52 protein-coding genes and 5 tRNA genes (1 of these 57 running past the window's edge) are annotated in these 57545 nt (G+C 71.8%); 48 read left to right on the forward strand and 9 right to left on the reverse strand.

Annotated features, from left to right (window positions below):
• Positions 1–826 precede the first annotated feature (826 nt).
• The gene (locus tag ABD240_RS03625; protein WP_344335234.1) at positions 827–1510 is read left to right on the forward strand and encodes a LysE family translocator; all 684 of its coding nucleotides are present in this window, start codon (positions 827–829) and stop codon (positions 1508–1510) included.
• Between the two features lie 107 nt (positions 1511–1617).
• Here the strand turns inward: ABD240_RS03625 and rpsT are convergent, their stop codons facing one another.
• The 3 genes from rpsT to ABD240_RS03640 form a co-directional block, all read right to left on the reverse strand.
• The gene (gene rpsT / locus ABD240_RS03630; protein ID WP_291798999.1) at positions 1618–1878 is read right to left on the reverse strand and encodes a 30S ribosomal protein S20; all 261 of its coding nucleotides are present in this window, start codon (positions 1876–1878) and stop codon (positions 1618–1620) included.
• 179 nt (positions 1879–2057) lie between these two features.
• Entirely contained in the window at positions 2058–2768 is a 711-nt protein-coding gene (locus ABD240_RS03635; protein WP_291798997.1) for a type II toxin-antitoxin system PemK/MazF family toxin, read from the reverse strand.
• A gap of 50 nt (positions 2769–2818) precedes the next feature.
• The gene (locus ABD240_RS03640) at positions 2819–3661 is read right to left on the reverse strand and encodes an endonuclease/exonuclease/phosphatase family protein (RefSeq protein WP_344335237.1); all 843 of its coding nucleotides are present in this window, start codon (positions 3659–3661) and stop codon (positions 2819–2821) included.
• Positions 3662–3716: 55 nt separating this feature from the next.
• Here ABD240_RS03640 and lepA point away from each other — a divergent pair, with 55 nt between their 5' ends.
• On the forward strand, positions 3717–5579 hold the full coding sequence (lepA, locus tag ABD240_RS03645) for a translation elongation factor 4 (protein ID WP_291798991.1): 1863 nt from the start codon (positions 3717–3719) through the stop codon (positions 5577–5579).
• 2 nt (positions 5580–5581) lie between these two features.
• The gene (gene hemW, locus ABD240_RS03650) at positions 5582–6814 is read left to right on the forward strand and encodes a radical SAM family heme chaperone HemW (RefSeq protein ID WP_344335242.1); all 1233 of its coding nucleotides are present in this window, start codon (positions 5582–5584) and stop codon (positions 6812–6814) included.
• Positions 6815–6842: 28 nt separating this feature from the next.
• Here hemW and ABD240_RS03655 read toward each other — a convergent pair whose 3' ends face one another.
• The gene (locus ABD240_RS03655; protein WP_291798985.1) at positions 6843–7274 is read right to left on the reverse strand and encodes a DUF4870 domain-containing protein; all 432 of its coding nucleotides are present in this window, start codon (positions 7272–7274) and stop codon (positions 6843–6845) included.
• A gap of 71 nt (positions 7275–7345) precedes the next feature.
• Positions 7346–8212: a DUF3097 domain-containing protein gene (locus ABD240_RS03660; RefSeq protein ID WP_291798982.1), complete on the reverse strand. Its 867-nt coding sequence runs from the start codon at positions 8210–8212 to the stop codon at positions 7346–7348.
• Between the two features lie 170 nt (positions 8213–8382).
• On the opposite strand from ABD240_RS03660, the gene hrcA reads away from it, so the two are divergent.
• The 16 genes from hrcA (at position 8383) to ABD240_RS03740 (ending at position 21633) form a co-directional block, all read left to right on the forward strand.
• Positions 8383–9393 (forward strand): heat-inducible transcriptional repressor HrcA, encoded by a 1011-nt coding sequence (gene hrcA, locus ABD240_RS03665; RefSeq protein ID WP_291798979.1) that lies wholly within the window; start codon positions 8383–8385, stop codon positions 9391–9393.
• A 70-nt stretch (positions 9394–9463) separates the two neighbouring features.
• Positions 9464–10579, forward strand: a complete 1116-nt coding sequence (gene dnaJ / locus ABD240_RS03670) for a molecular chaperone DnaJ (RefSeq protein WP_344335246.1) — start codon at positions 9464–9466, stop codon at positions 10577–10579.
• Complete coding sequence (locus ABD240_RS03675) at positions 10576–11400, forward strand: 16S rRNA (uracil(1498)-N(3))-methyltransferase (RefSeq protein WP_344335248.1); 825 nt, start codon at positions 10576–10578, stop codon at positions 11398–11400. Before dnaJ ends, ABD240_RS03675 begins: the two co-directional genes overlap by 4 nt.
• A gap of 161 nt (positions 11401–11561) precedes the next feature.
• Entirely contained in the window at positions 11562–12452 is an 891-nt protein-coding gene (locus tag ABD240_RS03680; protein WP_425546992.1) for a PhoH family protein, read from the forward strand.
• The gene (gene ybeY, locus ABD240_RS03685; RefSeq protein ID WP_291794313.1) at positions 12449–12943 is read left to right on the forward strand and encodes an rRNA maturation RNase YbeY; all 495 of its coding nucleotides are present in this window, start codon (positions 12449–12451) and stop codon (positions 12941–12943) included. The genes ABD240_RS03680 and ybeY overlap by 4 nt, the downstream gene beginning before the upstream one ends.
• A 1-nt stretch (position 12944) precedes the next feature.
• Complete coding sequence (locus tag ABD240_RS03690; RefSeq protein WP_291794315.1) at positions 12945–14228, forward strand: hemolysin family protein; 1284 nt, start codon at positions 12945–12947, stop codon at positions 14226–14228.
• Positions 14225–15178: a GTPase Era gene (gene era / locus ABD240_RS03695; protein ID WP_344335253.1), complete on the forward strand. Its 954-nt coding sequence runs from the start codon at positions 14225–14227 to the stop codon at positions 15176–15178. The genes ABD240_RS03690 and era overlap by 4 nt, the downstream gene beginning before the upstream one ends.
• 58 nt (positions 15179–15236) lie before the next feature.
• Entirely contained in the window at positions 15237–16286 is a 1050-nt protein-coding gene (gene zapE, locus ABD240_RS03700) for a cell division protein ZapE (RefSeq protein WP_291798019.1), read from the forward strand.
• 131 nt (positions 16287–16417) lie between these two features.
• Positions 16418–16490, forward strand: a tRNA-Gly gene (locus ABD240_RS03705).
• A 22-nt stretch (positions 16491–16512) separates the two neighbouring features.
• Positions 16513–16583 (forward strand) — tRNA-Cys (locus tag ABD240_RS03710).
• A 27-nt stretch (positions 16584–16610) separates the two neighbouring features.
• Positions 16611–16682 (forward strand) — tRNA-Val (locus tag ABD240_RS03715).
• Positions 16683–16728: 46 nt separating this feature from the next.
• Positions 16729–16800: transfer RNA gene (locus tag ABD240_RS03720), tRNA-Val, on the forward strand.
• A gap of 74 nt (positions 16801–16874) precedes the next feature.
• Positions 16875–16946 (forward strand) — tRNA-Val (locus ABD240_RS03725).
• A 232-nt stretch (positions 16947–17178) separates the two neighbouring features.
• Positions 17179–19098, forward strand: coding sequence for a threonine--tRNA ligase (thrS, locus tag ABD240_RS03730; RefSeq protein WP_344335614.1), 1920 nt, complete (start codon positions 17179–17181; stop codon positions 19096–19098).
• The gene (locus ABD240_RS03735; RefSeq protein WP_344335257.1) at positions 19095–19676 is read left to right on the forward strand and encodes an HIT family protein; all 582 of its coding nucleotides are present in this window, start codon (positions 19095–19097) and stop codon (positions 19674–19676) included. Before thrS ends, ABD240_RS03735 begins: the two co-directional genes overlap by 4 nt.
• Positions 19669–21633, forward strand: coding sequence for a S9 family peptidase (locus ABD240_RS03740; protein WP_344335260.1), 1965 nt, complete (start codon positions 19669–19671; stop codon positions 21631–21633). Before ABD240_RS03735 ends, ABD240_RS03740 begins: the two co-directional genes overlap by 8 nt.
• A 10-nt stretch (positions 21634–21643) precedes the next feature.
• Here ABD240_RS03740 and lgt read toward each other — a convergent pair whose 3' ends face one another.
• Positions 21644–22540, reverse strand: coding sequence for a prolipoprotein diacylglyceryl transferase (gene lgt / locus ABD240_RS03745; protein ID WP_291798029.1), 897 nt, complete (start codon positions 22538–22540; stop codon positions 21644–21646).
• 143 nt (positions 22541–22683) lie between these two features.
• On the opposite strand from lgt, the gene ABD240_RS03750 reads away from it, so the two are divergent.
• From ABD240_RS03750 to ABD240_RS03785, 8 genes are all read left to right on the forward strand, one after another.
• Positions 22684–23442, forward strand: coding sequence for a YebC/PmpR family DNA-binding transcriptional regulator (locus tag ABD240_RS03750; protein WP_291798032.1), 759 nt, complete (start codon positions 22684–22686; stop codon positions 23440–23442).
• Positions 23443–23446: 4 nt separating this feature from the next.
• The gene (gene ruvC / locus ABD240_RS03755) at positions 23447–24046 is read left to right on the forward strand and encodes a crossover junction endodeoxyribonuclease RuvC (protein WP_291798034.1); all 600 of its coding nucleotides are present in this window, start codon (positions 23447–23449) and stop codon (positions 24044–24046) included.
• Between the two features lie 89 nt (positions 24047–24135).
• Positions 24136–24735, forward strand: a complete 600-nt coding sequence (gene ruvA, locus ABD240_RS03760) for a Holliday junction branch migration protein RuvA (RefSeq protein WP_291798038.1) — start codon at positions 24136–24138, stop codon at positions 24733–24735.
• Positions 24732–25790 carry a Holliday junction branch migration DNA helicase RuvB gene (ruvB, locus tag ABD240_RS03765; RefSeq protein ID WP_344335266.1) on the forward strand — a complete coding sequence of 353 codons (1059 nt, stop codon included), beginning with the start codon at positions 24732–24734 and terminating at the stop codon, positions 25788–25790. Before ruvA ends, ruvB begins: the two co-directional genes overlap by 4 nt.
• A 123-nt stretch (positions 25791–25913) precedes the next feature.
• Positions 25914–26360 (forward strand): preprotein translocase subunit YajC, encoded by a 447-nt coding sequence (yajC, locus tag ABD240_RS03770; RefSeq protein WP_291798043.1) that lies wholly within the window; start codon positions 25914–25916, stop codon positions 26358–26360.
• 36 nt (positions 26361–26396) lie between these two features.
• A complete protein-coding gene (secD, locus tag ABD240_RS03775; RefSeq protein WP_291798046.1) occupies positions 26397–28346 on the forward strand; it encodes a protein translocase subunit SecD in 1950 nt (649 codons plus the stop codon).
• Positions 28343–29377 (forward strand): protein translocase subunit SecF, encoded by a 1035-nt coding sequence (gene secF / locus ABD240_RS03780; RefSeq protein WP_291798049.1) that lies wholly within the window; start codon positions 28343–28345, stop codon positions 29375–29377. Before secD ends, secF begins: the two co-directional genes overlap by 4 nt.
• 82 nt (positions 29378–29459) lie before the next feature.
• A complete protein-coding gene (locus ABD240_RS03785) occupies positions 29460–31745 on the forward strand; it encodes a RelA/SpoT family protein (protein WP_291798052.1) in 2286 nt (761 codons plus the stop codon).
• Here ABD240_RS03785 and ABD240_RS03790 read toward each other — a convergent pair.
• Positions 31727–32296, reverse strand: a complete 570-nt coding sequence (locus ABD240_RS03790) for a hypothetical protein (protein WP_291798054.1) — start codon at positions 32294–32296, stop codon at positions 31727–31729. The two genes, ABD240_RS03785 and ABD240_RS03790, sit on opposite strands and share 19 nt — an antisense overlap.
• Before the next feature lie 81 nt (positions 32297–32377).
• Positions 32378–33745, reverse strand: a complete 1368-nt coding sequence (locus tag ABD240_RS03795; protein WP_344335272.1) for a DUF349 domain-containing protein — start codon at positions 33743–33745, stop codon at positions 32378–32380.
• A 101-nt stretch (positions 33746–33846) separates the two neighbouring features.
• On the opposite strand from ABD240_RS03795, the gene ABD240_RS03800 reads away from it, so the two are divergent.
• Complete coding sequence (locus ABD240_RS03800) at positions 33847–34527, forward strand: MBL fold metallo-hydrolase (protein ID WP_344335275.1); 681 nt, start codon at positions 33847–33849, stop codon at positions 34525–34527.
• A gap of 76 nt (positions 34528–34603) precedes the next feature.
• Positions 34604–35941, forward strand: a complete 1338-nt coding sequence (hisS, locus tag ABD240_RS03805) for a histidine--tRNA ligase (RefSeq protein WP_344335278.1) — start codon at positions 34604–34606, stop codon at positions 35939–35941.
• Between the two features lie 19 nt (positions 35942–35960).
• Here the strand turns inward: hisS and ABD240_RS03810 are convergent, their stop codons facing one another.
• Positions 35961–36311, reverse strand: coding sequence for an ArsR/SmtB family transcription factor (locus tag ABD240_RS03810; protein WP_291794093.1), 351 nt, complete (start codon positions 36309–36311; stop codon positions 35961–35963).
• A 97-nt stretch (positions 36312–36408) separates the two neighbouring features.
• On the opposite strand from ABD240_RS03810, the gene aspS reads away from it, so the two are divergent.
• From aspS to carB, 19 genes are all read left to right on the forward strand, one after another.
• On the forward strand, positions 36409–38193 hold the full coding sequence (gene aspS, locus ABD240_RS03815) for an aspartate--tRNA ligase (protein ID WP_344335283.1): 1785 nt from the start codon (positions 36409–36411) through the stop codon (positions 38191–38193).
• Between the two features lie 81 nt (positions 38194–38274).
• Positions 38275–39588, forward strand: a complete 1314-nt coding sequence (locus tag ABD240_RS03820) for a replication-associated recombination protein A (protein ID WP_291794100.1) — start codon at positions 38275–38277, stop codon at positions 39586–39588.
• Positions 39589–39825: 237 nt separating this feature from the next.
• The gene (rpsD, locus tag ABD240_RS03825) at positions 39826–40452 is read left to right on the forward strand and encodes a 30S ribosomal protein S4 (protein ID WP_291794103.1); all 627 of its coding nucleotides are present in this window, start codon (positions 39826–39828) and stop codon (positions 40450–40452) included.
• Positions 40453–40657: 205 nt separating this feature from the next.
• A complete protein-coding gene (alaS, locus tag ABD240_RS03830) occupies positions 40658–43312 on the forward strand; it encodes an alanine--tRNA ligase (protein ID WP_291794106.1) in 2655 nt (884 codons plus the stop codon).
• Positions 43309–43779 (forward strand): Holliday junction resolvase RuvX, encoded by a 471-nt coding sequence (gene ruvX / locus ABD240_RS03835; RefSeq protein ID WP_291794108.1) that lies wholly within the window; start codon positions 43309–43311, stop codon positions 43777–43779. The genes alaS and ruvX overlap by 4 nt, the downstream gene beginning before the upstream one ends.
• Before the next feature lie 19 nt (positions 43780–43798).
• Positions 43799–44971 carry an endolytic transglycosylase MltG gene (gene mltG, locus ABD240_RS03840; RefSeq protein WP_291794110.1) on the forward strand — a complete coding sequence of 391 codons (1173 nt, stop codon included), beginning with the start codon at positions 43799–43801 and terminating at the stop codon, positions 44969–44971.
• Positions 44964–45875: a shikimate dehydrogenase family protein gene (locus ABD240_RS03845; protein WP_344335290.1), complete on the forward strand. Its 912-nt coding sequence runs from the start codon at positions 44964–44966 to the stop codon at positions 45873–45875. The genes mltG and ABD240_RS03845 overlap by 8 nt, the downstream gene beginning before the upstream one ends.
• A 218-nt stretch (positions 45876–46093) precedes the next feature.
• On the forward strand, positions 46094–46786 hold the full coding sequence (locus ABD240_RS17095; RefSeq protein WP_425546993.1) for an A24 family peptidase: 693 nt from the start codon (positions 46094–46096) through the stop codon (positions 46784–46786).
• Positions 46687–47820 (forward strand): chorismate synthase, encoded by a 1134-nt coding sequence (aroC, locus tag ABD240_RS03850; protein WP_425546994.1) that lies wholly within the window; start codon positions 46687–46689, stop codon positions 47818–47820. The genes ABD240_RS17095 and aroC overlap by 100 nt, the downstream gene beginning before the upstream one ends.
• A 14-nt stretch (positions 47821–47834) precedes the next feature.
• A complete protein-coding gene (locus tag ABD240_RS03855) occupies positions 47835–48512 on the forward strand; it encodes a shikimate kinase (RefSeq protein WP_291794119.1) in 678 nt (225 codons plus the stop codon).
• The gene (gene aroB / locus ABD240_RS03860) at positions 48509–49627 is read left to right on the forward strand and encodes a 3-dehydroquinate synthase (RefSeq protein WP_291794121.1); all 1119 of its coding nucleotides are present in this window, start codon (positions 48509–48511) and stop codon (positions 49625–49627) included. The genes ABD240_RS03855 and aroB overlap by 4 nt, the downstream gene beginning before the upstream one ends.
• Positions 49628–49701: 74 nt before the next feature.
• Positions 49702–50265: an elongation factor P gene (efp, locus tag ABD240_RS03865; protein ID WP_291794123.1), complete on the forward strand. Its 564-nt coding sequence runs from the start codon at positions 49702–49704 to the stop codon at positions 50263–50265.
• The gene (nusB, locus tag ABD240_RS03870) at positions 50262–50660 is read left to right on the forward strand and encodes a transcription antitermination factor NusB (RefSeq protein WP_291794126.1); all 399 of its coding nucleotides are present in this window, start codon (positions 50262–50264) and stop codon (positions 50658–50660) included. The genes efp and nusB overlap by 4 nt, the downstream gene beginning before the upstream one ends.
• A gap of 136 nt (positions 50661–50796) precedes the next feature.
• Positions 50797–51345, forward strand: coding sequence for a bifunctional pyr operon transcriptional regulator/uracil phosphoribosyltransferase PyrR (gene pyrR, locus ABD240_RS03875; protein ID WP_344335305.1), 549 nt, complete (start codon positions 50797–50799; stop codon positions 51343–51345).
• A gap of 61 nt (positions 51346–51406) precedes the next feature.
• Positions 51407–52432 (forward strand): aspartate carbamoyltransferase catalytic subunit, encoded by a 1026-nt coding sequence (locus ABD240_RS03880; protein WP_291794131.1) that lies wholly within the window; start codon positions 51407–51409, stop codon positions 52430–52432.
• The gene (locus ABD240_RS03885) at positions 52429–53745 is read left to right on the forward strand and encodes a dihydroorotase (protein WP_291794133.1); all 1317 of its coding nucleotides are present in this window, start codon (positions 52429–52431) and stop codon (positions 53743–53745) included. The genes ABD240_RS03880 and ABD240_RS03885 overlap by 4 nt, the downstream gene beginning before the upstream one ends.
• Positions 53733–54227, forward strand: coding sequence for a PH-like domain-containing protein (locus ABD240_RS03890; protein ID WP_344335307.1), 495 nt, complete (start codon positions 53733–53735; stop codon positions 54225–54227). Before ABD240_RS03885 ends, ABD240_RS03890 begins: the two co-directional genes overlap by 13 nt.
• Position 54228: 1 nt before the next feature.
• Positions 54229–55404 carry a glutamine-hydrolyzing carbamoyl-phosphate synthase small subunit gene (gene carA, locus ABD240_RS03895; protein ID WP_291794137.1) on the forward strand — a complete coding sequence of 392 codons (1176 nt, stop codon included), beginning with the start codon at positions 54229–54231 and terminating at the stop codon, positions 55402–55404.
• 22 nt (positions 55405–55426) lie between these two features.
• Positions 55427–57545 carry the 5' portion of a carbamoyl-phosphate synthase large subunit gene (carB, locus tag ABD240_RS03900; RefSeq protein WP_344335308.1) on the forward strand. Its footprint extends 1190 nt past the window's final position, so the window shows 2119 of its 3309 coding nt (coding positions 1–2119); it begins with the start codon at positions 55427–55429; its stop codon lies beyond the right edge, outside the window.

The following is a 57545-nucleotide window of genomic DNA, read 5'->3' on the forward strand; positions in this document are numbered from 1 at the left end:
TCGATCGACTCGACGGTGGCGCGGGTTTCAAGTGCTGCGTGGTGGGGTGATTCGAGCATCTGCCAGTCGTCTCCGGCAGGCAGTTCCCCGGGCTGACGGTGGAAGACCGGCAACCGGGCAGGCAGGCCCATGCTCACCGTTGCCTCGGCTGCCCAGCCCGGACCGGCCAGGGTGGGCATGGGCGTACCAGCACGACCGTCAACACTCAGGTGCTCCGCGGCAACGGACTCCTCAAACGCAGACAGACCCGAACCCGAACGGCTGGCACCGGCAGGAGCAAGACTCGGGCCGCGAGCCAGGTACTGACAGAGATCATCCGCAGTCACCACCTCAACGGTCTCCACCTCCGTACACGCCGGGACCACCAAGGCCTGCTCCGCAACATGATGGCGGTGCGCGTTGTGGGTGTGGTGACTGCGGCTGCCCCGCCGAGGCCGCAACCCGGCGGAGATGAGAGCACCACCCGCGCCACTCCTGTCGCGACTGCCGGCGGGGCCCGTGGGCAGTTCCGTGCCTGGTCCTGTGCTGTCCCGGGAAGTGCTGGGTGACATCATCGTCACCTCCTCAACTGTGCGTGTCCAGCCTCAAAGATTCATCTGGTTCGAATCTATCGTGAGGCACAGACACAACTCCCACCCACGCCCTGAGGGCACTGAAGCCGCAGGTGGGAAAGCGGAAGCGGTCCCTCCCAGCTGAGCTGTCGTGACCGCGCAACTCTCTATGCGGGTACCCACTCTGCGTAACCCTCTATGCTCAGGGACGTACATATCGTTGCGCTCATTGAAGCTGCGCTCATTGAAGCTGCGCTCATCGAAGAGGTGTCAACGTGGTCCCCTGGGACGTTCTGCTCGCCTTCGTCGCAACTGTGTGCGGGTTCATGCTCATCCCGGGTCCTGCGATGCTCTACGTCGCGACGGTGGGGGTGGAGCGCGGCCGGAGTGCGGGCGTCGCAGCCGCCGGTGGTCTGGCTCTGGGCTCTCTCGTGCTGGCGACTGCGGCGGCTGTCGGCCTCACAGCGGTCCTCGCCGCCTCGGAGACCCTGTTCCTGCTGTTCAAGGTGTGCGGAGTCGCCTATCTGGTCTACCTCGGCGTCCGACGACTGATGACCCCGATGGCCGCGATCTCCGCGGATCGGGGGAGTGCGAAGGGCTCGGCGAATGAGCCCGAGGCGGAGGCTGGCGCAGGCATCGGCGTCCTCCGCGAGGTCGGCCGCGGCACGCTGGTGAGTCTCTCGAACCCGAAGGACGCGCTCTTCTTCTTCGCCTTCCTCCCGCAGTTCGTCAGCGGCGCGCACGGCAGCGCGCAGCTGCAGATGTTCCTGCTGGGGTGCGTCTTCGCGCTCGTGGCGCTGCTGTTCGACGGGTGCTACGGCCTGCTCGGCTCGCAGCTCAGGCGGCTGTTCGTGAAGCGGCCGCGGGTGTGGGAGAGCCAGCGCTGGGTCTCCGGTGCGGCCTATCTGCTCATGGCCGCCGTGGCCGCGTTCTCGTCCAACCGCACACGAACCGCCTGAATGACCGAGGGCCGGCTCCCTTTCGGGAACCGGCCCTCGGCCTCACCACGCAGCCGGGCTGCGGAGCAGACGCACGGTCCAGCGGCGAGCAGGACCCTCTGAGAGGATCAGAGCGCGTTGATCTGCTTCGCCAGGCGCGACTTGCGGTTGGCGGCGTTGTTCTTGTGCAGAACGCCCTTGGAGACGGCCTTGTCCAGCTTGCGCGAAGCGACCTGGAGCGAAGCGGCTGCCTTCTCAGCGTCACCGGCAGCGATGTCCTCGCGCACGGCGCGGACTGCGGAACGGTACTCGCTGCGGACGGCCTTGTTGCGAAGACGCGCCTTCTCGTTCGTGAGGATGCGCTTCTTCTGCGACTTGATGTTTGCCAACGTCAGCACTCTTTCGTGTGAGGTGAGAATATGGTCGTGAGGGCTCCGCCTCCAGAGCCTGCGCGGCTCGCGCGGGGAAACACGCTGCCGCAGCCCGGAGGGGGTGACGTCCGCCCGACCATGGTGAGACACACACCTCGGCGGACGTACAGCACGACACCTTACCAGACCGCGACCGTTCAGCCCACCGACTCCACCACGCGGGCGAACCGCTCCATGGGCATGATCGCGCCCTCGCGGCGGACGGCACCGGGCTCGATCCGGATCACCCTGTCGAGGCGGATCTCGGAGGCTCGGCCCTGCGGGTCCCAGTCCCCGGAGCCCACGTTGATGTAGCGTCCGTGATCGTCCTCGTGCACCTCACCCACTCCGCCGGGGACGTTGTCCTTGCTCGTGAGCATGAGCGCGAGCAGCCAGCGGCCGTCGTGGCCGATCACGAGCACCGGGCGGTCCTTGCCCTGCGAGTGGTCCTCCTCGTACGGCACCCAGGCCCACACGATCTCCCCCGGATCGGCCTTCCCGTCCAGATCCGGTGCGTAGACCGGCTTCACCGGGCCCGTGTAGTCGCCCGGGTAGCCGCCGTCGGGCCGCTTGGGGAAGCCCTGCGCCGGCTTGGAGCGGGGTGCGGAGCGGGCGTGTGCGAGTCCGGAGCGGACGGCCTCACCGGAGCCCGCGCCCGAGGCCGGAGCGGGCCCGGCGGCGGGCTTCGCCTTCGTGTGCGGGCCCGGCTGCGGGCCGCGCTTCGCTGTGCTCTCACGGCCGCCGGAATCGCCCAGCAGGCTGTCGACCACCTTCAGCGCCGTCGTGTCACGGCCGGATCTGCGCATGTAGCCGATGCCCTGCTTCACGCCTGTGCGCAGCGCCTTCTGTGCGAGCCTCTTGAAGTCCATGCCGCCCAGCCTACTGAAGCCGTATCCGCCGGCGTCTCAGCCCGCGCGGCTCACAGCTCCGCCGTCCACCGGAACAGGGCCTGGACGGGGAAGTGGTCGCTGGGAAGCACTCCGCCGGGCGCGGCCGTGTTCACCGCAGTGCCGGTGCAGGTCAGCCCGGGGGAGTGGAGGATCCAGTCGATCCGCGTCCCCTCACCCGCGGCCCCGGAGGGCACGCCCCGGTAGCGGTGGAAGGTGGGTGCCTCGAGGTGGAGGACCGGGACGCCGGGCTCGGCCGAGGCGGACCGCACGGAGTCCGCGAGCGGCGAATCCGCGCCGGTGAGCCGTGCGTGGAGCTCGTGCGTCTGGGCGACGTTGAAGTCACCCGTGACCAGCACCTCCGCGCCGTCGGCCAGCCCCGCCCGCGCGGCGGTGAGCAGCATCCCGGCGGCCTTCGCCCGCCCGGGTTCGGAGCGGTGGTCCACGTGGACGTTCAGGACGCGCAGCCGGTGCCCGCCCACCCTGTCGCGGAAGTCCACGCGGGTGAGGGTGCGGGGGTGGGCGGCGCCGTGCATGCGGGAGCCGGGCACCTGCGGCGTCTCGGAGATCCAGGAGACCTCAACAGCCTCGGCGTCGAGTCGCTGCGAGTCGAAGAGGATCGCGGTGAATTCCCCCGCGTTCCCGCCCTCGCGGCCTTCCCCGGTCCAGGCGTAGCGCGCGGGCAGCGCCTCCACGAGGGACTCGAGCTGGTGGATCTCCCCCTCCTGTGTGCCGATCACATGGGGCAGCTCCTCGCCCAGCAGCGCCGCCCAGGCCGGGAGGCGCGCAGACCACGGATGGCCGTCGGCGGCGGGATAGCGGAGGTTGGCGCTCATGGCCGAGAGCGCGCGGCCGCGGGCGGGGAGGAGGCTCACGGATCAAGCCTATGGGACAATGTGCGAGTTCGAGTGAAAGGACGACCACAGACACATGAGCCCCCAGGTGAGCGCCGAGGCCCTCAAGCGCATCGACGTGGCCGGTACGGATCCGGCGCTGATCCGCAACTTCTGCATCATCGCGCACATCGACCACGGCAAGTCCACACTGGCCGACCGGATGCTCCAGATCACGGGCGCGGTGAAGCCCCGTGACATGCGCGCGCAGTACCTCGACCGGATGGACATCGAGCGCGAACGCGGCATCACCATCAAGTCGCAGGCCGTGCGCATGCCGTGGGAGGTCGACGGCACACCGCATGCGCTGAACATGATCGACACCCCCGGGCACGTGGACTTCACCTACGAGGTCTCCCGTTCGCTGGCGGCCTGCGAGGGCACGCTCCTGCTGGTCGACGCGGCGCAGGGGATCGAGGCCCAGACGCTGGCCAACCTCTACCTCGCACTCGAGAACGACCTCACGATCATCCCCGTGCTCAACAAGATCGACCTCCCGGCGGCCCAGCCGGAGAAGTACGCGGAGGAGCTCGCCACCCTCATCGGCGCGGAGCCCGAGGACGTGCTGAAGGTCTCGGGGAAGACCGGTGAGGGCGTCGAGGCGGTCCTCGACCGCATCGTCACGGAGATCAGCCCTCCCGTGGGCGACCCGGAGGCACCCTCCCGCGCCATGATCTTCGACTCCGTCTACGACACCTATCGCGGCGTGGTCACCTACGTCCGCGTGGTCGACGGCATGCTGAAGTCCCGTGAGCGGATCGAGATGCTCTCGACGGGCACCACCCACGACCTCCTCGAGATCGGCGTGTCCTCCCCGGAGCCCACGCCCTCGAAGGGCCTGGGCGTGGGCGAGGTCGGCTATCTCATCACCGGTGTCAAGGACGTCCGCCAGTCCAAGGTGGGCGACACCGTCACGAACGCCCAGAAGCCGGCGACGGAGCCCGTGGCCGGCTACTCCGAGCCCAAGCCCATGGTCTTCTCCGGTCTGTTCCCGGTCGACGGCTCGGACTACCCCGCGCTGCGCGACGCGCTGGACAAGCTCAAGCTCAACGACGCGGCCCTCGTGTACGAGCCGGAGACCTCCGTGGCGCTCGGATTCGGGTTCCGCTGCGGCTTCCTCGGGCTCCTGCATCTGGAGATCACCCGCGACCGGCTGGAGCGCGAGTTCGACCTCTCCCTCATCTCCACCGCGCCCTCCGTGGTGTACCGCGTGGTGATGGAGGACGGCAGCGAGCACACCGTCACCAACCCCTCGGAGTACCCGGAGGGCAAGGTCTCCCACGTCTACGAGCCCATGGTGCGCGCCACCGTCCTCACCCCCTCGGACTTCGTGGGCGCGGTCATGGAGCTGTGTCAGTCCAAGCGCGGCCAGATGCAGGGCATGGACTACCTGTCCGAGGACCGGGTGGAGCTGCGCTACCGCCTGCCGCTGGCGGAGATCGTCTTCGACTTCTTCGACCAGCTCAAGTCCCGGACCAAGGGCTACGCCTCCCTCGACTACGCCGAGGACGGCGAGGCGGCCTCGGCGCTCGTGAAGGTCGACATCCTCCTCCAGGGTGACCAGGTGGACGCCTTCTCCGCCGTGGTCCACAAGGACAAGGCCTACTCCTACGGCGTGTCCATGGTGGGCAAGCTCAAGGAGCTCATCCCGCGCCAGCAGTTCGAGGTGCCGGTGCAGGCGGCCGTCGGCTCGCGCATCATCGCCCGCGAGACCATCCGCGCCATCCGCAAGGACGTGCTCTCCAAGTGCTACGGCGGTGACATCAGCCGCAAGCGCAAGTTGCTGGAGAAGCAGAAGGAGGGCAAGAAGCGCATGAAGATGGTGGGCAGCGTGGAGGTGCCCCAGGAGGCCTTCATCGCCGCGCTCTCCTCCGACGACGGCAAAGCGGAGAAGAAGTAGGGGTGCCGGCCCAGCCCGAAGGGGAGCCCGCGCCCCGCAGCGGTGCTCTGCCCCCGGAGGCCGCCGCGCGGGCCGGCGGCTCCACCTTCAGCGCCTACGTCCACGTGCCCTACTGCCGCGTGCGGTGCGGGTACTGCGACTTCAACACCTACACGGCCGACGAACTGGGTCCGGGCGCCAGCCGCGAGGACTACCCGGCGCAGATCGCCCGGGAGATCGCGCTCTCCCGGCGCGTGCTCTCCGGCACCGCGCTGGCCGAGCGCGCCTTCGACACCGTCTTCTTCGGGGGAGGCACGCCCACGCTGCTGCCGGCGGAGACCCTCGCCGGCGTCCTCGGCACCCTGGGCCGCGAGTTCGGCCTGGCGCCGGATGCGGAGGTCACCACCGAGGCGAACCCGGACAGCGTCGACGCCGCGTACTTCCGGGTGCTCGCCGAGGCCGGATTCACCCGGGTCTCCCTGGGCATGCAGTCCGCGGTGCCGCACGTGCTCGCGACGCTCGAGCGCACGCACGACCCCGCCCGGGTGGGAGAGGTCGTCGCGGCGGCGAAGGACGCGGGGCTGCAGGTGAGCCTCGACCTCATCTACGGCACGCCGGGGGAGAGCCTCGCGGACTGGGAGCGGAGTCTGCGCGCCGTGCTCGAACACCGCCCCGACCACGTGTCCGCCTACTCCCTCATCGTGGAGCCCGGCACCAAGATGGGCGCGCAGGTGCGGCGCGGCGAGCTGCCCATGCCGGACGAGGACGACCTCGCGGATAAGTACGAGCTCGCGGACACCATGCTGGTGGGTGCGGGCCTGCGCTGGTACGAGGTGAGCAACTTCGCGACGGCGGAGTCCGCGCGGTGCCGTCACAACCTCGCCTACTGGCGCAATGCGGACTGGTGGGGCTACGGCCCCGGTGCCCACTCCCACGTGGGCGGAGTCCGCTGGTGGAACGCGAAGCACCCTCGGGCCTGGGCGGATCGCCTCGCGGCCGCGGAGTCCCCGGCCGTGGGGCGCGAGGTGCTCGACGCGGACACGCGCGCGCTCGAGGAGATCATGCTCGCCCTCCGTGTGGACGGCGAGTTCCCGCTCGCCCGCCTGGCGGACTCGGCCCGCCCGGTCATCGCCCGCCTGCTGGCCGAGGGTCTGCTGGGGGCGGAGACCGTGCGGACCGGACGGGTCTCACTCACGCTGCGCGGCCGGCTGCTCGCGGACGGGATCGTCCGGGAGCTCGCCGACCACCTGCGCTGAGCAGCGCCGCGCGGACGGCCGGTCCGCCTCAGCGGACGATGTCCGGGACCAGCGGGAAGCGGTAGACCTCGCCCTGGTTCGCCCTCACCGCGGCGATGATCTGCAGCACCCAGCCGGCGACGACCACGGCGGGCAGCAGGACGAAGCCGATTCCCACGAACATCAGCAGCCCTGCCGCGATGCCCGCGACGATGAGCATGATCTGCAGGTTGAGCGACTGCCGGGACTGCTCCCGGACGAACGGGGACTCGTCCTTCTTGATGAGGAACACGATGAGCGGGACGAGGGCGCTGACGAAGAGGGCGCCCAGATGCATGAGCAGGGCGAGCGTCCGCTCGTCCGCCGGAGCGCCCCAGTACCCGGCGGAGCCCTGTCCGTAGGCCTCCGCCGGGTGCGGTCCGCGCAGCGGCGGGCCGGAGGTGTGAGGGTACTGCGCGTAGCCGTAGGTGCTGCTGTTCATGGCTCCAGATTCGCAGACCCGGCGGCGCGTGCGGAAGAGGGCTTTCCCCCGTTCACGGGGGCGGGTTCCGCTCAGTGCCGGTTCACCGTCACGAAGTCGATGAGCTCCTCCACCCGCCCGGACAGGGCCGGGTCCACGTCCGCGATCGTCCGCACGGACTTCAGGATCCGGACCCAGGCGCGCGCGGTGTCCCGGTGGTCCGCATGGGGCCAGCCGATCCGCTTGAGGACGCCGGTCTTCCAGTCCTCGCCGCGGGGCACCTGCGGCCAGGCGCGGATGCCCACGACCTCGGGCCGCACCGCCTGCCACACGTCCACGAAGGGGTGGCCGATCACGCGGACGTTGCCCGCCCAGCGCGGCTCGCGCATGACGGACTCCGCGAGCCGCATCTCCTTGGTGCCCGCCACCATGTGGTCGGCGAGCACGCCCACCCGGTGCTCGGGATCCGGTCCGAACTCCGCGATCGCCTCCGGCAGGTCGTCGAGTCCGCCCAGGGGTTCGACGACGACGCCCTCGATCCGGAGGTCGTCGCCCCAGATGGCCTCGACGAGCTCCGCATCGTGCTTGCCCTCCACCCAGATCCGCGATCCCCGCGCCACGCGGGCGGGTGCGTGGGCGACGGCACGGGAACCCGAGGCGGTGCGCTCAGGCTTCGCGGGAGCCTGCGCGCGGGGTGCCGGCCGGGTGAGCACGCAGGCGCGGCCCTCGACGAGGTAGCCCGGGCCCAGCGGGAAGGCCGCGCGCCTGCCGCGCCGGTCCTCGAGGATCATCGCGATGCCGCCCGCGGCCTTCTCGATCCGGATGATCTCCCCCACATAGCCGGTCTCCGTGACCTCGACGACGAGGCCGGGCCGGGCGGGGACCTCGGGCAGCTGCTTCCGGGCGTGCGTGCGGCCGGAGGACAGGACGTCCCGGCCGTAGGGATCATGGTGCGGCATTCCGCTCACGATACCCGCCGTGCCGCCGGCCGGCCGGGCAGCGCGCCGGCCGAGTGGATGCCCGCCCGGCACAGGGAGTACGATTGGCACTCGGCAGACGCGAGTGCCAGTATGCATGCGTCCAGGGATTCGTGCAGCTGTGTGTGCAGCCTCGGGAAGGAGCGGTGAGGATGAACGACGACCGTCGTGCCCGCGTCCTCCAGGCGATCGTGGAGGACTACGTCTCCACGAACGAGCCGGTGGGGTCGAAGGCGCTGGTGGAGAAGCACAGGCTGGGCGTCTCGAGCGCCACGATCCGCAACGACATGGCCGCCCTCGAGCAGGACGGCCTCATCGCCCAGCCCCACACCTCGGCCGGCCGCATCCCCACGGACAAGGGCTACCGCCACTTCGTCGACCGGATCGACGAGATCAAGCCCCTCTCCGCCGCGGAAAAGCGGGCGGTGGCCCGGGTCCTCTCGCATCCTGTGGACGTCGACGACATCCTCGACCGGACGGTCCGGCTGCTCTCGCAGCTCACCCACCAGGTGGCCCTCGTGCAGTATCCCCGGGTGACGACCGCGGACGTCCGTCACATCGAACTCGTCGACCTCGCGCCCACGCGCGTCCTCGTGGTCCTCATCACGAGCGGCGGCCAGGTGGAGCAGCGTCTGGCCGATGTGGGCCGGGAGGTGAGCGCGGCGGAGATCGCGGACGTGCGGGACCTCCTCCTCGCCGCGCTGGCCGGCACGCCGGTGGCCCAGGTGCCCGAGGCGGTCGAGGGTCTCCGCCCGCGCCCGGAGGAGGCGGATCTCGCCACGGCCGTGGGCACCGTCCTCGCGGACCTCTCCCGCACCTTCCGCACGGAGCGCCTGGTCATGGCCGGCACCGCCAACCTCGCGCGGGCGGGCACGGAGCTGGGGGCGAGCATCGGCCCGCTCCTGGAGGCGTTCGAGGAGCAGGTCGTCCTGCTCCGCCTCCTGTCCGGGATGACGGCGGAGGGTCCGGACGTTGCAGTGAGCATCGGCAGCGAGAACGCCTACGACGGGTTCGCGACGACGTCGCTGGTGGCGACCAACTACCTCGCAGACGGCATCGAGTCCCGGATGGCCGTCCTCGGCCCCACGCGCATGGACTATCCGACCACGATGGCCGCGCTGCGGTCCGTGGCGCGCTACGTCTCCGCCATACTGAATGACTGAGGCCGCGCAGCACCGCAGAGACCGCGCAGACGAAACATCGAGCACCCCGACCTGAGGAGACTCCGCACACGTGAGCGACCACTACGAGACCCTGGGCGTGTCGAAGGACGCGTCCGAGGCTGACATCAAGAAGGCCTACCGCAAGCTGGCCCGCAGGCTCCACCCCGACGTGAGCCCGGGCAGCGAGGACGAGTTCAAGCGGGTCTCCCTGGCGTACGACGTCCTCTCCGACCCGGAGAAGCGCCGCAACTACGACATGGGCGGCGGCGAGAACGGCCAGGCGGGCCCCGGTGCCGGGTTCGGAGGCTTCTCCGACCTGTTCGAGACCTTCTTCGGCGGAGGCGGGGGCGGCGGCCGTCCCCAGCCGGCCTCCCGCACCCGGCGCGGCAAGGACGCCCTCGTGGCCCTGCACATCGACCTGGAGACCGCGGCATTCGGCGGCAATGCGGACGTGCAGATCGTCACGGCGAACGTCTGCGACTCCTGCGAGGGCAGCGGCGCACGGCCCGGCACGGACATCACCACGTGCCCCACCTGCCACGGCGCGGGCTCCGTCCAGCAGATGGCCCGCACGCTGCTGGGCCAGATGCTCACCAACCAGACGTGCCCCCAGTGCCGCGGCTACGGCACCATCATCGAGCACCACTGCCCCAACTGCCACGGGGACGGCCGGGTGCGCGCGGAGGAGACCATCACGGTCAAGGTGCCGGCGGGGGTGCGGGACGGCAACCGCATCCAGCTCTCCGGCCGCGGCGAGGCCGGTCCCGGCGGCGGGCCCCGCGGCGATCTCTTCCTCGAGGTTATCGTCGAGGAGCACCCGGTCTTCGAGCGCGACGGCGCGGATTTCCGCTGCACGCTCACCATCCCCATGACGGCGGCCGCGCTCGGCGCGGAGATCCCCCTGGAGACCTTCGACGGCGAGCAGACGGTGGAGGTCCGGGCGGGGGCCCAGACCGGCGACGTCGTCCGGCTGCGGGGCCTCGGTGCCCAGCAGCTGCGCCGCGACGGCCGCGGCGACATCTACGTCACCCTCTCCGTCGAGACGCCCACCGCGCTCACCGGCGAGCAGCGCGAGCTGCTCGAACAGCTCGCCGGGATGCGCGGGGAGACCCAGCCCGCCGGCCGCGCCGGCGACCGCCACTCCGGCCCCTTCTCCCGGCTGCGTGAGAAGTTCGCGGGCAGATGAGCCGCTCCGTCTTCCTCGACCGGGAGGTGGAGGCCGCGGGTCCTGTCACCGCCGGTGACACCGTCGAGCTCGCCCCCGGGGTCGCCCGGCACCTCGCCGTCACCCGCATCCGTGCGGGGGAGGAGTTCGACCTGGTCGACGGGGCCGGCCTGCGGCTGCGCGCCGTGCTCGCGGACGACGGTGCCGGGGCCGCCGAGGGCACGCGCGTCCGCGTCCTGTCCGTGGTCCGGGAGGAGCGCACGGGTCCCGAACTCGTCCTCGTCCAGGCCCTGGCGAAGGGCGAACGGGACGCACAGGCGATCGAGGCCGCCACGGAGATCGGCGTGGACCGGGTGATCCCCTGGCAGGCCGCCCGCTCCATCGCACAGTGGCCGGCCAAGAAGGAGCAGAAGGCGCACGCCCGCTGGCGTTCGCTGCTCGAGGCGGCCACCCAGCAGTCCCGGCGCTCCCGCGCGCCCGAGCTCGAGCAGCTGGCCCGCGGCCGCGGCATCGCCGCCCGCCTGCGCGAGGACGACCTCGTGCTGGTCCTGCACGAGGAGGCCCGGGAGCACCTCGCGGACCTGCTGGCGGGGATGCCGGCCGATGCCGGCGCACAGGCGAGGGCGCATCCGCGGATCGTGCTCGTGGTGGGACCGGAGGGCGGCATCTCCGGCGAGGAGATCGAGGCGTTCGCCGCCGCCGGCGCCCGCCCGGTCCTGCTGGGCCCCACCGTCCTGCGGGCCTCCTCGGCCGGGCCGGCCGGACTCGTCCTCGTCCAGGCCGCGCTGGGCCGCTGGGCCGCTCGCGGAGAGTCGCCCCGGCCGGCGGAGCAGATAGACTGAGAACGCACACGCACCCCGTCCCGGAAGGACCCGCACTGGCCGCAGAACCCGCCCCCACCACCGTCCGACTCGCCCTGCCGGAGCACATCGACCCCGTCGCACTGTTCGGCCCTGCCGAGGCGAACCTGCGGGCGCTCGAGGACCTGGCCCCGGACGTGGACATCCACGTGCGCGGCCGCGACGTCACCCTCACCGGGCCCGAGGCCGCCGTGGGCAGCCTCGTGACGACGATCGGCGAGCTCAAGCGGATCCTCACCGCCGGTGCCGTGCTCTCCCCGGAGACCGTCGCCCGCGTCGCGGGCATCCAGGCCAGCGGCACCCCGGCCTCGGAGGTCCTCGGCGCGAGCATCCTCTCCTCCAAGGGATCCACGGTGCGCCCCAAGACGCTGGGGCAGCACGAGTACGTCCGCGCCATCCGCTCGCACACCATCACCTTCGGCCTCGGCCCGGCCGGCACCGGCAAGACCTACCTCGCGATGGCGATGGCGGTGGGAGCGCTGCAGCGCCGCGAGGTGTCCCGGATCATCCTCACCCGGCCGGCGGTGGAGGCCGGCGAGAGGCTCGGCTTCCTGCCCGGCACGCTGGGGGAGAAGATCGACCCCTACGTGCGCCCGCTCTACGACGCCCTGCACGACATGCTGGACCCGGAGCGGATCCCCAAGCTCATCGAGACGGGCACGATCGAGGTCGCTCCGCTGGCCTACATGCGCGGGCGGACGCTCAACGACGCCTTCATCATCCTCGACGAGGCGCAGAACACGACCCCCGAGCAGATGAAGATGTTCCTCACACGGCTGGGCTTCGGCTCGCGCATGGTGGTCACCGGTGACACGAGCCAGGTGGACCTCCCGACGGGGACGTCCAGCGGCCTCCGCGTGGTCGAGCGGATCCTGGACGGGGTCGAGGACATCGCATTCATGACGCTCACCAGCAGGGACGTGGTCCGCCACGCGCTCGTCTCCGCGATCGTGGACGCCTACGACCGCAGCGAGGCGGGCCGGGAGCGGCCACAGGGCGCACAGCAGGGGAAGCAGGGGAAGGGACGACGATGAGCATCGAGATCGCGGACGAGGCGGGCTCCGGCCTCTCCCTCGACGCCGTGCGCGCCGTGACGGAGCACGTCTACGCCCAGATGCGGATCCACCCCGAGGCCGAGGTCTTCATCCGCTTCGCCACGGCGGAGGACATGGCCGACCTCCACGTGGAGTGGATGGACCTGCCGGGCCCCACGGACGTCATGTCCTTCCCCATGGACGAGCTGCGGCCCGGGGACGGCGAGCCTGAGGACGCCGCGCGCGGGGTGCTCGGCGACATCGTCGTGTGCCCGGAGGTCGCCGCCTCCCAGGCCGCCGCCGCCGGCCACAGCACGCTGGACGAGGTGCTGCTCCTCACGGTCCACGGCCTCCTCCACCTCATGGGCTACGACCACGCGGAGGAGCAGGAGAAGGCGGAGATGTTCGGTCTCCAGCGCCGCCTGCTGCTCACCTACTTCGCCGAGCACGAGCCGGGGCGCACGAGCGTGCCGGACCCCACGGAGGGCTGAGATGGCAGCAGTGGGGCTCTTCGCCGCCGCACTCGTCTCCGTGGCCCTGGCCGGACTCTTCGTCGCGGCGGAGGCCGCGCTCACCGCGGTCTCCCGGTCCGAGGTGGTCGAGGCGCGCGAGGCGGGCCGCCGCGGCGCGGCGCGCGTGGAGCGGGTCCTGCAGGATCCGCGGGTGCACATCTACGTGCTCACCTTCGTCCGGCAGCTGTTCGAGGCGCTGGCCACGGTCTTCATCGCACTCGCGTACGACAGCCTCTTCGGGACCACCTGGGAGATGGTGGTCTGCACCGTCATCACCGCCCCCGTCGTGGTCTTCGTGGCCGCCGGGGTGTCGCCGCGCGCCGTCGCCCGCCACTACCCGCTGGCCACCTCCCTGCTCCTGGGCGGTCTGGTCGGCGGTCTGCGCACGGCGCTCGGACCCGTCGCCCTCGTCCTCGTCTGGCTGGGCAACATGCTCACGCCGGCCAGGGTCTCCGCCGCCGGCACCTCGCTCTCGGAGTCGCAGCTGCTAGACTACGTCGAGCGGGCCTCGGCCTCGGACGTCATCGAGGACTCCGAACAGGACATGATCGAGAACGTGATCGCGCTGGGCGACACCCGCGTGCACCGGATCATGGTGCCGCGCACGGACCTCGTGACGATCGGCGCGGACGCGACCCTCGACGACGCGATGGTGCTGTTCCTGCGCTCCGGCTTCTCCCGGGTGCCGGTGGTGGGCGCCGACGACGACGACGTCCGCGGGGTCCTCTACCTCAAGGACGCCGCGCGCCGCCTGCACGTGAGCCCCGAGCTCGCGGGCGAGACGGTGGCCGGCTTCGCCCGGCCGGCGGTGTTCGTGCCGGAGACCAAGGAGGTCGACGACCTCCTCGCGCAGATGCAGGCGGACAACGTCCACGTCGCCGTCGTCGTCGACGAGTACGGCGGCACGGCCGGCATGGTCACCATCGAGGACATCGTCGAGGAGATCGTCGGCGAGATCGAGGACGAGTACGATTCGACCGATGGGGACGCGGTCCGCACCGCGGACGGCGCGGTGACGGTGAGCGCGCGCATGGGCATCGACGACCTCGGCGAGCTCTTCGACGTGCGCATCGAGGACGAGGACGTCACGACGGTGGGCGGCCTCCTGCAGAAGCTCGTGGGCCGCGTGCTCATCGAGGGCTCCTCCGCGGAGATCGCCGGCCTCCGCCTCGAGGCCCTGCCCGGCCAGGGCCGCCGCCACAGCATCCGGCGGATCCGCGTCTCGCCGGCCCCGCCTGCACACACGACAGGGAGAACCCCATGACCGATGTCCCGCCCCCGCTCTTCCGCACCGACGTCCCCGCCGGCCACCGCGCGGGCTTCGCCTGCTTCGTGGGCCGGCCCAACACGGGCAAGTCCACGCTCACCAACGCGCTGGTGGGGGAGAAGGTGGCGATCACCTCGGCCAAGCCCCAGACCACGCGCCACACCGTGCGCGGCATCGTCCACCGCGACGAGTACCAGCTGATCCTCGTCGACACCCCCGGCCTGCACCGTCCGCGCACACTGCTGGGCGAGCGGCTCAACGAGCTCGTGGCCGGCACGCTCGCGGAGGTGGACGTCATCGGCTTCTGCCTGCCGGCGGACGAGAAGCCGGGCCCCGGCGACCGCTACATCGCAGAACAGCTCGCGCAGTTCTCCGGCCGCACGCCGGTGGTCGCCCTCGTGACGAAGACGGACCGCGTCTCGCGGGACGCGGTGGGGGAGGCGCTGCTGCGCGTCGCGCAGCTGGGCGACTTCGCGGACATCATCCCCGTCTCCGCCGTGGACGGCTTCCAGGTGGACGAGGTGGGCGCCGTGCTCTCTTCGCACCTGCCCGCCTCCCCGCCGCTCTACCCGGACGGGGAGCTCACGGACGAGCCCGAGGCGGTGATGATCGCGGAGCTGGTGCGTGAGGCCGCGCTCGAGGACGTGCGCCAGGAGCTGCCGCACTCGCTCGCGGTGCAGGTGGAGGAGATGCGGCCGCGGGAGGGCCGGCCGGAGGACCGGCCGCTCTGGGACGTCCACGTCAACCTCTACGTGGAGCGGGACAGCCAGAAGGCGATCATCATCGGCAAGGGCGGTTCGCGCCTGCGCGCGATCGGCACGCAGGCGCGCGGGCAGATCGAGGCGCTGCTGGGCACCCCGGTGTACCTCGACCTCCACGTCAAGGTCCTCAAGGACTGGCAGCGAGACCCCAAGGCCCTGGGCCGGCTGGGCTTCGACTTCGCCTGAGGCGCCGGTGCGGCCGCGGCGTTCCCCGGAATCCGCGGCATCTGTAGACTGAGCGGCTGTGAGCGACCCCCAGATCATCCATCTTGCAGACATCGACCCCCGGGTCTCACCCGACGAGCTGATCGACGGCCTCGTGCCGCCGCCGCAGTTCGAGAGTGTGTCCTTCGCCTCCTACCGCCCGGACCCCGCGCAGCCCTCCCAGGCGCAGGCGCGCGACACCCTCGAGGAGTTCGCCGCCCAGTCCGGCTCCGGCGGCAGGCTCTTCGGCCGCCTGTTCGGCGGGCGGAAGGGCCGGTCGAAGGGCGTCTACCTCGACGGCGGCTACGGCGTGGGCAAGACGCACCTGCTGGCCTCGACCTGGCACGCGAACCAGAAGCCGGCGACCTTCGGCACGTTCGTCGAGTACACCAACCTCATCGGCGCGCTCGGGTTCCTCCGCGCCCGCGACGAGCTGAGCCAGATGAAGCTCGTGTGCATCGACGAGTTCGAGCTCGACGACCCCGGGGACACCGTGATGATGTCCCGCCTCATGCGCGAGCTCACGGACGCCGGGGTGAAGATCGTCGCGACCTCCAACACCCTCCCGGGCGCGCTGGGCCAGGGGCGGTTCGCCGCCTCGGACTTCCTGCGGGAGATCCAGGCGCTCTCCGACCAGTTCAGCGTCATCTCCATCGACGGCGACGACTACCGGCACCGGGGCGCGCCCGCGCCGCCGGAGCCGCTCTCCGCCGACGCGCTCGAGGCCGTCGTCGCCGCGGCGACCGGCACCCTGGCCCGCGACCCCTTCGGCTCCCTCGTCGCGCACCTCTCCGCCGTCCATCCCTCTCGCTACGGCCGGATGCTCGACGGTGTGGGCACGGTGGCGTGGGAGGACGTGGACACCCTCACGAACGAGGGGGTGGCGCTGCGCTTCGTGGCGCTCGTGGACCGCATGTACGACCGGGACATCGCGGTGCACAACACCGGCGTGCGGCTGGACGCGATCTTCACCGACGCGATGGTCGCCGGCGGCTACCGGAAGAAGTACCTGCGCTGCCTCTCGCGCCTCACCGCGCTCGCGCAGAAGGGCCGGGAACAGGCGGCTGAAGCACAGGTGAATGCGGTGTGACACAGGACACCGGCGATCGATTTGCACGGCCTGGTGGGGGCGTGTAGATTTATGTTTCGTCGCCAGGGAGACCGGGCGGCACGGAGCCTGAGGTTCTCTCGCCGGAAACGGCGGTGGGAAGCGGGTTTCGCGCGGATGTGGCGCAGCTGGTAGCGCATCACCTTGCCAAGGTGAGGGTCGCGAGTTCGAATCTCGTCATCCGCTCGGAGATGGTCAACCGTCTCGCGGTGGAGTGGCCGAGAGGCGAGGCAGCGGCCTGCAAAGCCGTATACGAGGGTTCGAATCCCTTCTCCACCTCTGTTCGCTCCGGTTCGTCCGGATCGAGCGCGATTGGCGCAGCGGTAGCGCGCTTCCCTGACACGGAAGAGGTCACTGGTTCGATCCCAGTATCGCGCACGGCGGTCCACGCCGCTGGAGTATAAGTGAACAGCCTGTTCAACAGGCGCGATTGGCGCAGGGGTAGCGCGCTTCCTTCACACGGAAGAGGTCACTGGTTCGATCCCAGTATCGCGCACGGATGAGGAGCCGGGGACTGCATGTCCTCGGCCTTTATCATGGCGGCGGCCGCACCCTCGGACGGGTGCACACGCGCGATTGGCGCAGCGGTAGCGCGCTTCCCTGACACGGAAGAGGTCACTGGTTCGATCCCAGTATCGCGCACAGATCCGGACAGAGGCCGGGAACCTTCGGGTTCCCGGCCTCTGTCGTCTCCCGCCCTCTGCGCGTCCCCGGACCAGGCGCTAGACTCTCAGGCGGCGCAGGGCCCCGGTACGTCCCTGCCTGCGGGAGCGGCAGCCGTGAGACGGTACGCCCCCGGATCGCACAAGCTTAGGAGCAGACAGTGTCCGCAGACCTCATCCTCGAAGGCAACTCCCACCCGTTCGAGGAGGGGATGACGGGTGCGACGCTCTTCGCCGAGCGGCGCGACGTCGTCGCGATCCGGCTCGGCGGGGTCCCGGCGGATCTGTCGCGGGAGCTGCACCCGGGTGACGAGGTCGAGCCGATCACGCTCGCGGACCAGGACGGGCTGAACATCCTCCGGCACTCCGCCGGCCACGTCGTCGCGCAGGCGGTGCAGGAGCTCTTCCCCGGCACCACGCTGGGGATCGGTCCGTTCATCACCGACGGCTTCTACTTCGACTTCGGCAACGTGGATCCCTTCACCCCGGAGGACCTCAATGCGATCGAGAAGCGGGCCAAGCAGATCATCAAGGAGGGGCAGACCTTCCACCGCGTCGAGGTGTCCGAGGAGGAGGCGCTGGAGCGGATGGCCGGGGAGCCGTACAAGACGGAGCTCATCACCGGGCGGTTCGGCGCGGCCGACGACGAGGCCGGCGTGGAGGTCTCCGCGGGCGATCTCACGGTCTACGAGAACCGCAACCGCAGGGGCGAGACCGTGTGGCAGGACCTGTGCCGCGGCCCCCACCTGCCCACCACCCGGCACATCGGCCAGGGCTTCGCGGTCACCCGCGCCTCGGCGGCCTACTGGCGCGGGGACCAGGCGAACGACTCGCTGCAGCGCGTTTACGGCACCGCCTGGGCGTCGAAGGAGGACCTCAAGGCCCACCAGGAGCGCCTGGCGGAGGCCGAACGCCGCGACCACCGGCGCCTCGGCTCGGAACTCGACCTCTTCTCCTTCCCGGACGAGCTGGGCTCCGGCCTGCCGGTGTTCCACCCCAAGGGCGGCATCATCAAGCGGGAGATGGAGGACTACGTCCGCGCCCGCCACATCGAGGAGGGCTTCTCCTACGTGGGCACTCCCCACATCTCGAAGGAGACCCTGTACTTCACCTCGGGCCACCTGCCCTACTACGGGGAGAACATGTTCCCGGCCTTCGGCGTGGACGAGGTCCCCTACCGCCTCAAGGCGATGAACTGCCCCATGCACAACCTCATCTACCGGTCGCGCGGCCGCTCCTACCGCGAGCTGCCGCTGCGCCTGTTCGAGTTCGGTACGGTCTACCGCGACGAGCCCTCCGGCGTGGTCCACGGCCTCACCCGCGTGCGGGCGCTCACGCAGGACGACTCGCACTCCTACGTCGCCCAGGAGGACGCCGGGAAGGAGATCCGGCACCTCCTCGACTTCGTGCTCTCGCTGCTGCGCGACTTCGGACTCGACGACTTCTACCTCGAACTCTCCACCCGCGACGAGGACGGGAAGAAGAAGGACAAGTTCATCGGCTCGGACGAGCAGTGGGCTGAGGCCACCCGCACCCTGGAGGAAGTGGCGCGGGAGTCGGGCCTGGAGCTCGTGCCGGATCCGGGCGGAGCCGCCTTCTACGGTCCCAAGATCTCCGTCCAGGCCCGTGACGCGATCGGCCGCACCTGGCAGATGTCCACCGTCCAGCTGGACTTCAACCAGCCGGAGCGGTTCGAGCTCGAGTACCAGGCCGCGGACGGGTCCCGGCAGCGGCCGGTGATGATCCACTCGGCCAAGTTCGGCTCGCTCGAGCGCTTCATGGGCGTGCTCACGGAGCACTACGCCGGGGCGTTCCCGGTGTGGCTGGCACCCGTGCAGGTCGTCTGCGTGCCGGTCGCGGAGCCCTTCGTGCCGTACCTGGAGGAGATCGCGGCGAAGCTGCGCGCGGCCGGCGTGCGCGTCGAGGTCGACGACTCGGACGACCGGATGCCCAAGAAGATCCGCAACGCCTCGAAGCAGAAGGTGCCCTACACGCTCATCGCCGGCGGGGAGGACGCCGAGGCCGGCGCGGTCTCCTTCCGCTTCCGCGACGGCACGCAGCGCAACGGTGTGCCCGTGGACGAGGCCGTCGAGACGGTGCTGGAGGCGATCCGCACCAAGGCGCAGGCATGACGGCGCACGGCGCGGGTGCGGCCGGGATCCCGGAGCCGGAGGCGGCCGCGGGCTTCCCCGGGGAGCCGGACGGCTTCCAGCGCCTCTGGACGCCGCACCGCATGGTCTACGTGGGCGGCGACGCCAAGCCGCGTGACGAGGGCGAGCGGGAGTGCCCGTTCTGCGCGGCTCCCGCGCACGAGGACGCCGAGCGCCTCGTCGTCGCCCGCGGCGCGCACGTCTTCGCCGTGCTCAACCTGTACCCCTACAACCCCGGGCACCTGCTCATCTGCCCCTATCGCCACGTGGCCGACTACACGGATCTCACGCCGGAGGAGACGCGGGAGCTCGCGGAGTTCTCGCAGGAGGCCATGCGCACCGTGCGGCGCGTCTCCGGACCGGACGGCTTCAACCTCGGCATGAATCAGGGCGCGGCGGGAGGCGCGGGCATCGCCGCGCACCTCCACCAGCACGTGGTGCCCCGCTGGTCCGGGGATGCGAACTTCCTGCCGATCGTCGCGCAGACGAAGGCGCTGCCCCAGGTCCACGGGGACGTGCGCGCGCGGCTGGCCGAGGCATGGGGGAGCGACGATGAGTGAGGCCGCTGACGCGTCTGCCGCCTCGACGCCCTCGGCCCGGCTGCTCGCCTCGCTGCACACGCTCGCCCGGCCGCGTGCGGCCGGGACCTCCGTGCGCTTCGAGGTCACGCGGCCGGACGCCGCGACGGACACCTACACCACGCGCCTGCACGCGGTCGCGCTCGACTGCGACACGGACGGCCTGCAGGTCCCGCCGGAGAGCCGCTGCGCACGTGTGAGCACCGGCTGGTCCGACACCCATGAGGCGGCCGCCGGGGACGTGCGCGTCCTCCTGCGCGCCTCCCGCGGCGCCCCGGCCCAGCTGTGGGCGGCCGTGTCGCCGGGCGAGCTCCGGCAGGTCACCGACGAGCCCCTGGGCGTCTGGGCGCCCGTCCTCGCCGAGGACGGCGCGAACGCGTACGTGCTCGCGCGCCTGCCGGAACCCGGTCGCTACGGCACGGATCCGGAGGTGGGTCCGGAGGCCGAGGCGCCGCGCCGGATCTCCTCCCTGCAGTACCAGTCGAACGGTCTGGGCTGGGTGCTCGACCGCCCCACGCGGCTGCTCCGGATCCCCCTGGACGGGGAGTCCGCACCGGCGGTCGCCGGTGAGCTGCCGCTGCCGGAGCCTGAGACGCTCCTCACCCTCGCCGGCGAGGTCTCGGACCTGCGGGCGGACCTGGGCCGTGCCTCCGTCGTCGCCCCGGTCGCACGGCCGGGACGCACGGCGGATCTGCGGACGACCGTGTGGCTCGCGGACGAGACCGGCCCGCGGGCGCTCGACCTCGGCGACCTCGCGGTGCGCAGGCACGCCTGGCTGGACGCCGGCACGCTCCTCGTGACCGCCGTGGAGCTCGGCCCGTCCCGGCAGGACTTCGTGGCCCGGGTGCCGGGCCTGTACCTCCACGACACGGCCTCGGGCCGCACGACCCGTCTCACCCCGGCCGACGAGTGGGAGCTCACCGGCGCGCTCGTGCCGGCGGACGGGCGCGTGCTCACCCTCGCGGACCGCGACGGGGGAGTGCTGCTGGTGTCCGTGGCGCTGGAGACCGGGGAGGTCACCGCACTCACGCCCGCGGACTGGGAGGTGACGGGCTGGTGCAGCGCCGCCGACGGCACGCTCATCGTCACCGCGGCCACCCCCACCAGCTGCGGGGAGGTCTTCCGCGTGTGCCCGGAGACGGGCGAGCCGGTGCAGCTCACGCGGCTGGACGACTCGGCCTGGTACCGGGCCGTCCCGGTGTCCGCGCCCACGCCCCTGGGAGAGGCGCACGGCTGGTACGCGCTGCCCGAGGGCGCCGGTCCGCACCCCGTCGTGCTCAGCATCCACGGCGGCCCCTTCGCCCAGTACACCGCCGCGGCCTTCGACGAGGTGCGCTCACTCACGGAGGCCGGCTACGCGGTCGTGTGGTCGAACCCGCGCGGCTCGGCCGGCCGCGGCCGCGCCTGGGGTGCGGCGGTGCAGGGCGACTTCGCGGAGCCCGCGGCCGCGGACGTCCTCGCGGTGCTCGACGCCGCGCTGGACGCGGAACCCCGCCTCGACCGCTCGCGGGTGGGCGTGCAGGGAGGCTCCTACGGGGGCTACCTCACCGCCATGCTGGCGGGCGCGGAGTCCCGCTTCGCCGGGGCGATCGTGGAGCGCGGCTTCCTCGTGCCCGAGAGCTTCGCCGGGACCAGCGACATCGGCGGCTGGTTCGGTGCAGAGTATCTGGGGACGGAGCCGGAGCAGGTGCGCCGGCAGTCGCCCATGGAACGCGTGGCCGGCGTGCGCGCCCCCGTGCTCGTCATCCACTCGGAGCAGGATCTGCGGTGCCCGCTCGAGCAGGCACAGCAGTACTACGGCGCGCTCGTGCGGGCGGGGAGGGACGCGGAGCTGCTCGTCTTCCCCGGCGAGGACCACGAACTCTCGCGCTCCGGACGGCCCCGCCACCGGATCGCCCGGTTCGAGGCCATCCTCGAGTGGTGGCGCAGGGTGCTGTAGGTCCGGTGCTCTACGCCTGTGCCGGCTGCGGCTCCCTGCCGGGCGCGAACGGAGACGGCTCCGGCTCGCGGTGCCGCGCCTGCACGAGCAGAATGACGACGCCGAGGGCGACTGCGCCGAGCGCGGCCCACACGTTGGTGCGCAGCCCCAGGAACACGAGGCTGGGGTCGAGGCGGATGCTCTCCCAGACCACGCGACCCGCTCCGTACCAGATGAGGTAGCAGGCGAAGACGCGTCCCCACTGGAAGTACGCCTTCCGGGTGAGCCAGAGCAGCACGAGGCAGCCCAGTGTGTTCCAGACGACCTCGTAGAGGAACGTGGGGTGGAAGAGGGTGCCGGGCGGGGTGCCCGGCGGGATCGCCGGGTTGCCAGGATCGATCTCGAGGCCCCAGGGCAGGGTGGTGGGCCTCCCGAAGAGCTCCTGGTTGAACCAGTTGCCGAAGCGCCCGCAGGCCTGCGCGAGGATGAGGCCCGGCGCGATGGCGTCCACCAGTGCGGTGAACCGCAGCCCCATGCGGCGGCACATGATCCACACGCCCAGCGTGCCGCCCAGCAGCGCGCCGAAGATCGCGATGCCGCCCTCCCAGATCGCCCAGACGGAACCGGGCTGGAACGGGTTCCAGGGATTGCGCCCCGGGCCGAAGTAGTCCTCGTGATGGCTGATGACGTGGTAGATCCGCGCGCCGACGATCGCCATCGGCACGGCGAGGATCGCGATGTCGAGCACCTGCCACTGGGGCACGCCGCGCTGCACGAGGCGGCGGTTCGTCAGCAGGACGGCCAGGACGATCCCGGCGAGGATGCACAGCGCGTAGAAGTGCAGGGTGATCGGGCCCAGCTCGATGCCGGAGACGGAGGGACTGGGGATCGAGGCGAGCAGCTGCGCGGCCGGGTGGTTCAGTGGCATGGGCCAAGTCTACGAGGCGGCTGCGCGAGGCGGCGGGACGCGGGACCCGCATGGCGGTAGACTGGTCGATCGGAAGAAACCGCGTCCGCGGAGCTGATCCGCTCCGCGCGAGCGCGGACCGACAGCGAAGAGGAGCACATTCCGTGTCAGGTCACTCCAAATGGGCAACGACCAAGCACAAGAAGGCCGCGATCGATGCGAAGCGGGGCAAGCTCTTCGCCAAGCTCATCAAGAACATCGAGGTCGCGGCCCGCAACGGCGGCCCTGATCCCTCGGGCAACCCCACGCTCTTCGACGCGATCCAGAAGGCGAAGAAGAACTCGGTGCCCGCGGACAACATCGAGCGCGCCGTCAAGCGCGGCGGCGGCCTCGACGGCTCCGGCGTCGACTACGAGACGATCATGTACGAGGGCTACGCCCCCGGCGGCGTGGCCCTCCTCATCGAGTGCCTCACGGACAACCGCAACCGCGCGGCGTCCGAGGTGCGCGTGGCCGTGACCCGCAACAACGGCAACATGGGCGATCCCGGCTCCGTGGCCTACAACTTCTCCCGCAAGGGCGTGGTGACGGTTTCCAAGGACGCCGCGGACGAGGACGCGATCCTCGAGGCCACCCTCGACGCGGGCGCCGAGGAGGTCAAGGACGCCGGCGAGAAGTGGGAGATCCACTCCGAGGCCACCGATCTCGTCGCCGTCCGCACCGCGCTGCAGGAGGCCGGGATCGACTACGACTCTGCGGAGGCGCTGTTCGTCCCCGGCGTGGAGGTCCCGGTCGAGGACCCGCACATCGCACAGCAGGTGTTCCGCCTCATCGACGCGCTCGAGGACTCGGACGAGGTCCAGAACGTGTTCTCGAACATCGACGTCTCCGACGAGGTCCTCGCCGCCCTCGAGGAGGAGTGAGGGTGTGAGGGTCCTGGGCGTCGATCCCGGCCTCACCCGGCTGGGCCTGGGCGTGGTGGACTCCGGCAGCCCCACGCGTCCGCAGCTCGTGGCGGTGGGGGTGGTCCGCACGCCCGCGGACGAATCCGTGGACGTGCGGCTGGGGCGGATCGCCGAGGCCTTCGACCAGTGGATCGACGAACACCGTCCGGACGTCGTGGCGATCGAGCGCGTGTTCGCCCGTTCGGACGTCTCGACCATCATCGGCACGGCCCAGGCCTCGGGGCTGACGATGGGCCTGGCCGCGCGCCGCGGCCTCCCGGTGGCGATGCACACCCCCTCCGAGGTGAAGGCCGCCATCACCGGCAGCGGGCGGGCGGACAAGCGCCAGATGACGCACATGGTGACCCGCATCCTGCGCCTGGACGCGCCGCCCAAGCCGGCGGACGCCGCGGACGCGCTGGGGCTCGCGATCACCCACCTCTGGCGCGGTGCGGTGGCGGGCGCCTCCACGCCCGGCAAGGAGAAGGACGTGCTGGCCCGCCGCGCGCGCACGACGGCGGGCACCGGGCTGACCCCGGCGCAGCAGCAGTGGGCACGGGCCATGCGCGCCGCGCGCGCCTGAGGAGCCGCTCCCGGCGTGCGTTCAGCGGCGCCGGCGTTAGACTGGCAATCGCACACGTGTTCGAACAGCCATGAGAGCAAGGAGCCGCAGTGATCGCCTACCTCGCAGGCACCGTCCGCGCCGCCCGCGCGGACTCCGCCGTCATCGTCACCCACGGGGTGGGGCGGCAGGTGTTCGTCACCCCGGCGCTGGCCGCGACGCTGACGGAGGGGCAGGAGACGGAGCTCCACACCGAGCTGGTGGTCAGGGAGGACTCGCTCACCCTCTACGGCTTCGACTCCGCCGACGCGCGCTCGGTCTTCCAGACCCTGCTGAGCGTGTCCGGGGTGGGCCCCAAGCTCGCCCTCGCCGTCCTCGGGGTCCTCGGTGCGGACGGTCTGCGGCAGGCTGTCGCCGCGGAGGACGCCGCCGCGCTCACCGCCGTGCCCGGGATCGGGAAGAAGGGCGCGGCGCGGATGCTCCTCGAGCTCGCCGGCAAGCTGCCGGCGGGCACGGCCTCCCTCTCCGCCGCACCCGTGGCGGCAGTGACGCGCGGGGCCGGCGACGAGGTCGTGGACGCGCTCGTGGGCCTCGGCTGGAAGCAGGCCGAGGCGCTGGACGCCGTCGCGCGCGCGAGCGAGTCCGCCCCCTCCGCGCCCGTGCCCGTCCTCCTCCGCGAGTCCCTCCGGATCCTCGGCGGTCGCCTGTGAGTGAGCGCTCCTACGAGATCGACTTCGGGTCCAAGGCGCTCACCGGCGCGGAGGCCGAGCGGCTGACGGCCGGCGGCGCGGGGGAGACCGAGCGGGCGGAGGAGGCCGCGCTGCGCCCGCAGGGGCTCGCGGACTTCGTGGGCCAGCCCCAGGTGCGCGCTCAGCTCTCGCTCGTGCTGGAGGCGGCGAAGGCGCGCGGCCGCACGCCGGACCACGTCCTCCTCTCCGGCCCTCCCGGGCTCGGCAAGACCACTCTGGCGATGATCATCGCGCACGAGATGGGCCGCGGCATCCGGGTCACCTCCGGCCCCGCCATCCAGCACGCCGGCGACCTCGCCGCCATCCTCTCCTCCCTCGAGGAGGGCGAGGTCCTCTTCATCGACGAGATCCACCGCATGTCCCGTGCGGCGGAGGAGATGCTCTACGTCGCGATGGAGGACTACCGGGTGGACGTCATCGTGGGCAAGGGGCCGGGGGCCACCGCGATCCCGCTCGAACTGCCCTTCTTCACGCTCGTCGGCGCCACCACGCGCTCCGGCCTGCTCCCGGCCCCGCTGCGGGACCGGTTCGGGTTCACGGGCCACCTCGACTTCTACTCCGCCGAGGACCTCCACTCCGTCCTCGCGCGCAGCGCCCGCAAGCTCGGCATGGAGACCGAGGAGACGGGCCTCACGGAGATCGCCATGCGCTCGCGCGGTACGCCCCGCATCGCCAACCGGCTGCTGCGCCGCGTGCGGGACTGGGCGCAGGTGCGCGGCGACGGGCGGATCACCACCGCCGCCGCGCGGGCGGCACTGGAGGTCTACGAGGTCGACGCACTGGGGCTCGACCGGCTCGACCGCTCCGTCCTCCGCAGCCTCTGCACCCGGTTCGGCGGCGGACCGGTGGGACTCGGCACCCTCGCCGTGACGGTGGGGGAGGAGGCCGAAACCGTCGAGGAGGTCGCGGAGCCGTTCCTCGTCCGCGAAGGCCTCGTCACCCGCACGCCCCGCGGGCGGATCGCCACCCGTGCGGCCTGGGAGCACCTGGGGCTCACGCCGCCGGACGCGGGTTGACGCCGCCGGAGTGCGAGCTGAGAGCCGCGTCTTAGTGATGCGGAGCTGTTCCCACTACACTTGATATTCGGTCCCGCCGGGACCTCCTCTATCTCTCTTCGTCGGAAGGCGGTCTTCGACCACATGGAAATCCTCCTCATGGTTGCCCTTGGCGCCCTGCTCATCTTCATGATGTTCAACTCGCGGAAGAAGCAGCGCGCACAGCAGGAGAAGCTCGCCACCGGCCTGGTCCCCGGTGCCCGGGTGATGACGTCCTTCGGGGTCTTCGGCACCGTGCTGGACACGGACCTGGAGAACAACAAGGTGACGATCGAGGCCGGCCCCGGCACCGTGCTCACCGTCCACCGGCAGGCGATCGGCACCATCGAGGCCCCCGCCGCCGCGGCCGGGGACGAGTCCGTGGATCTGCCCGCGGACACGCAGGTCCCGGACGATCTGTCCTCGCTGGAGCCGGAGACCCGCGAGGAGAACGGCTCCACGGACGGCGCCGTCCCGTCGGACGAGCAGTCCGACGAGGAGAGCACCGACGACGGGCGTGAGAACGGCCCCGAGGGCTCGGCCCGCGGCTGAGGCCCGACCACCACTCCACCACCTGAAAGCGAAGCTGTGTCCGCACCCTCGTCCCAACCCCGTCCGGCCCGGGGATTCACCTGGCTGGGAATCGTCATCGGCGCGCTCGTCCTCCTCGTGGGAGGAGGGGCGATCTGGTCGAACGCCACCTGGACGCCGCAGCTCGCCCTCGACCTGGAGGGCGGCACGTCCATCATCCTCGAGGCCGAGGTGGAGGACGGCTCGCAGGTGACGAAGGAGCAGCTCGACCAGGCCGTCGCCACCATCCGCCAGCGCGTGAACTCCACGGGCGTGAGCGAGGCGGAGATCAGCACCCAGGGCGATCGCAACATCGTCGTGAACCTGCCGGGCAACCCGGACGAGGAGACGCGGGAGCTCGTGCGCTCGTCCGCGCAGCTCGGCTTCCGCCGCGTGGCCTTCGTCGGCGCACCTGAGCCCGCGGGCCAGGAGGAGCAGGGCGCCGAGGAGGAGGATCCGCTGGGCGACCTCAGCGACGAGGACCGGCAGCGGCTCGAGGACCTCATGGAGGAGACCCAGGCGCCCGAGGCCGGCGGCACGGTGGCGCAGCCCGCGCAGTCCGGGGAGCCCTCCGCGGCGGAGTCGGCGGAGCCGTCCGCTGAGCCGGAGGAGCAGTCCGACGAGCAGCCTGCCTCCGAGTTCGCGGACTCCACGCCGCGCTTCGATCCCACGACCAACACGGACTGGCAGAGCGCGGACCTCATGGAGCAGTTCGCCGCACTGGACTGCACGGACCCGGCCAACCGCACGGGCGGCGACTCCGGGGACCCGGACGGCTTCATGGTCTCCTGCCAGCAGGACGGCGCCGCGAAGTACATCCTCGGTCCGCTCGAGCTCGACGGCTCACACGTCGCGGACGCGGGCTTCGGCTTCTCCTCGACCTCCCAGGGACAGCAGACCAACCAGGTTGCGGTCAACCTCTCCTTCGACTCCGAGGGCACGCAGGTGTTCGCGGACATGACCCGCGCGATCACCGGTCAGCAGCAGCCCTACAACCAGTTCGCGATGGTGCTCGACGGCCTCGTGATCTCCGCTCCCACCTCCAACGCCGTCATCGCGGACGGCAAGGCGGAGATCACCGGCGACTTCACGCTCGAGTCCGCGGAGACGATGGCCAATCAGCTGAAGAACGGCGCGCTGCCCATCAGCTTCTCGGTGCAGAGCGAGGAGCAGGTCTCGCCCACCCTGGGCTCCGACCAGCTGCAGAAGGGCCTCATCGCCGGCGGGATCGGACTCATCCTCGTGGTCATCTACTCCCTCGCCCAGTACCGCGTGCTGGGCCTGGTGACGATCTCGAGCCTGGTCGTGGCCGGCGTGATCACCTACCTCCTGCTGCTCGTCGTCACCTGGCGGTACGGCTATCGGCTCTCGCTGGCCGGCGTGGCCGGTCTGATCGTGGGCCTCGTGGCGACGGCGGACTCGTTCATCGTCTACTTCGAACGGATCAGGGACGAACTGCGCGGAGGCAGACGGCTCACCTCCGCCGTGGAGATCGGCTGGGACCGCGCCAAGCGCACCATCTTCGCCTCGAAGGGCGTGAACATGCTCGGCGCGATCATCCTCTACGTGCTCTCCGTGGGCAGCGTGCGCGGCTTCGCGTTCACCCTCGGACTCACGGTGATCGTCGACATCCTCATCTTCATCCTCTTCACCCACCCCGTCATGCAGGTGCTCGCCCGCACCCGGTTCTTCGGCGAGGGCCACCCTATGTCCGGCATGGATCCCCGGCAGCTGGGCGTGAGCCAGGCGGCTTACCGGGGCGCTCTCAACCTGGATCTCGACCGGGCCAGGAAGGAGGCCGGCCGCAAGAGCGGCTCCTACCGGGAGGCCAAGCGGCGGCAGGCGCGGATGGACAGACGCACGCAGGCAGCGGCGGGTGCCGGCGGCGGGCGCAGCCTCGCGCAGCGCAAGGCCGAGGAAGCGGCGCGCGCCGCAGCGGGCAACGAGCAGGGGGACGACGACCGATGAAGCGATTCCTGTCCTGGGGCAACCGGCTCCACAGCGGCGAGACCTCGATCCCGTTCGTGCCCCGGCGCGGACTGTGGCTGGGCATCTCCGGGCTGCTGTGCGCCCTGTCCCTCGTCATCCCGCTGGTGAGCGGGTTCAACCTCGGCATCGCCTTCACCGGCGGTTCGCAGTTCCAGGTGGACAACGTGACCTCCGCGGATCCCGCGGTGGGTGAGGAGGCGGTGCGCGAGGCCGTCGGCGACGAGAACGTCTCCGCCGTCGCGGGTTCGGACACGTCCGTGAGCGTCACCAGCGACGAGCTCACGGACGCGCAGGTCTACGAGGCGCGCCAGGCGCTCGTCAACGCCTACTCGGTCGAGGAGGCGGACGTGACGTCGACGTTCGTGGGGCCCCAGTGGGGTCAGGACGTGACCGTGAAGATGATGCGTGCGCTCGTGATCTTCGTGGCGCTGGCGATGATCGTCATGGCCGTGTACTTCCGGACGTGGAAGATGTCGCTCGCCGCGATCGTGGGCGTGGTGGCCGTCATGCTCATCACGGTGGGCATCTACTCGGCGACCGGCTTCGAGGTGACCCCGGCGGCGATCATCGGCTTCCTCACGGTGCTGAGCTTCTCGATCTACGACACGGTCGTGGTGTTCGACAAGGTGCGTGAGAACACCGCCGGGTACCGCGACAACGTCCACATGAAGTTCTCCGAGCTCGTCAACCTGGGCATCAACCAGACGACGGTGCGCTCCATCAACACCTCGATGATCTCCGCCCTGCCGATCGGGGCGATCCTCTTCATCGGCGTGTTCATGCTGGGCGCCGGCACACTCGTCGACATCTCGCTCTCGCTGTTCATCGGCCAGATCGTCGCAGGGCTCTCGACGCTGTTCGTCGCCGCCCCGCTCTACGCCGTGCTGCGTGCGCGCGAGCCCGCCGTGAAGGAGCAGGAGGCGGCCGTCGCGGAGCGCCGCCGCGAGCGCGGTCTGCCGGACCGGCCCCCGGTGCTCATGAGCGAGGCGCCGGTGAGCGCGGGCCGCTGACCCGGCCTCCGGTTCCGCCCCGGTGTGCGCTGTGGCATAGCATGAGTGCTCAGGCACGCAGCGAGGGAGAAGGAGGCCGGTCGTGGCACAGATCGACGAGACCACGTCCGCCAGGCGCAGGGGCATAGGCCGGCTGGCGTTCTGGACGGCGCGCTCGCAGCAGGATCCCTCCCGCCCCAAGGCGCTGGGTCCGCTCCTGCAGGCGCTGGAGTCCGCGCACCCGGGCAGCGACACCGAACTCGTCGTGCGGGCGTACCGCACCGCGGAACGCGCCCACACCGGGCAGATGCGCAAGTCCGGCGATCCCTACATCACCCACCCCGTGGCGGTCGCGACGATCCTCGCGGAGATCGGCATGGATCCCACGACGCTGGCCGCCGCGCTCCTGCACGACACCGTCGAGGACACGGACTACTCGCTCGAGGCGCTCACGCAGGACTTCGGCGAGGAGATCGCCGTCATGGTCGACGGCGTGACCAAGCTGGACAAGATCGAGTACGGGGCCGCGGCGCAGTCGGAGACCGTGCGCAAGATGATCGTGGCGATGAGCCGCGACATCCGCGTGCTCGTCATCAAGCTCGCGGACCGGCTCCACAACGCGCGCACCTGGAAGTACGTCCCGGCCTCCTCGAGTTCGCGCAAGGCCAAGGAGACGCTGGAGATCTTCGCCCCGCTGGCGCACCGGCTGGGCATGAACACCATCAAGTGGGAGCTCGAGGACCTCTCGTTCCAGGTGCTCTACCCCAAGGTGTACGAGGAGATCGTCCGGCTCGTCGCCGAGCGCACGCCGGAGCGCGAGAAGTACCTGGGCATCGTCTCCAACGAGCTGGGAGAGGGCCTGGCCGACTCCCACATCGACGCGACGATCTCCGGCCGCCCCAAGCACTACTACTCGATCTACCAGAAGATGGTGGTGCGCGGTCACGAGTTCGCGGACATCTACGATCTGGTCGGCGTGCGCGTCCTCGTGGACTCGGTGCGCGAGTGCTACGCCGCGCTCGGCATCGTCCACTCGAAGTGGTCGCCCGTGGCGGGCCGCTTCAAGGACTACATCGCGATGCCCAAGTTCAACATGTACCAGAGCCTCCACACCACCGTCATCGGTCCCTACGGCCGGCCGGTGGAGATCCAGATCCGGACGCGGGAGATGCACCGCCGTGCGGAGTTCGGCGTCGCCGCGCACTGGAAGTACAAGGACCGCCCCGGGTCGCCGGCCGCGGGAGGCCGGACCGCGAAGGTGGGCGACACCGGCGCGGTGGACGACGTGGCCTGGCTGCGGCAGCTCCTCGACTGGCAGAAGGAGGTGACGGATCCGGACGAGTTCCTCGACAGCCTCCGCTTCGAGGTGAACTCGAAGGAGGTGTACGTCTTCACGCCCAAGGGAGACATCATCTCCCTGCCGGCGGGGGCCAGTCCGGTGGACTTCGCCTACAGCGTGCATACGGAGGTGGGCCACCGGACGATGGGCGCGCGCGTCAACGGGCGCCTCGTCTCCCTCGACTCCGAACTCCACAACGGCGACGTGGTGGAGGTGTTCACCTCCAAGGACGAATCGGCCGGCCCCAGCCGGGACTGGCTGAGCTTCGTGAAGTCCGCGCGGGCCAAGAACAAGATCCGTCAGTGGTTCTCGAAGGAGCGCCGGGAGGAGGCCATCGAGTCCGGCCGGCAGCAGCTGGCCCGTGCGATCCGCCGCCACCGTCTCTCCGCCGAGTCGCTCATGAGCGCAGCCGGCCTGGTGCGGGTGGCGGAGGAGCTCAACCTGCCGGACGTCTCCTCGGTCTACGCGGCGATCGGCAACGGCACCAGCTCCGCGGCGCACGTCGTGGACCTGCTGGCCAAGGAGATCGAGCCGGACGACGTGGACGAGGTGCCGCTGACGCCGTCGAACCGGACGGGGCGGTCGAGCGGCCACCACTCGTCCGCCGACGGCGTGCGGGTCAAGGGGGCGGACGGTCTGCTCATCAAGCTCGCACGCTGCTGCACCCCGGTGCCGGGTGACGCGATCGTGGGCTTCGTCACCCGCGGGGCCGGGGTGAGTGTGCACCGCAGCGACTGCAGCAACCTCGCCTCCATGCGCTCCGAGCCGGAGCGCTTCGTCGAGGTCGAGTGGACCGGCAGCACGCAGGGCGTCTACCTCGTCAACATCCAGGTGGAGGCGCTCGACCGCTCGGGTCTTCTCTCCGACATCACACGGGTGCTCTCGGAGACCCACGTGAACATCCTCTCGGCCTCCGTCGCGACCTCCCGGGCCCGGGTGGCCCAGTCGCGCTTCGTCTTCGAGATGAGCGACGGCAGCCACCTGGACTCGGTGCTCACGGCGGTCCGCAAGGTCGACGGCGTGTTCGACGTCTATCGCGTGAGCGGCTGAGCGCTCTCCGCGAACGCCGCGAGAGCGAGCGCGCGGACGTGTGCGACGTGGGGCCGGCGCCGCATCCCGTCGAGCCAGCGGACGAACCGCAGCCGGTCGCCCGCCGGCACGCGGGCACACCGCTCCCGTGCCAGGGACAGCGGCTCCGCGGACTCGCGGCAGAGGCGGAGCAGGTCGAACAGCGTCCGCTCCGGCGAGGTCACCCAGAGCCCGTCGATGCGCAGGCGCTCCGGCGGCGGCACATCGCGTTCGTAGATGGTGGAGCTCCGCCGCGCCGCCCGCACCCTCCTGCGGGTGAGGGTGGTGAACTCGGAGACGGCGGGGGCGCGTCCCGAGCCGGAGCCCCACCAGATCCATGCCGCGGTGCGATGGGAGGCCGCGAGCTCCGGCCGCGGGGGCTCCGGCAGCGCGGAGGCGCGCAGCCGCGGGTCCTGCACCGTGCCGGCCGGGACCCAGACGTCCTCGGCGAGCCGGTCGAGCAGGCCGTCGCGTTCGAGGGCGAGGAGGCCGGTGCGGGCCAGGGGAGCGCCGGTCCGATGCAGGAGGTCCATGCTCCCACTCTCGTGAGGACCGGCCGGACCCGCAAGAGGGTCCGGCCGATCTGTGGACAGCGCTTCAGGCCGCGGCGGCTCTCAGTCCAGCTCCTGGGCTGACTGCGCGAGCTGCTCGTACCACGCCTGCTTGGTCGCGAGCGCCTCGGAGGCCTTCTCCACCGCCCGGGCATCGCCCGAGGCCTCGGCCCGGGCCAGCTCCGCGCGCAGCTCGGCGAGGCCCTCCTCGAGCTGTGCGAGCATGCCCGTCGCCCGGGCGCGGTGCTCGGGGTTGGAGCGCTTCCACGCGGCGTCCTCGGCCTCGGCGACGGCGCGCTCGACCTCGCGCAGACCGGACTCCATGCGGGAGGCGTCCGCGCGCGGCACCCTGCCCGCGTCCTCCCAGCGCTCCTGCAGATCCCGCAGGGCGGCCTTCGCCCGTGGCAGGTCGGTGATCGGCAGCAGCGCCTGCGCCTGTGCGAGGAGCTCCTCCTTGACGGCCAGGTTCGCACGGTAGGACTCGTCGATCTTCGCGTTCTCCGCATCCCGTGCGGCGAAGAACACGTCCTGTGCGCCGCGGAAGCGTGCCCACAGCGCGTCGTCGTGCTTCCGGCCGGCGCGCGGGGCCGCCTTCCACTGGTCCATGAGATCGCGGTACTTCGCGGCGGTCTCGCGCCAGTCGGTGGAGGTGGAGAGCTCCTCCGCCCGGCTGATGAGCTTCTCCTTGATGCGGCGGCCCTCCGCGGACCGTGCGTCGAGCTCCGCGAAGTGGGCGCGGCGTCCCTTGTCGAAGGCCGCGCGCGCCGCCGAGAAGCGGCCCCAGAGCTCCTTGTCCTCCGCCTTGGGCAGGCGCGGGTAGCCGGACTGGACGGACTTCCACATCTCGAAGAGCTCGCGCATGCGGGCGGCGGAATGCTTCCACTGGATCCGAGCCGGATCCTGCCCGGCGATCTCCTCGGCCTCCGTGACGACCGCGGTGCGGAGCCTGCGGCCCTCGGCCAGGCGCTCCGCGCGCTCGGCGGCCTGCTGCTCCTGCGCCTTCTCCGCACTGGCGACCAGCGCGTCCAGGCGCGCGGCGAGCGCGTCGAGGTCGCCCACGACCGCGGCCGTGGCGAGCTCTGCGCGGTGGGCGAGCGCGGAGGCGCGCACGTCCGCTGCGTCCGCACCGGTCCGGAGGCGGGTCTCCAGCAGGGCCACCTGCTCGACGAGGTCGAGGTGCTTGGCGGCGAAGTAGCGCAGGGCCTCCTCGGGGCCGGCATCCGGATACTGTCCGACCTCCCGCTCGCCGGCGGCGGTGACGAGGAAGACCCGGCCGTCGGCCTCGGCCCGCCCGTGGGCGCAGGCGCGGGCGAGCTCGACCTCCCGGTCGCCGCCGCCGGGCGCCGGGGGCGCGGGGACGGCCGGGCTCCTCCGGTGGGGCGCGGGACCGGGGACGGGGCCGGGCTTGGGAGGCTGCGGGCTGGAGCTCATCGTGTTCCTCGGGTGGTCGACGTCATCGCTGCCCGGGCACGGCGGGTGCGCCGCGGCCCAGGGCACACTCAGCATATCCGTAGGTCATTACACTGGTGCGCATGGAGATCACCGGTGTGCGCGCTGCCCTGCTCGAGGTCAACTGCTACGCGATCGCCGCGGGGGAGGGAGCGCCGGGCTCCGCCTGCGTCCTCGTGGACGCCGGCTACGACTGTGCCGAGGACATGCGGGAGCTGCTCGCCGAGCGCGGGTGGACGCCGGAGGCGGTCGTCCTCACCCACGGCCACGCCGATCACGTCCTGGGGCTCCCGCATCTGCTCGAGGTGCTGGGCACGGACCTGCCGGTCCACCTGGGACGCGCGGACGTCTACCGCCTCGCCGATCCGGCCGCGGGCGTCTCCGCGCAGTTCGCGCAGGCGCTCGCTCCGCTCGCGGCCGGCTGGGAGGAGCCGGCGGTCCGGCCGGTGGACGACGGCGACGTCCTCACCTGCGCCGGTCTCACCCTCACGGCGCGGAGCGCGCCGGGCCACACGGAGGGATCCACCCTGTTCACGGTGGACGACCCGCAGGCGGGACCGGATGCGGGCGAGGCCTCGGTCCTCGTGAGCGGCGACGTCCTCTTCGCCGGCAGCGTCGGCCGCACGGACCTGCCGGGCGGGGACCCGGACGCGATGCGGTCCACGCTCGCCGGGCTGCGGACGCTCCCGGACACGCCGGTGCTGCCGGGGCACGGACCCGCCACCCGCATGAGCCACGAGCTCACCGCCAATCCGTTCCTCTGAGACCGCACCGGCTCACACGCCCCCCCCACCCTCCCCGACACCCACTCGACCTCACCGAACAAGGAGACCTCCTCCCATGGCACGTGCCGCATCGCTGTCCGGCTTCCCGGAATGGCTGCCCGCAGACCGCATCGTCGAGGAGCGGGTGATCGATCTGCTCAAGCACACCTTCGAGCTCCACGGCTTCGCGGCGGTGAGCACGCGTGCCCTGGAGCCGCTGTCCGCGCTGGCCAAGGACGGCGAGATCGACAAGGAGGTCTTCGCCGTCTCCCGTCTGCACGGCGACGGGACGGACGCGAAGAACCCCCTGGGCCTCCACTTCGACCTCACGGTGCCGTTCGCCCGCTACGTCGTGGAGAACGCCGGCCGGCTCTCGTTCCCCTTCAAGCGCTACCAGATCCAGCCCGTGTGGCGGGGCGAGCGTCCCCAGGACGGCCGGTTCCGCGAGTTCGTCCAGGCGGACATCGACGTGGTGGGCGAGGACGCGCTCGCGGAGCACTTCGAGGTGGAGGTGCCCCTCGTCATGGCCGAGGCCTTCGGCCGGCTCTCGGAGCTGGGCGTCCCGCCCGTGCGCATCCTCGCCAACGACCGCAGGCTCATCGAGGGCTTCGCCCGCGGCGTGGGCCTCACGGACATCGCGGCGGTGCTGCGCGGCATCGACAAGCTGGACAAGATCGGCGAGGAGAAGGTCGCGGAGCTGCTCGCGGCCGAGGCCGGGGCGGACGCTCGCCAGCAGGAGCTGTGCCTGGCGCTCGCGCGGATCGAGAGCCCGGACGCCTCCTTCGCGGACGAGGTGCGCGCCCTCGGCGTGAGCCACCCCCTCCTCGACGAGGGCCTCGGTTCGCTGACCCGGCTGCTCGAGGCCGCGCACCGCCGGGCACCCGGCACGGTGTGGGCGCAGCTGAAGATCGCCCGCGGGCTCGACTACTACACGGGCGCGGTCTACGAGACGCAGCTCGTGGGGCATGAGGACCTGGGCTCGGTGGCCTCGGGAGGGCGCTACGACGCCCTCGCGAGCACCGGGAAGCGCACGTACCCCGGCGTGGGGATGTCGCTCGGCGTCTCCCGCCTCATGTCGCGTCTGGTGGGCGCGGACCGGATGGTGGAGTCCACCCGCTCCGTGCCGACGGCCGTGCTCGTGGCGGTCTCCACGGAGGCGGACCGTCCCGCCTCGGACGCCGTGGCCGCGGCGCTGCGCGCACGGGGGATCCCCACGGACGTGGCCCCGGCGGCGGCGAAGTTCGGCAAGCAGATCCGCTACGCGGACCGCCGCGGCATCCCCTTCGTGTGGTTCTGCGACGGGGAGACCGGACACGAGGTGAAGGACATCCGCTCGGGCGAGCAGACCGGCGCGGACCCGGACGTCTGGACGCCTCCCGCCGACGACGTCTGGCCGCGCGTCGAACGGGTCTGACGCCGCCGGCGTCCCCGCCTCACTCGCGGCGGGGACGGCGCGCGGGCGGGTCCGGCGCCAGCGAGCCGTCCGGGGCGATGTGGTCGAAGATCTCCTCGACCATCGTCACGACGTGCGGGTCGTCGACGGTGTAGATGATGCGCCGGCCCTCCCGCCGGGAGCTCACGAGGCCCGCCAGCCGCATCTTCGCGAGGTGCTGCGAGACCGCCTGGACGCTCACGTCGGCCAGCTCCGCCAGGGAGGTGACGTCGTGCTCGTCGTCGACGAGGATGCGCACGATGAGCAGGCGGGTCGCCGAGGACAGCATGCGGAAGGTCTCCGCCGCCACCTCGACCTGTGCCGAGGTGGGCAGGTGCTCTCTCACGCGCATGGCTCTCCCTGTCGTCGTCTCTGCCGCTGTCGTGGGCGTCCGTGCCCTAGGACTATCATGGACCCGATCCCCCAACCCCCATCGAGGAGCACCCCACGTGTTGCGTACCCACCAGGCAGGCGTTCTGCGAGCATCGCATGCAGGAGAGAAGATCACCCTCGCAGGCTGGGTGGACCGGAGGCGGGACCACGGGGGAGTCGCCTTCATCGACCTGCGGGACGCCTCGGGCATCGTCCAGGTGGTCGTCCGCGAGCAGGTGGCCGATCAGCTGAAGAACGAGACCGTCGTCTCCGTCACCGGCACCGTCTCCCTGCGTCCGGAGGGCAACGCGAACGCCGCCCTCCCCACCGGTGAGATCGAGGTCGTCGACACGGACGTGACGATCCTCTCCCCGGCGGAGGCGCTGCCCTTCCAGGTCTCCGACCACGCCGAGGACGCCGGGCAGGTGGGGGAGGAGACCCGTCTGCGCTACCGCTACCTCGACCTGCGCCGCTCGGGTCCGGCGAGGACCATCCGCCTGCGCTCGGCCGCCAATCGCGCCGCCCGCGCCGTCCTCGACGCCCACGAGTTCGTCGAGGTCGAGACCCCCACGCTCACGCGCTCCACGCCGGAGGGCGCCCGCGACTTCCTCGTCCCGGCCCGCCTCAGGCCGGGCTCCTGGTACGCCCTGCCGCAGTCCCCGCAGCTGTTCAAACAGCTGCTGCAGGTGGGCGGCCTCGAGCGCTACTACCAGATCGCCCGCTGCTACCGCGACGAGGACTTCCGCGCGGACCGGCAGCCGGAGTTCACCCAGCTGGACGTCGAGGCGAGCTTCGTCGAGCAGGACGACGTCATCGCCCTGGCGGAGGAGATCCTCGCTGCCGTCTGGAAGCTCATCGACGTGGACCTCACCACGCCCATCCCGCGCATCACCTACCGCGAGGCGATGGAGAAGTACGGCACGGACAAGCCGGACCTGCGGTTCGGCCTCGAGCTCGTGGACCTCACGGAGTTCTTCGCGGAGACGCCCTTCCGCGTCTTCCGCGCCCCCTACGTGGGTGCGGTCGTCTACCCCGGCGGCGCCAAGCTGCCCCGCCGGCAGCTCGACGGCTGGCAGGAGTGGGCCAAGCAGCGCGGCGCCAAGGGCCTCGCCTACGTCCTCGTGCAGCCGGACGGCGAGCTCACCGGCCCCGTGTCGAAGAACATCTCCGAGGCCGAACGCGCCGGCCTCGTCGCCGCCGCCGGAGCCTCCCCGGGGGATGCGATCTTCTTCGCCGCGGACCAGCCCGCAGCGGCCCGCGCGCTGCTCGGCGCCGCCCGCAAGGAGATCGCGACGCGCGAGGAGCTCTACGATCCGGCTGCGTGGTCGTTCGTGTGGGTCGTCGACGCACCGCTGTTCGAGCCCGCCGCGGACGCCGTGGCCTCGGGCGACGTGGCGGTGGGAGCCGGTAAGTGGACCGCCGTCCACCACGCCTTCACCGCGCCCAAGCCGGAGTTCGAAGACACCTTCGACCAGGATCCCGGCCAGGCGCTGGCCTACGCCTACGACATCGTGTGCAACGGCAACGAGATCGGCGGCGGCTCCATCCGCATCCACGACCGGGCCGTGCAGGAGCGCGTGTTCGAGGTCATGGGGATCTCGCAGGAGGATGCGCAGGAGAAGTTCGGCTTCCTGCTCGAGGCGTTCAAATTCGGCGCGCCCCCGCACGGCGGCATCGCCTTCGGCTGGGACCGGATCGTCTCCCTGCTCGCCGGCACGGACTCCATCCGGGACGTCATCGCTTTCCCCAAGTCCGGCGGCGGCTACGACCCGCTCACGGACGCGCCGGCGCCCATTACCCCCGCGCAGCGGGCAGAGGCGGGCGTCGACGTCGAGCCCGAGGACGCGGACGCCGAGGAGTGAGCGGAGGCCTGAACCCTGTCTGCTGATCTGTTCTCCGAGTCCCCGGAGGCCGGCCGGGCGCTCGACCCGCTCGCGGTGCGCATGCGTCCGCGCAGCCTCGACGAGGTGGTGGGGCAGGAGCACCTGACCTTCCCCGGCTCGCCGCTGCGGCAGCTGGTGGAGGCGACCGCGGCCTCGCGCACGGGTCCGGCCTCGGTCATCCTCTGGGGGCCGCCCGGCGTGGGCAAGACCACGCTCGCCCACGTCATCTCCCATGCGGAGGGGCGGGCGTTCGTGGAGCTCTCCGCCATCACCGCCGGGGTGAAGGACGTGCGCACGGTCGTGGAGAACGCCCGGCGCGCCCGGGAGATGTACGGACAGACCACCGTCCTCTTCCTCGACGAGATCCACCGGTTCTCCAAGGCGCAGCAGGACGCGCTCCTGCCCGCCGTGGAGAACCGGCTCGTGGTGCTGGTGGCGGCCACGACGGAGAACCCCAGCTTCTCCGTCATCTCCCCGCTGCTCTCGCGCTCGCTGCTGCTCACGCTCAAGCCGCTCGACGATGCGGCCGTGGGCGCACTCGTGGACCGCGCCTGCACGGACCCCCGCGGCCTGGCCGGGGAGTTCGCCCTCACGGAGGAGGCGCGGGAGATGGTCGTGCGCGTCTCCGGCGCGGACGCCCGGCGCTCGCTCACGGTGCTCGAGGCCGCCTGCGGGATCGCCCGGGCGCGTGCCGAGGCTGGGGAGGATGACGGCGGTGAGGACTCGGCCGGCGTCCTCGAGGTGGGCGTGGACGATGTCGCGGAGGCGGCCTCGGAGGCGGTGCTGCGCTACGACCGCAACGGCGACCAGCACTACGACGTGATCTCCGCGTTCATCAAGTCCATCCGCGGCTCCGACCCGGACGCCGCGCTCCACTACCTCGCCCGGATGATCGTGGCCGGCGAGGACCCGCGGTTCATCTGCCGCCGGCTGGTCGTCCACGCCGCGGAGGACATCGGCATGGCCGATCCGCAGGCGCTCGTCGTCGCCGTGAGCGCGCAGTCCGCGGTGGAGCGGATCGGAATGCCGGAGGGGCGCATCCCCATGGCCGAGGCGACCGTCTACCTCGCGACCGCGCCCAAGTCGAACGCCGCGTGCACGGCGATCGAAGAGGCGATCGCGGACGTGAAGGAGGGGCGCGCCGGTCAGGTGCCCATGCACCTGCGCGACTCCCACTATCCCGGCGCGGCGGCTCTCGGCCACGGTGAGGGCTACCGCTACCCGCACGACTGGCCCTACGCGGTCGCGCCCCAGCAGTACCTGCCGGACACGCTGACGGGCCGGCAGTACTACAGGCCCACGCCCAACGGGGGCGAGGCGCGCATGGCCGAACGGCTCGAGACGCTCGCCCGGCTGCGCACTCAGGAGGGCTGAGAACGGGGGTCGGGTTCGGATCCTGGTCCCGGCCGGGCGGAGCGACGTTCAGGAGGGCTGAGAACGGGGCCGGACGCTGTGGTAGTCTTGTACGCTGTTGTGCCTCGCATCCAGAGGCGGTCGGACGGAGCCGGACTCGCGGCTCCCTCCCTCTTTCCCATCCGGGGAAACAGCAGTCCAGGAGACACAGGCGAGCTCACCGGCCTGGACGGAGAACATAGACGAAAGGCTTGATCCGTGACTGCACCCGCACGTCATCGCCGCCAGGTGCGCCTCTCCCGCGCACTCGGCATCCCGCTGACCCCCAAGGCCGAGAAGTACTTCGAGCGCCGCCCCTACCCGCCGGGCGAGCACGGCCGCGCGCGTCGCCGCAACGACTCGGACTACTCGGTCCGCCTCAAGGAGAAGCAGCGCCTGCGCGCACAGTACGGCATCCGCGAGGCGCAGATGCTGGCCGCGTACCAGGAGGCCAAGCGCCTTCCGGGCCTGACCGGCGACAAGATCGTCGAGCTGCTCGAGGTCCGCCTCGACGCGCTGGTCCTGCGCTCCGGCTTCGCCCGCACGATCGCCCAGGCCCGCCAGCTCGTGGTGCACCGCCACATCATGGTCGACGGCAAGCGCGTCGACCGCCCGTCCTTCAAGGTGAAGGAGGGCCAGATGATCCACGTGCACGAGAAGTCCGCGCAGATGGAGCCCTTCCAGATCGCGGCGGCCGGCGGCCACCGCGATGTGCTGCCCGCCACCCCGGGCTACCTCAACGTCGACCTGGAGGCCCTCCAGTCGACGCTGGTGCGCGCCCCCAAGCGCGAAGAGGTCCCCGTCACGGCTGACGTCCAGCTGGTCGTGGAGTACTACGCACGCTGATCCCCTGAGCGGATCCGCGCAGCAGGACCGCCGTCCGTCCCCGCAGAGGGGAGGGGCGGCGGTTCTGTCGTCTGCCCACGCGCCTGCGCGCCGCGGGTGCTCCCACCACGTCGTCTACACTGTGAGGCGGCGGTCCGCGCTCCCGTGTGCGCGGACCACGACGACTTTCTCTTCCCGAACCGATGACGAGGATGGCAACAGGCATATGAGGACAGCAGAGATCCGGCGGCGCTGGCTGAGGTTCTTCGAGGAGAACGGCCACACCGTGGTTCCGTCCGCGAGCGTCATCAGTGACGATCCGTCGATTCTCTTCAACATCGCGGGGATGGTGCAGTTCATCCCCTATCTCACCGGCCGCGAGCCCGCCCCGTTCAGCCGGGCGACGAGCGTGCAGAAGTGCGTGCGCACGGAGGACATCGAGGAGGTCGGCAAGACCACCCGCCACGGCACGTTCTTCCAGATGAACGGCAACTTCTCCTTCGGCGACTACTTCAAGGAGGGCGCCATCCGGTTCGCGTGGACCTTCCTCACCACGCCGGAGGCGGAGGGCGGTCTGGGGTTCGACCCGGAGCGGCTGTGGGCGACCGTCCACCACGAGGACGCGGAGACCGTGGACCTGTGGCTGAAGGAGACGAGCCTCCCGCGCGAGCGCATTCAGTTCCGCGGCAGCGAGGACAACTACTGGCACACGGGGCAGCCCGGTCCCGGCGGCTACTGCTCCGAGATCTACTTCGACCGCGGCCCGGCCTACGGCGCCGAGGGCGGACCGGAGGCGGACGAGGACCGCTACATCGAGATCTGGAACCTCGTGTTCATGGAGTTCGAGCTCTCCGCCGTCCGCTCCAAGGCGGACTTCGACGTCGCCGGTGAGCTGCCTGCCAAGAACATCGACACCGGCATGGGCCTCGAACGCGTCGCCTTCCTCAAGCAGGGCGTCGAGAACATGTACGAGATCGACGAGGTGTTCCCCGTCATCGAGGCCGCCAGCCGCCTGTCCGGCAAGCGCTACGGCGCGAACCACGACGACGACGTGCGCATGCGGGTCGTCGCCGACCACGTGCGCGCCGGCCTCATCATCATGGGCGACGGCGTGCGCCCGGGCAACGAGGGCCGCGACTACATCCTCCGCCGGCTGCTCCGCCGGGCGGTGCGGGCGATGCGCCTGCTGGGCGTGAGCGAGCCGGTGCTCCCGGAGCTCCTCCCCGTCTCGATGGAGGTCATGAAGGCCTCCTACCCGGAACTCGAGCGGGACTTCGACCGCATCTCCCGCGTGGCCTACGCGGAGGAGGCGGCCTTCCTGCGGACCCTGGAGTCCGGCACGGCGCTGCTCGCCCAGGCCGTGGAGAAGGCGGGCCCGGCCGGCACGCTCTCCGGCGAGGTCGCCTTCGCCCTCCACGACACGCACGGCTTCCCCATCGACCTCACGCTGGAGATGGCCGCCGAACACGGCGTGAGCGTCGACGCCGAGGGCTTCCGGACGCTCATGAGCGAGCAGCGCGAGCGGGCGCGGGCGGACGCGAAGGCGAAGAAGGGCAGCGCGAAGGACCTCAGCGCCTTCTCCGCACTCCTCGAGCGCGGGCGCACGGAGTTCATCGGCTACGACTCGCTGAGCTCGGACGCGCGCGTCCGCGGCCTCGTGCGCGACGGCGAGGCCGTGGAGCGGGCCGTGCCCGGCGACACGCTCGACCTCGTGCTCGACGTCACCCCCTTCTACGCGGAGTCCGGCGGCCAGCGCGCCGATCGCGGCCTCCTCACCGGCGATGGCTTCACCGCCCGCGTCCTCGACGTGCAGTCCCCCGTGAAGGGACTCTCCGCGCATCGCGTGGAGATCGTCGACGGCGAGATCGCCGCGGGTGCGGACGTGCTGGCCCAGGTGGACTCCGAGCACCGCTTCGCCGCCGCGCAGGCGCACTCGGCCACCCACCTCGTCCACTCCGCCCTGCGCAGCCTCCTGGGCCCGCACGCGGTGCAGGCGGGCTCGCTCAACCAGCCCGGCTACATGCGCTTCGACTACGCCTACGGCGACGCCCTGAGCGCGTCGGCCCGCGCGGAGATCGAGGACGCGGCCAACACCGCCGTGCGCGACAACATGGCGGTGAGCTACGAGCACCTGCCGCTCGAGGCCGCGAAGGCCTCGGGCGCCCTGGCGCTGTTCGGGGAGAAGTACCCGGAGATCGTGCGGGTCGTGGACATCGGCGGCCCCTTCTCCCGCGAGCTCTGCGGAGGCACCCACGTGGGCTCCACCGCGGAGGTGGGCCCCATCTCCGTGCTCTCCGAGGCCTCCGTGGGCTCCGGCACCCGCCGCATCGAGGCAGCGGTGGGACTCGAGGCCTTCCGCGGCCTCGCCAAGGAGCGCACCGTCCTCCAGTCGCTGTCCGAGATGCTCAAGGTGCCCGGCGCGGACGTGCCAGAACGCGTCTCCTCGCTCATGGAGCGGCTGCGCGAGGCCGAGCGCACCATCGCGGAGCTGGGCCGGGCCCGGGTGCTCGCCGCGGCCGCGGGCGCGGTCGAGTCGGCCCGCGAGGTGAACGGTGTGCGGGTCTCCGCGACGGATCTGGGGCAGGTCGCGGACGCCGGTGACGTCCGCACGTTCGTCACGGACGTGCGTGCACGCATGGGTGAGGCACCGGCCGTCGTCGCGGCCGCCGGCAGCGTGAACGGCAAGCCCTCGGTCGTCGTGGCCGTGACCCCGGAGGCCCAGGCGCTCGGCCTGCGCGCCGGCGACCTCGTCAAGGAGGCCTGCGGCGTCCTCGGCGGAGGAGGCGGCGGGAAGCCGGACCTCGCACAGGGCGGCGGCCAGGACGCCTCGAAGATCTCCGCGGCCCTCGACGCGGTGGCGGCCGCAGCGGGCAGGCGATGAGCGGCTTCCGCCGGGGCCGCAGACTCGCCCTGGACGTGGGCAGCGTCCGCGTGGGCGTGGCCTCCTGCGACCCCGACGGGATCCTGGCCACGCCCCTGACGACGGTGCGCCGCAGCGACGGCGACGCCGCGGCCCTGGACGCCCTCTCGGCTCTCATCGCGGAGCACTCGCCGCTCGAGCTGGTGGCGGGCCGGCCCACGTCCCTGGACGGTGAGGACCGCGCGGCCGCGGACACGGCCGCCGCCTTCCTCCGCGCGCTCGCGGCGCGCACCGAGCTGGACATCCGGCTCGTGGACGAGCGCTTCACGACGGTGCAGGCGCACGGGATGCTCCGGTCCGCCGGGCGCAGCTCGCGCCAGCGCCGGGAGATCGTGGACTCCGTGGCGGCCGTCGTCATCCTGCAGACCGCACTCGACGCGGAGAAGCGCAGCGGCGCGCCGGTGGGCGACGTCCTCGCACCGCACTGACCGACGAGGGGAACCCGTCATGCATTCGATGGACGAGCTGGGCACCGAGGCCGGGCTCACACGCGCGGAGAGGACGGCGCGCAGGCGCCGCATGCTGCGTCGCCGCCGCCGGACCGTGACGATCATCGTCGCCGCACTCGTCCTGCTGCTGGGCGGGGGAGCGGTGGCGGTCACCGTGACCGGCGGGGCGATCTCGGACGTGCTCGGGCGGGACACGGACTACGAGGGCGAGGGCAAGGAGGACGTCGTCGTGGAGGTGGCGCCCGGCTCCTCGCTCACGCAGATCGCCAATCAGCTCGTCGAGGAGGACGTGATCCGCTCCTCCCGTCCGTTCATCAAGGAGGCGGAACGGCGCGAGGCGTCCTTCCAGGCGCGCAGCTACGCGCTCCGGACCCAGATGAGCGCGGCCGCCGCGGTGGAGGCGATGCTGAACCCGGACACGGTGCCGCAGGTGCAGGTCCCGGAGGGCATGCAGCTCAAGGACATCTCGGCGCGCATGGTCGAGTCCGGCATGGACCTGGAGGCGGTGGACGCCGCCCTCGAGGACAGGACGCCGGCGGACTACGGACTCGAGGTCGAGGCGCCCTCCCTCGAGGGCTATCTGTTCCCCGCCACCTACGACGTGCGGCCCGGCTCCACGGCGGAGGACGTGGTCCAGGAGATGGTCGACCGCACCGCCGCGGAGATCGAGGAGCTGGGTCTGGCCGAGGACGAGGCGAACGAGATCCTCACCCTCGCCAGCCTCGTCGAGGTGGAGGCGCCGGGCGATCCCGAGGTCCGCCGCAAGGTGGCGCGGGTGCTCCTCAACCGCATCGGCCCGGACTCCGCGACGGACGGGCTCATCCAGTCGGACGCGACGGTCGCCTACATCCACGGCGCCCGCGAGGACCTCACGACCACGGAGGAGGAGCGCGGCAGCGACAGCCCGTACAACACGTACCGGCACAAGGGGCTGCCGCCCGGTCCCATCAACTCCCCGGGCCGCGACACCGTCGAGGCGGTACAGGATCCCGCGGAGGGGGACTGGCAGTACTTCGTCGCCGTGGACCCGGACACGGGCGAGACCAAGTTCGCGACCTCCTACGAGGACCACCTGAAGAACGTCGAGGAGTACCGGGAGTGGCTCCGCAGCCACGGCGAGAGCACGGACGCCGCGGACAGCGCCGCGGAGACGGGAGGCGCGGATGGGTGAGGCACAGCCGGGCGCGGCGCACTGCAGCTTCGGTGTGGCGGGGAGTCCCATCGCGCACTCGCTCTCCCCGCTCCTCCATCACGCCGCGGCGGCGCGGCTGGGACTGCGGGACTTCTCCTACGGCCGCGTCGAGCTGACGGCGGAGCGGCTCGAGGGCTGGCTCGACGCGCAGCCGGGTCTCCGCGGCCTCTCCCTCACCATGCCGCTCAAGCACCGGCTCGTGGAGCTCGCACGCAGTCGCGGCTGGGTGCCGGACGCCGCCGTCGAGGCCACGGGGGCGGCGAACACCCTCCTCCTCGACCCCGACACAGGCATGGGCGAGATCCTCAACACGGACGTCGCCGGCATCGTCGCGGCGATCCGCGAGGGCGCGGAGGTCTCGGACGGCGCGGGTGACCGCACAGCCGTGTGGGACGAGGTCGACGTGCTCGGCGCCGGGGCGACCGCCGGCTCCGCACTCGCAGCGGCCGCGGAGCTGGGCGCCACGCGCGCGCAGCTGTTCGTCCGGAACCGCACGCGGGCGGCGGCAGCCCGCGAGGTGGCCGAGGCGGTGGGGATCCGGGCCGTCGTCCGGGACCTGCCCGACTGGGTGCCCGGCGAGCGGGCCCTCACGCTCTCCACGCTTCCCGCGGGAGCGATGGGCCCCGGGGGAGTCGACCACCCGCTGCCCGCCGCGATCCCCGGCATCGTCTTCGACGCCGGATACGCCCCGGCCGCGCGCGGCTGGCAGGAGTCCCTGCGCGCGCACGGCGCCCTCGTGGTCGACGGCAGCCGCATGCTCCTGCATCAGGCGGTCGCCCAGCACGTGCGCTTCGCCGCGCTGGCGGGCCTGCCCGCCGGCCGGGCGGAAGCCGCCCGCGCAGACGTGCGGGCGGCGATGGACGCCGCGCTCCGGAGCCGCTGAAGGCAGCCGTGGAGGCGCTGGCCGGCGGGCTCACGGCAGCGGCTGTGTGCCTGACGCTGAGCGGGTTCCTGCCGTTCCTCCTCGCGGACGAGGCGGGGGCCCGGCTCCTCGCCGCCCGCCGTCCGTTCTCAGCCGTCCTCGCCGCCGCAGGCATCGCGCTGGCCGTCCTCGCGACGCTGTGCTGGCCCGGCGCGGGCACGCGGACCGACGGCACCGGTGTGCTCCTGGCCCTCGCACTCGGTGCGGCGGCCGGGGCCACGCCGTTCCTCGTCTGGATCGACGTCCGGCTCCGGCGGCTCCCGGATCGCATCGTCCTCCCGCTCGCAGCTCTGCTCACCGTCTGCCTCGCTCTCGCCGGGGCCTGGAGCGGCTTCCTGACCGGCCTCGCGGGAGCGACAGCGCTGCTCGTGCTCTCCGTGATCGGCGGGCGCGGGCTCGCCATCGGCCTCGGGGACGTGAAGCTCTTCTACTGCCTGGGCTGCGTGACCGGCCTCGTCTCCCCGCTCACGGCGGTGGGGGGCGTTCGTCCTCGCCAACCTCACCGGGCTGGTCGAGGCCTGCATCCGCACGCTGGTGCTTCGGCAGCCGCTGAGCTCCCGGTTCGCACTCGGCCCCCACCTGCTCCTGGGCATGTGGGCCGCGCCCCTGTGCGTCTCCGTGTTCCCCGTGCCCGCCTGAGCGCAGGCGGGCCTCCCGCTCCCGTCTCGCCTGCGCGTCCCCGGCCTCCCGTGCGGTTCGCCCTTCGGTATCATCTGTGGATATGTTGCGTTGGCTTACTGCAGGCGAGTCCCATGGTGAGGCGCTCGTCGGAATCCTCGAGGGCCTCCCCGCCCATGTCCCCATCACCCGCGAGCAGATCGCGGCCGCTCTGGCCCGCCGCCGGCTGGGCTACGGCCGCGGCGCGCGGATGAAGTTCGAGGCGGACGAGCTCCGCCTGCTCGGCGGCATCCGCCACGGCGAGACCCTCGGCGGGCCCGTGGCCATCGAGGTCGGCAACTCCGAGTGGCCCAAGTGGGAGACCGTCATGAGTCCGGACCCGGTGGACCCGGAAGAGCTCGCCGGGTCCGCCCGCGGCGCCCTCCTCACCCGCCCGCGTCCCGGCCACGCGGACCTCGCCGGCATGCAGAAGTACGACTTCGAGGAGTCCCGGCCGGTGCTCGAGCGCGCCTCGGCGCGGGAGACCGCCACCCGCGTGGCTCTGGGCGCGGTCGCGCAGGCGTTCCTCGCGGAACTCGGCATCCGCGTCGTCTCCCACACCGTCGCGATCGGCCCCGTCGAGGGACCGCGGGACGCGGCCGTGCCCGGCCCGGAGGACGTGGAGGCGCTCGACGCGGACCCGCTCCGGTGCTTCGACCCGGAGCTCTCGGCCCGGATGGTCGCAGAGGTCGACGACGCGAAGAAGTCCGGCGACACCCTGGGCGGCGTCGTCGAGGTCGCCGTCTGGGGCCTGCCCCCGGGGCTCGGCTCGTTCGTCCACGGCGATCGCCGGCTCGACTCCCGCCTCGCCGCGGCGCTCATGGGCATCCAGGCCATCAAGGGCGTGGAGGTGGGCGACGGCTTCGAGACCACCCGCCGCCGCGGCTCCGCTGCCCACGACGAGATGGTCCCGGCCGAGGGCGGGGTGAGGCGGCTCAGCGACCGCGCGGGAGGGATCGAGGGCGGCATGTCCACCGGCACCGTCCTGCGCGTGCGCGCGGGAATGAAGCCCATCGCCACCGTCCCGCGCGCCCTGCGCACCGTCGACACCGCCACCGGCGAGGCCGCGACGGCCCACCACCAGCGTTCGGACGTGTGCGCCGTGCCCGCCGCCGGCGTGGTGGCGGAGGCGATGGTCGCGCTCGTCATCGCGCAGGCGCTCCTGGAGAAGTGCGGCGGGGACTCCGTGGCGGAGGTGCGGCGGAACCTCGACGGGTACCTCGCCTCGCTCCGCCTCGGGGTCGGATGAAGGACGCATGCGCCATGTCCCACGACGAGCGGCCGGTGCCCCGGCCCGCTCCGCCCCTCGATCCCGTGCCGGCCGCCGGGGCGCGGATCGTGCTCATCGGCCCGCCGGCGGCGGGGAAGTCGACGATCGGGCGGCTGCTGGCCCTCCGCCTCGGGCTGCCCTTCTTCGACACGGACGCGGAGATCGTCGCCGCGCACGGACCCATCCCGGAGATCTTCGCCACCCGCGGTGAGGCCCGCTTCCGGGAGTTCGAGCGCGCGGCGGTGCGGCGCGCCCTGCGGCGCCTGCTGGACACTCCCGGGGTGGTCTCGCTGGGCGGCGGGGCCGTCCTCAACTCCGGCACCCGCGCGCAGCTGCGGCATCCGGCGGTGAAGGTGATCGGCATCTCCATCGACGAGGAGACGGCGGCGGTCCGGCTGGGCGGCGGCACCCGGCCGCTGCTCGCCGGGGACGAGGACCCGCTCGTGCGCTGGCGGGCGCTCGTGGCGGAGCGGGCACCGCTCTACGAGGCGCTCTCCACGGCGATGGTCGCGGCCTCGCACGGCCCGCCGGCCACGGTCGTCAACCGCATCGTCGACGTGCTGACCGGACTGCAGCGGCAGGAGGAGTACGCTCGGTTCTCGCACACCGCCGGCCAGGCAGACGCCGCGGCGGAACACGCTCACGCAGAACAAGGAGAGTGGCAGGCATGACCGTTCGCACCCGGATGGAGATCCCCGGCGAGACACCCACCGAGGTGGTCATCGGCACCGGCCTGCTGGGCGAGCTGCCGGGGCTGATCGGCCCGCGCGCCCATCGCGTCCTCGTCATCCACCCGCGTGCCCTGCGCACCACCGGCGAGGTGGTCCGCGAGGAGCTCGCGGCGGCCGGCTACGAGTCGATCAGCGCGGAGATCCCGGACGCGGAGGAGGCCAAGCACGTCCAGGTCGCCTCGTTCTGCTGGGAGATCCTCGGCAAGTCCGACTTCACCCGCACGGATGCGATCGTCGCCGTGGGCGGGGGAGCGGTGACGGACGTGGCCGGGTTCGTCGCGGCCACGTGGCTGCGCGGGATCCGCTACGTGAACATCCCCACCACGGTGCTGGGGATGATCGACGCAGCGGTGGGCGGCAAGACCGCCATCAACACGGCGGAGGGCAAGAACCTCGTGGGGGCCTTCCACGCGCCGGCGGGCGTCCTCGTGGACACGGAGACACTCGCCACGCTGCCGGAGAACGAGCTCCTCACGGGTCTCGCCGAGGCCGTGAAGTGCGGCTTCATCGCGGACCCGGCGATCCTCGACCTGCTCGAGCGGCACAGCCGGGAGGAGGTCGCGGACCCGTCCTCGGAGGTGCTCGCGGAGATCATCGAACGCGCCGTGCGGGTGAAGGCCGAGGTCGTCGCCGGGGACTTCCGGGAGACCGGGCGGCGTGAGATGCTCAACTACGGGCACACCCTCGCGCACGCGATCGAGCGCAACGAGCGCTACCAGTGGCGCCACGGTGCGGCGGTGGCCGCCGGCATGGTGTTCGCCGCGGAGCTCTCCGCGGTGATGCGCTCCCTGCCCGCCGAGGTCGTCGACCGGCACCGGGAGATCCTCGCCAAGCTGGGTCTGCCCACCGGCTACCGGGGGGACCGCTGGCCCCAGCTGCTGGAGACGATGCGGCGGGACAAGAAGGCCCGGGGCACCATCCTCCGCTTCGTCCTCCTCGACGGGGTGGGGAAGCCGGTCGTGGTGGAGATCCCGGACGACGGGATCCTCTTCGCCGCCTACCAGGAGATCGCAGAGGCCTCGCCGGTGCAGACTCTCGGACCGGTCTCTCTGTGAGCAGGCCGGTCTCCCTGTGAGCATCCGCTAGAATCGACACCCGCAGACCCCTACCACACGAAGGACGCACATACGTGGCAACGACGAACGACCTGAAGAACGGCATGGTTCTCAACCAGGAAGGGCAGCTCTGGCAGGTCCAGGAGTTCCTTCACGTCAAGCCGGGCAAGGGACCCGCCTTCGTGAGGACCAAGCTGAAGAACGTGCTCAGCGGCAAGATCATCGACAAGACCTTCAACGCCGGCACCAAGGTCGAGACCGCGACGGTGGACCGTCGCGACATGCAGTACCTCTACCACGACGGCACGGACTACGTGTTCATGGACACGGTCGACTACGACCAGGTGCCGCTGTCCGAGGCGCTCGTGGGGGATGCCGCGAACTACCTGCTCGAGAACCAGATCGTCCAGATCGCGTTCCACGACGGTGCGGCCCTCTACGTGGAGATGCCCCCGGCGGTGGAGCTCACCATCACCCGCACGGAGCCCGGCCTGCAGGGCGACCGCTCCTCCGGCGGCACCAAACCGGCGACGGTGGAGACCGGTCTGGAGATCCAGGTGCCGCTGTTCCTCGACGAGGGCGTGAAGGTCCGCGTCGACACGCGGACCGGCGACTACCTGGGGCGCGTCAAGGAGTGAGCGCCCGGACACGTGCGCGCCGCAGGGCGCTCGAGCTGCTCTTCGAGTCCGAGGCCCGGGGCATCGCCCTGGGCGACATCGTCGCGCTCCGGTCGGACGACCCGGCGTACCCCATGAAGGAGTACGCCGTCGAGATCGTCGACGGGGTCGCGGCCCACGCGGACGAGATCGACGAGCTCATCCGCACCTACTCGCGCGGATGGGAGATCGACCGCATGCCCGGTGTGGACCGCGCCCTGCTGCGGCTGGCCTCCTGGGAGATCCTCCACAACGACACCGTGGACGCTCCCGTGGCGATCAGCGAGGCCCGTGCCCTGGCGAAGGAGTTCTCGACGGACGACTCTCCCGCGTTCGTGGCCGGCGTGCTCTCGAAGATCGCCGGACTCGACGACTGAGACGGCTCTCACCGCGGACCGGGGCGCAGCATGCGCCCCGGTCCGCGCTACAATCGAGGCGCAGCATGCCTGATCATCCTTTGGCACCGTCCTGAGAGGCGGGTACACCGTCCGGAGAGACGGGGGAAGGAACGCAATGAGACAGCGCACAGTGCTCGACGAGGCGGAGATCTCGCGCGCACTCACACGCATCGCCCACGAGGTGCTCGAGGCGAACAAGGGCGCCGAGGACCTCCTGCTCCTCGGCATCCCCACCCGGGGCGTCCCGCTGGCCGCCCGCCTCGCCGCGCTCATCGCCCGGATCGAACCCGGTGCGGACGCGGCCTCGCTCGCGGGCAGCCTCGACATCACCTTCCACCGCGACGACCTGCGCTCCGGCCGGCTGCGGGCCGCCGGCCGGACGGAGGTCCCGGGCTCCACGGTGGACGGTCGCACCGTCGTCCTCGTCGACGACGTCCTGTTCTCCGGCCGCAGCGTCCGCGCCGCGCTCGACGCGCTCTCCGCGCTGGGCCGGCCGGAGGCGGTGAGGCTCGCCGTGCTCGTGGACCGCGGGCACCGCCGCCTGCCCATCCGCGCGGACCACGTGGGCAAGAACCTGCCGAGTGCGCTCGACGAGCGCGTGAGCGTCCAGCTGCGGGAGACGGACGGCACGGACGCGGTCATCATCGCGGGGGAGAAGGACTGATGACGCACCTGTTCTCGCCCCGACGGGCCGTCTCACCCGCTGCCGGATCGGAGCCCTCGGCATGAAGCACCTGCTCTCCACCGCCGACCTCAGCCGCGCCGATGCCGTCGACCTCCTCGACGTGGCAGAGGAGATGAGCCGGGCCACCGCCCGCGAGGTGAAGAAGCTGCCGGTGCTGCGCGGCCTCACCGTCGTCAACCTCTTCTTCGAGGACTCCACCCGGACCCGCATCTCCTTCGAGGCCGCCGCCAAGCGCCTCTCCGCGGACGTCATCAACTTCTCCGCCAAGGGCTCCTCCGTCTCCAAGGGGGAGAGCCTCCAGGACACCGCGCAGACGCTGTCCGCCATGGGCGCAGACGGGGTCGTCATCCGTCACGGCGGCTCCGGCGCGCCCCACCGGCTGGCCTCCGCGGGCTGGATCGACGCGCCCGTCGTCAACGCCGGGGACGGCACCCACGAGCATCCGACCCAGGCCCTGCTGGACGCCTTCACCCTCCGCCGCGTGCTCGCCGGCCTCCCGGCCTCCGGGCCGGCGACGGGTGCGGAGGGCCGCGCACTCGACGGTGCGACGGTGGGTATCGTGGGCGACGTCCTGCACTCCCGCGTGGCGCGCTCGAACGTCCACCTCCTCACCACGCTGGGGGCCCGCGTGGTGCTCATCGCCCCGCCCACGCTGCTGCCGGTGGGCGTGAGCGCCTGGCCGTGCGAGGTCAGCTACGACTTCGACGAGGCGCTGGCCGCCCACGACTTCTCCGCCGTCATGATGCTCCGCGTCCAGCAGGAGCGCATGCACGCCGCGTTCTTCCCCACGGCGCGGGAGTACGCCCGCCGGTGGGGCATGACGGACGCCCGCGCGGCGGCTCTGGGGCCGGACTGCGCGATCATGCACCCCGGCCCCATGAACCGCGGCTTCGAGATCAGCGCCGCGGCCGCCGACTCCTCCCGCGCGGTGGTCCTCGACCAGGTCGCCAACGGAGTGAGCGTGCGCATGGCCGTCCTCTACCGCCTGCTCACCGGACAGGGCTCCGGTGCCGCGGCGTCCACCGCTCAGACAGCCGCTGGCAGCGGCACGGAAGGAGAAGCGTGACCGCGACGACACTCATCAGGGGTGCGCAGCTGCCGGACGGCTCCACGGGCGACCTCGCCCTCGTCGACGGGCGCTTCGCGGATCCCGCCTCCGTCACCGCGCCGGACGTCACGATCGACGCGGCCGGGCTCACCGCGCTGCCGGGCTTCGTCGACATGCACACGCACCTCCGCGAGCCGGGACGGGAGGACGCGGAGACGGTGCTCACCGGTTCGCAGTCGGCCGCAGCCGGCGGCTACACCGCGGTGCACGCCATGGCGAACACCTCGCCGGTGGCAGACACCGCCGGCGTCGTGTCGCAGGTCTTCCGGCTCGGCCAGACCGCCGGCTTCACCGAGGTCCGCCCGGTGGGCGCGGTCACGGTCGGTCTCGCGGGCACCCAGCTGGCCGAGCTCGGCGCGATGGCCGACTCCGCCGCGGGCGTGCGCATGTTCTCCGACGACGGCCACTGCGTGTCCGATCCCCTCGTCATGCGCAGGGCGCTGGAGTACGTGAAGTCCTTCGACGGGATCATCGCGCAGCACGCGCAGGAGCCGCGCCTGACCGAGGGTGCGCAGATGAATGAGGGTGCCGTGAGCGCGGAGCTGGGCCTGCCGGGCTGGCCCGCGGTCGCGGAGGAGTCGATCATCGCCCGCGACGTGCTCCTCGCCGAGCACGTCGGTTCGCGCCTCCACGTCTGCCACGTCTCCACCGCCGGCAGCGTCGACCTCATCCGCTGGGCCAAGGCGCGCGGCATCCGCGTGACGGCGGAGGTCACGCCGCACCACCTCATGCTCACGGACGAACTCGTCCGCACCTTCGACCCGGTGTACAAGGTGAATCCGCCGCTGCGGCGCGACGAGGACGTGGCCGCGCTGCGCGCCGGCCTCCTCGACGGCACGATCGACGTGGTGGGCACGGACCACGCTCCGCACCCCGCGGAGCACAAGTGCGCGGAGTGGACGGCGGCGGCCATGGGCATGGTCGGCATGGAGACGGCGGCCGCGGTCGTCCTCGAGGCGATGAAGGACACGGAGTTCTCCCCGGCGGACCTCGCCCGGGTCATGAGCACCGCACCCGCGGCGATCACCGGCCTGGACGCCCACGGCTCGCTGGAGCCCGGCACTCCGGCCAACCTCGTCCTGCTGGACCTGGACGCGCCGCACACCGTGGATCCCGCCGCGCACCACACGCAGGGCCGCAACAACCCGTTCGCGGGCGTGACGCTGTCCGCGCGGGTGACGGACACCTTCCTCTACGGACACCGCGTGTTCGCAGCGGGCGCCCTGGGCGAGCCCCGTCCGCATGCGGAGGCCGCTGCATGGAACGCCTGATCCCCACGCTCGCCCTGCTGGCCGTCGCCGGCCTCGTCTTCGCGGCGATGTGGTGGGGCTGGCGGAGGCGGGCGCGCGCGCAGCACTCCCTGCCGGCGCCGGCCGCGGCGGTGGAGGGCTCGGAGGTGCTCGCCGAGCCCGTCGAGGGCATGTACGTCGCCACCACCACCGCCGGCGACCCCTATGACCGCATCGCCGCCCACCGCCTGGGCCTGCGGACCTCCGCGACCGTCGTGCCGACGCGCGCCGGGGTCGTCGTGGACCGGGCCGGCACGGGCGACTTCCTCATCCCGTGGTCGGACCTCACCGGTGTGAGGACCGGACAGGGCATGATCGGCAAGTTCGTCGAGCCCGACGGGCTCGTCGTGATCGGCTGGCAGCTGGGTCGGACCCGGCTGGAGACCGGCTTCCGGACCCGCGCGGCCGCCGACCGCACCGCACTCATCGAGACCATCCGCCGCCTGCACCAGGAGGAGCGCTGACATGGACCAGCCTCAGATCAGACAGTCACAGCTCGACCGCTCACCCGCGGTCCTCGTGCTCGAGGACGGCCGGGTGTTCCGCGGCAGGTCCTACGGGGCGCAGGGCCGCCGGCTCGGTGAGATTGTCTTCACCACCGGGATGACGGGCTACCAGGAGACGCTCACGGACCCCTCGTACGCGGGGCAGATCGTGGTGCAGACCGCGCCGCACATCGGCAACACGGGCGTGAACGACGAGGACGACGAATCGGGCGACTACTGGGTCGCCGGCTACGTCCTCTCCCGCCCCTCGCGCCGGGTCTCCAGCTGGCGCGCCACCGAGAGCCTCGAGGACCGGCTGTCCCGGCTGGGGATCGTGGGCGTGTGCGGCATCGACACGCGTGCGCTCACCCGCCACCTGCGGGACCGCGGCGCCATGCGCGCCGGGATCTTCTCCGGGGACGACGCCGGGCTGAGCGAGGCGGAGATGCTCGCCGCCGTCACCGCCGCGCCGGAGATGGCCGGGGCCTCGTTCACGGACGCGGTCACCACGAAGGAGCCCTACGTCGTCGAGGCGGTCGGGGAGAAGCGCTTCTCCGTCGTCGCCTTCGACCTCGGCATCAAGTCCGCGACCCCGGAGCAGCTCGCGCTGCGCGGCATCGAGGTCCATGTGGTGCCCGCGGACTTCACCTTCGAACAGGTGCGCGCGCTGCGCCCGGACGGGGTGTTCTTCTCCAACGGCCCCGGCGACCCCGCCACGGCGGAGCAGCAGGTGAGCGTGCTGCGCGAGGTGCTCGCCGCCCGGATCCCGTTCTTCGGCATCTGCTTCGGGAACCAACTGCTGGGCCGGGCTCTCGGCTTCGGCACCTACAAGCTGGTGTTCGGCCACCGCGGCGCCAACCAGCCCGTGCTGGACGTGGCCACGGGCCGCGTCGAGATCACCTGCCAGAACCACGGCTTCGCCGTCGACGCGCCCATCGGCGAGGCCGTCGAGGCGCCCGCCGGCGGCCTCGGCCGCGTGCGGGTGAGCCACATCGGCCTCAACGACCAGGTCGTCGAGGGCCTGGCGTGCCTCGACCTGCCGGCCTTCTCCGTCCAGTTCCACCCCGAGTCCGCGGCCGGTCCGCACGACTCGCGCAGCCTGTTCGACCGCTTCGCGGACCTCATGGCCGCCTCGCCCGCCCCCGCTTCCGCCTGAGCCGCACCCTAGGAGTACACACGTGCCCATCAGAGACGATCTGAAATCCGTCCTCGTCATCGGCTCCGGTCCCATCGTGATCGGCCAGGCCTGCGAGTTCGACTACTCCGGGACCCAGGCCTGCCGGGTCCTCCGCCGCGAGGGCCTGCGGGTCATCCTCGTGAACTCGAACCCGGCCACGATCATGACCGACCCCGAGGTCGCGGACGCGACCTACGTCGAGCCCATCACGCCCGAGGTCATCGAGTCGATCATCGCGAAGGAGCGCCCCGACGCGGTCCTGCCCACCCTGGGCGGGCAGACGGCCCTCAACGCGGCCATCGCCCTCCACGAGGCGGGTACGCTGGCGAAGTACGGCGTGGAGATGATCGGCGCGGACGTCGAGGCGATCCAGCGCGGCGAGGACCGCCAGAAGTTCAAGGACGTGGTCGAGCGCGTGGGCGGCGAGGTCGCCCGCTCGGTGATCTGCCACACCATGGACGAGGTGCTCGCCGCCGCGGACGAGCTCGGCTACCCCATGGTCGTGCGGCCCTCCTTCACGATGGGCGGGCTGGGCTCCGGCATGGCCTACGACGAGGAGGGCCTGCGCCGGATCGCCGGCGACGGCCTCCACGACTCGCTCACCACCGAGGTGCTCCTCGAGGAGTCCATCCTCGGCTGGAAGGAGTACGAGCTCGAGCTCATGCGCGACCGCAACGACAACGTCGTGGTCATCTGCTCGATCGAGAACTTCGACCCCGTCGGCGTCCACACCGGGGACTCCATCACGGTGGCCCCGGCGCTCACCCTCACGGACCGCGAGTACCAGCGGATGCGCGACATCGGCATCGACGTCATCCGCGAGGTGGGCGTGGAGACCGGCGGCTGCAACATCCAGTACGCCGTGAACCCGGCCGACGGGCGCATCGTCGTCATCGAGATGAACCCGCGCGTCTCGCGCTCGTCCGCACTCGCGTCGAAGGCCACCGGCTTCCCCATCGCCAAGATCGCCGCGAAGCTCGCGGTGGGCTACACGCTCGACGAGATCCCCAACGACATCACGAAGGTCACCCCGGCCTCGTTCGAGCCGGCGCTGGACTACGTCGTCGTGAAGATCCCGCGCTTCGCGTTCGAGAAGTTCCCGGCCGCGGACCCCACGCTCACCACCACCATGAAGAGCGTGGGCGAGGTCATGGCGCTGGGCCGCTCGTTCGGCTCCGCACTGCTCAAGGCGATGCGCTCGCTCGAACAGTCCGGCAGCGAGTTCGACTTCTCCGCGCGCGTGGACCTCTCCGAGCCGGGTGTGCGGGAGGAGCTGCGTGCGTCGCTGGCGCACCCCACGGTGGAACGCATCCACTCGGTGCGGCTCGCGCTGGCGTCCGGGATGAGCGTCGAGGAGGTCTTCGAGGCGTCCTGGATCGACCCCTGGTACCTCGAGCAGATCCTCGAGCTGCAGGACGTCGCGGACGCCGTCGCCGCGGCCCCCGCGCTCACGGCGGAGCTGCTGCGCGAGGCGAAGGAGACCGGCCTCTCGGACGCGCAGATCGCCCGCCTGCGGCACCTCGACGAGTCCGTGGTCCGCGGCGTGCGCCACGCGCTCGGTCTGCACCCCGTGTACAAGACCGTCGACACCTGCGCCGGTGAGTTCGAGGCGAAGACCCCGTACCACTACTCGAGCTACGAGGAGGAGACCGAGGTCTTGCCGCGTGAGCGGGAGGCGGTGCTCATCCTGGGCTCGGGGCCCAACCGGATCGGCCAGGGCATCGAGTTCGACTACTCCTGCGTCCATGCGACGCTGGCCCTGCGTGAGGCCGGCTACGAGACCGTCATGGTCAACTGCAACCCGGAGACGGTCTCGACGGACTACGACACGGCCGACCGCCTCTACTTCGAGCCGCTCACCTTCGAGGACGTCTACGCCGTGTACCAGGCGGAGCTCGCCGCGGGTCCCGTCGCCGGCGTCGTGTGCACGCTCGGCGGGCAGACCCCGTTGGGCCTGGCCGCGGACCTCAAGGCCGCGGGCGTGCCGGTGCTGGGGACGCAGCCGGAGGCCATCGACCTCGCCGAGGACCGCCGGGAGTTCGGCACCGTCCTCGCCGAGGCCGGCCTCCAGGCCCCGCAGCACGGCACCGCGATCACCGCGGAGGAGGCCGTGGAGATCG

Origin of the sequence: Brevibacterium salitolerans (genome assembly GCF_039531405.1) — a bacterium.
Lineage (GTDB): Bacteria > Actinomycetota > Actinomycetes > Actinomycetales > Brevibacteriaceae > Brevibacterium > Brevibacterium salitolerans.

Bases quoted from the DNA above. Each gene is read 5' to 3' on its own strand.
- ABD240_RS03635 (WP_291798997.1), bottom strand. From the start codon at position 2,768: ATGGACTTCAAGAGGCTCGCACAGAAGGCGCTGCGCACAGGCGTGAAG.
- lepA (WP_291798991.1), top strand. From the start codon at position 3,717: ATGAGCCCCCAGGTGAGCGCCGAGGCCCTCAAGCGCATCGACGTGGCC.
- ABD240_RS03655 (WP_291798985.1), bottom strand. From the start codon at position 7,274: ATGAACAGCAGCACCTACGGCTACGCGCAGTACCCTCACACCTCCGGC.
- ABD240_RS03660 (WP_291798982.1), bottom strand. From the start codon at position 8,212: ATGCCGCACCATGATCCCTACGGCCGGGACGTCCTGTCCTCCGGCCGC.
- hrcA (WP_291798979.1), top strand. From the start codon at position 8,383: ATGAACGACGACCGTCGTGCCCGCGTCCTCCAGGCGATCGTGGAGGAC.
- ABD240_RS03675 (WP_344335248.1), top strand. From the start codon at position 10,576: ATGAGCCGCTCCGTCTTCCTCGACCGGGAGGTGGAGGCCGCGGGTCCT.
- ybeY (WP_291794313.1), top strand. From the start codon at position 12,449: ATGAGCATCGAGATCGCGGACGAGGCGGGCTCCGGCCTCTCCCTCGAC.
- ABD240_RS03690 (WP_291794315.1), top strand. From the start codon at position 12,945: ATGGCAGCAGTGGGGCTCTTCGCCGCCGCACTCGTCTCCGTGGCCCTG.
- era (WP_344335253.1), top strand. From the start codon at position 14,225: ATGACCGATGTCCCGCCCCCGCTCTTCCGCACCGACGTCCCCGCCGGC.
- thrS (WP_344335614.1), top strand. From the start codon at position 17,179: ATGACGGGTGCGACGCTCTTCGCCGAGCGGCGCGACGTCGTCGCGATC.
- ABD240_RS03735 (WP_344335257.1), top strand. From the start codon at position 19,095: ATGACGGCGCACGGCGCGGGTGCGGCCGGGATCCCGGAGCCGGAGGCG.
- ABD240_RS03740 (WP_344335260.1), top strand. From the start codon at position 19,669: ATGAGTGAGGCCGCTGACGCGTCTGCCGCCTCGACGCCCTCGGCCCGG.
- lgt (WP_291798029.1), bottom strand. From the start codon at position 22,540: ATGCCACTGAACCACCCGGCCGCGCAGCTGCTCGCCTCGATCCCCAGT.
- yajC (WP_291798043.1), top strand. From the start codon at position 25,914: ATGGAAATCCTCCTCATGGTTGCCCTTGGCGCCCTGCTCATCTTCATG.
- secF (WP_291798049.1), top strand. From the start codon at position 28,343: ATGAAGCGATTCCTGTCCTGGGGCAACCGGCTCCACAGCGGCGAGACC.
- ABD240_RS03790 (WP_291798054.1), bottom strand. From the start codon at position 32,296: ATGGACCTCCTGCATCGGACCGGCGCTCCCCTGGCCCGCACCGGCCTC.
- ABD240_RS03795 (WP_344335272.1), bottom strand. From the start codon at position 33,745: ATGAGCTCCAGCCCGCAGCCTCCCAAGCCCGGCCCCGTCCCCGGTCCC.
- ABD240_RS03800 (WP_344335275.1), top strand. From the start codon at position 33,847: ATGGAGATCACCGGTGTGCGCGCTGCCCTGCTCGAGGTCAACTGCTAC.
- hisS (WP_344335278.1), top strand. From the start codon at position 34,604: ATGGCACGTGCCGCATCGCTGTCCGGCTTCCCGGAATGGCTGCCCGCA.
- ABD240_RS03810 (WP_291794093.1), bottom strand. From the start codon at position 36,311: ATGCGCGTGAGAGAGCACCTGCCCACCTCGGCACAGGTCGAGGTGGCG.
- ABD240_RS03820 (WP_291794100.1), top strand. From the start codon at position 38,275: ATGCGTCCGCGCAGCCTCGACGAGGTGGTGGGGCAGGAGCACCTGACC.
- alaS (WP_291794106.1), top strand. From the start codon at position 40,658: ATGAGGACAGCAGAGATCCGGCGGCGCTGGCTGAGGTTCTTCGAGGAG.
- ruvX (WP_291794108.1), top strand. From the start codon at position 43,309: ATGAGCGGCTTCCGCCGGGGCCGCAGACTCGCCCTGGACGTGGGCAGC.
- mltG (WP_291794110.1), top strand. From the start codon at position 43,799: ATGCATTCGATGGACGAGCTGGGCACCGAGGCCGGGCTCACACGCGCG.
- ABD240_RS03845 (WP_344335290.1), top strand. From the start codon at position 44,964: ATGGGTGAGGCACAGCCGGGCGCGGCGCACTGCAGCTTCGGTGTGGCG.
- ABD240_RS03855 (WP_291794119.1), top strand. From the start codon at position 47,835: ATGTCCCACGACGAGCGGCCGGTGCCCCGGCCCGCTCCGCCCCTCGAT.
- aroB (WP_291794121.1), top strand. From the start codon at position 48,509: ATGACCGTTCGCACCCGGATGGAGATCCCCGGCGAGACACCCACCGAG.
- pyrR (WP_344335305.1), top strand. From the start codon at position 50,797: ATGAGACAGCGCACAGTGCTCGACGAGGCGGAGATCTCGCGCGCACTC.
- ABD240_RS03880 (WP_291794131.1), top strand. From the start codon at position 51,407: ATGAAGCACCTGCTCTCCACCGCCGACCTCAGCCGCGCCGATGCCGTC.
- ABD240_RS03890 (WP_344335307.1), top strand. From the start codon at position 53,733: ATGGAACGCCTGATCCCCACGCTCGCCCTGCTGGCCGTCGCCGGCCTC.
- carA (WP_291794137.1), top strand. From the start codon at position 54,229: ATGGACCAGCCTCAGATCAGACAGTCACAGCTCGACCGCTCACCCGCG.